Origin of the sequence: Clostridium hydrogeniformans DSM 21757 (assembly GCF_000686705.1) — a bacterium.
Taxonomy (GTDB): Bacteria; Bacillota; Clostridia; order Clostridiales; family Clostridiaceae; genus Clostridium_Z; species Clostridium_Z hydrogeniformans.
Genome location: NZ_KK366004.1, coordinates 714,391 through 772,061 on the forward strand (window position 1 = coordinate 714,391; position 57,671 = coordinate 772,061).

Sequence of the window (57,671 nt, forward strand, 5' to 3'; positions counted from 1 at the left end):
ATCCTCCTTAATTTTTTTATATGTACATATAATATATTTAATTAAAAAATATAGATTTAAGCTATATAAGATTTAAAATAAAGTATAAAGTTACAAAAAATATAAAATACTTATTGATAGTATTTATTTCATATGATATACTATCTAAGGAATAAAAATACACACACCATATGATATTTAAACTGGTGCCTAAGGGCTATTTATTAGATAAATGTATGGTGGAGGAAAAACCAGGAGGGAAAAAATATGTCAGTAATTTCAATGAAACAATTATTAGAAGCTGGTGTTCATTTCGGACATCAAACAAGAAGATGGAACCCTAAAATGGCTCCATACATATTCACAGAGAGAAATGGAATATATATAATCGACCTTCAAAAGACTGTTAAGAAAGTAGAAGAAGCTTATGACTTCATAAAAGAAGTTGCAGCAGAAGGTAAAGATGTATTATTCGTTGGTACAAAGAAGCAAGCTCAAGAAGCTATATCTGAAGAAGCAGTAAGATCAGGAATGCACTTTGTAAACAATAGATGGTTAGGTGGAATGTTAACTAACTTCACTACTATAAAGAAAAGAATAAAGAGATTAGAAGATATCGAAAAGATGCAAGAAGATGGAACTTTTGATGTTCTTCCAAAGAAAGAAGTAATAAAGTTAAAGCTTGAAATGGAAAAGCTTGAAAAGAACCTAGGTGGAATAAAGAACTTAGATTCACACAACATAGGTGCTTTATTTGTAGTAGATCCAAGAAAAGAAAAGAATGCTATATCTGAAGCTAAGATATTAGGAATACCAGTTGTAGCTATAGTTGATACTAACTGTGATCCAGAAGAAGTTGATTATGTTATACCAGGAAATGATGATGCTATAAGAGCGGTTAAGTTAATAACTGCTAAGATGAGCGATGCTATCATGGAAGGTAGACAAGGCGAAGATTCAGCTGAATAATTAGAACTTTAGAGGTAGGTGGAGTAAATCCAGTTACCTCTTCCATTAACTTTTAAGGAGGATAAAATTATGATATCTGCAAAAGCGGTTAAAGAATTAAGAGAAAGAACTGGCGCTGGAATGATGGACTGTAAGAAAGCTCTTACAGAAACTGAAGGTGATATGGATAAGGCAGTTGAGCTATTAAGAGAAAAGGGATTAGCTGCTGCTGCTAAAAAGGCAGGAAGAGTTGCTGCTGAAGGAGTAATAGCTACTTATGTTTCAGAAGACAAGAAAACTGCTGGTATAGTAGAAGTTAACTGTGAAACTGACTTTGTTGCTATAAATGAGGACTTTATAAACTTTGCAAATAACTTAGCTAAAATGGCTTCATTAACATCAAATACTGAGATTGAAGCTTTAGTTGAAGAAAAGTATATAGCTGACGAAACTAAGACAGTTAAGGAATTCTTAACTGAATTAATAGCTAAAATAGGAGAAAACATGAACGTAAGAAGATTTGCTAAGTTCAATGTTGAAAATGGAACTATAGCAAGCTACATCCACGGTGGTGGAAGAATCGGTGTTCTTACAAAAGTTGAGTGTGAAAAAGCATCTGATATAACTGAAGTAGTTGCTAAGGACTTAGCAATGCAAGTTGCAGCTGCTAACCCATTATACTTAGATGAAACTTCTGTTGATCAAGAAGCTATAGAGAAAGAAAAAGAGCTTTTCAGAGTTCAAGCTTTAAATGAAGGAAAGCCAGAGAATATAGTAGATAAAATGGTAATTGGAAGAGTTAAGAAGTACCTAAAGGAAATCTGCTTAGTAGATCAAGTTTGGGTTAAGAATGGTGACTATACAATAACTAAATTACTTCAAGAAAAATCTAAGGAAGTTGGAGCTGAAATGAAGGTTACTGATTTCGTAAGATTTGAAAGAGGCGAAGGAATCGAAAAGAAAGAAGAGAACTTTGCTGAAGAAGTTGCAAAGCAAATGCAACAAGGAAAGTAAAACAAAAGAGAACACTGGGTGTTCTCTTTTTTTAAGATACAATAAGTTGCAAAAATTGGAGGTTTTAATATATGGATTGTTGCAAATATAAAAAGGTAATGCTTAAACTTTCAGGGGAAGCATTATCAGGAGAAAATGGTTTTGGAATAGATTTTAATGTGGCACAAAGAATAGCTACAGAGATTAAAGAACTTGTAGATATGGGTATAGAAGTAGGGGCAGTTGTAGGTGGTGGAAACATCTGGAGAGGAAGAGATGGAGATTCCATGGATAGAACTACAGCAGATTATATGGGCATGCTTGCTACTTGTATAAATGCCTTAGCACTTCAAGATTCTTTAGAAGGTATAGGAGTTAAGACAAGAGTTCAAACTGCTATAGAAATGAAGGAAATAGCAGAGCCATTTATAAGAAGAAGAGCAATGAGACATTTAGAAAAAGGGAGAGTTGTAATCTTTGCAGCTGGAACGGGAAATCCTTATTTCTCAACTGATACTACTGCAGCTTTAAGAGCAGCTGAAATAGAAGCGGAGGTTATACTTCTTGCTAAGAAAGTTGATGGAGTATATGATAAGGATCCAAAGAAATATGATGATGCAGTAAAATATAATAAATTAAATTATATACAAGTTCTTGAAAGAGGATTACAGGTAATGGATTCTACTGCAACTTCTCTATGCATGGATAACAATATACCAATTCTTGTTTTTGCATTAGATGAACCAGGAAATATAAAGAGGGCCATAATGGGCGAAAATATTGGAACATTAGTAAGTAAATAAAGTGGAGGTAAAATTATGATTAAGGAAATAATATCTAAAGCAGAAGAAAAGATGAAGAAAAGCATTAGTGTATTAAAATCTGATTTATCTACAATGAAAGCTGGAAGAGCTAACCCAACAATGTTAGATAGAATAGAAGTTGAATACTATGGCAGCATGTGTCCTTTAAGCCAAGTTGCTAATATTTCAGCTCCAGAACCAAGAATATTATTAATACAACCTTGGGAAAAAAGCACAATAAAGGACATAGAGAAAGCTATATTAAAGTCTGATTTAGGGTTAACACCATCTAGTGATGGAATAGTTATAAGACTTGTAATACCAGAACTTACAGAAGAAACTAGAAAAATTCTTGTTAAAAATGTTAAAAAGGCAGGAGAAGAAACTAAGGTCGCTGTAAGAGCCATAAGAAGAGATGCTAATGATAAAGTTAAGTCCTTAAAAAAGGATGGAGATTTATCAGAGGATGAAATAAAGAAAGCTGAAGAAAATATACAAAAGAAAACAGATGCTTTTATAAAAGAAATTGACAATATAATCGTTGCAAAAGAAAAAGAAATAATGTCTGTATAAATAATAAAACCTGCTTATGGCAGGTTTTATTATTAGAGTATGGGTTTTAGGAGGGTAATAAAGTGTTCTTTTTTAAGAGGAGTAAGAAGAAGCACCAAGAAGATCTTCATATAGATTTAGATAATGTTCCAGAACATATAGCTATTATTATGGATGGAAACGGTAGATGGGCTAAAGCAAAAGGGTTACCTAGAACCATGGGGCATAAAGCTGGAGTTGAAACCATAAGAAATATTGTAAAAGATTGTAGTAATATTGGAATTAAATATTTAACTTTATATGCCTTTTCAACAGAAAATTGGAAAAGACCTAAAGATGAAGTTAATGCATTAATGGAGCTTTTAGTGACTTATTTAAGACAAGAGTTTGAAGAGTTAAATAGAAATAATGTAATAATTAATAATATAGGTGATATTTCTATGTTACCTAAAAGGTGTAGGGAAGAATTAGATTCTGCCTATGAAAGAACTAAAAATAACACGGGCCTAACTTTAAATCTTGCTTTGAACTATGGTGGAAGAAAAGAAATCTTAGACGCTGTAAATGGATTAGTAGATGATATAAAAGATGGTAAGCTTCAATGTACTAAGGTAACAGAAGATATTTTAGAAAGATATTTATATACTAAAGATATGCCAGATCCAGATATAATCATAAGACCAAGTGGGGAGCAAAGATTAAGTAATTTCCTTCTTTGGCAATGTGCATATTCTGAGTTTTGGTATTCAAATATAAATTGGCCAGACTTTACTAAAGAAGATTTACATAAAGCTATATGGGACTACCAGCATAGGGATAGAAGGTTTGGTGGAATAAAATAAAGTAGGTGATTATATGAGTTTTAATAAAAGATATTTAGGAGCCTTAATTATGGCACCCTTTATAATATTCTTATTTTTAGGGGGAATTTATCTAAAGGTTTTAACCTTAGTATTATCATTAATAGGTATACATGAATTATATACAGTAGTTGGTGAAAAGAATATAAAACCTTTTGCTATCCTTGGATTCCTAGCTACCATAGGACTATTTTTATTAGATAATGATATAACAAAGGTAATATACATATTAATACCTTTAAGTTTTATATCTTTAATAATACCTGTAATAAATATAAAATATAATTTTATAGATGGAGCCATAACTATTCTTGGATTTTGTTATGTATCCTTATTCTTTAGTTTTATACCTTTAGTAAATTCCATGGATAATGGAAAGTATCTTCTTTGGCTTGTATTTATAGCATCTTGGCTTTGTGATACAACGGCTTATTATGTGGGAAGAGCTTTTGGGAAAACTAAGCTTTGTCCAAAGGTAAGTCCTAAGAAGACTGTAGAAGGTTCCTTAGGAGGTCTTCTAGGAGGAGCTATTGGATGTTTAATATATGGTGTAATAATATCAAAATATGGAGTTAATATACCTCTTTATCACTATTTTATTATAGGAGCACTATGTGGGGTATTTAGCCAATTTGGAGATCTTGTGGCATCATCAATAAAAAGATATGTAGGAGTTAAGGATTATAGTAATCTAATTCCAGGACATGGTGGAATATTAGATAGATTTGATAGTATTTTATTTTCATCAGTTATAGTGTTCTTTTACCTGTCTTTAATATTGAATTTATAAATATTAGTAGATTAATATTAGTATATAAGAATAATATATTAAAAGTTTAAAAGTTTAAAAGTTTTATAAAAGTTATGAATTTATTTAAAAAAGATTTTTTAGATTAAATATTATATGAATTTTAATTAGCATATATTTATTCTCACATAGGCATATAATCTTGAATAGAATTTTATAGTAAGATCAAAGACTTTTCACTAAAATTTAGTGGTAAAGTCTTTTTTTTATTTTAATTTTTAAAATCATATTTATAAAGAATGTTCTAGTATATAAGGAGCTATTTTAATAAGAAAGGAAGGTTAGTTAGATGAGAGAGGATATATAAATTTTCATTTTATTAATAAATTTATGAAGATAGTATTAATGTTTCTATAATAAATACTAGTAATAAAAATAAAAAAGAAAGCATAAGTAAAATATATAGATTAATTAGGAAGGGGGAAGTAGGTATTATATCCATAGAACTATATTAATAGAATAGTAGTAAGAATATATGATTTTTATATGGTAATTTTTAATATTATGTTAGCATATGACTTTTTTTACAAGGGAAGGGGAATAAAAGTACTTTAGATAAAAGCTATATAATATTACACATAAAATGTTATGTAAAGTAAATAAAGTGGGTGAATATATATGATACATAGAAAAAGGATAATTAACCTAATAGGACTTCTTTTTATAATAATAGTCATCACCTTAGTTATAAAAAATTATTTTAAACCATTTTTTATAATACTTATATTTTCTTTAGGAGGAACTCCCATAATTAAGTTAATGGAGAGGCTTCATTTATTTAATAAAAATATTAGGGCCTTAATAAGCATAATAATAATTAATCTTTTAGTAATTTCTTTATTTTTTTATGTAGGAAATAACATATATGATATTATTAATAGAAATTTAATAGAAAAAGATAGTGATATGATAAAAAATTTCATAGGTTTTATATATGATGTAAAAGAAGTTATAAGCTTAAAGATAGGGGATATTAATTTAAATGATTTTAACATAATAAATAAGGGAATAATAACAAAGAGTGCCCTTTACACCACAGACAGTATAGTAGCTTATTTTATAGGGAACATAGCATCTTACTTTATATTAAGTGATAAATATGCTATATTAAAATTTGTAAAACTTTTATTAGGAGACAAAATTTATGATAATCTTTGTAGTAAAACCTCTAATTTAAAAGAGGTTGCAGTAATAGAGGTTATATTAATACTAATTTCTACTTTAATAATTATATTAGGTTTTTTTATTTTAAATATACCTAATGGATTTATACTTGGAATAATTTGTGGTATATTAGATATACTTCCCTATGTTGGGACCATATTGGTTTTTATACCTCTTATAATATATAATATTTTTCTTAAAAATTATTTTATTTCTATAGGGCTTATAGGACTATACTTTTTAGTAGAAATAATAAGACAAATATTAGAGGCTAAGTTTATTAGCAATAAACTTGATATACATCCTTTAGCCATAATTATTTCTCTTTATATAGGAATAAAGGTTTTTGGAGTAATAGGAGGGCTAGCTGGGATGGTTTATATTATTTTATCCAAGGAAATACTAATTATAGACCAGGAGGAGACAGAATGAAAAATATATGTATCATAGGTGCAACAGGGTCTGTTGGAACTCAGACTTTAGATGTAATAAGAGAAGAGAAAGACAGTTTTAACCTTATAGCAATATCGGCTAATTCCAATATAGATAAGGTTATTGAAATCATAAAAGAATTTAACCCTAAGTTTGTTGTTATGAGTGACGAAGAAGCTTATAAAAAATTAAGAGACTATATAGAGACTATAAATAGCCATATAACTCTATTATTTGGTATAGAGGGACTTGAATATATAGCTACATTAGCTGAAGTGGATATGGTGGTTACCTCTATTGTAGGTATGATTGGACTTAGACCTACATTAAAGGCCATAGAAGCGAAGAAGGATATAGCTTTAGCAAATAAAGAAACTTTAGTAGTTGCAGGAGAAATTGTAATGAAAGCTGCTAAAGACAATGGGGTAAATATATTCCCCGTGGATTCAGAACATAGTGCTATATTTCAAAGTCTTCAAGGTAATAGTTTAAAAGATGTAAAAAAGATAATTTTAACAGCTTCTGGAGGGCCTTTTAGAGGAAAAGAGAGTAAGGATTTAATAAACATTACTCCAGATGAGGCGCTAAAGCATCCTAAGTGGAATATGGGGCGTAAAATTTCCATAGATTCTGCAACCCTTATGAACAAGGGACTTGAAGTTATAGAAGCTAAGTGGTTATTTGATGTAGATTATAGTGATATACAGGTAGTAGTGCACCCGCAAAGCGTTATACATTCCATGGTAGAATATATAGATGGAAGTGTCATTGCTCAACTTGGTAGCACTGATATGAAGCTTCCTATACAATATGCATTAAATTACCCTAAAAGAAAACCACAGGTATGTTCATCATTAGACTTTTATGAGATTAATAAATTAACCTTTGAAAAGCCAGATATGAGCACATTTAGATGCTTGGAACTTGCTTATGAGGCTGGGAAAAAGGGAAAACTTATGCCAACTATTTTAAATGGGGCCAATGAAGTTTGTGTAGAATTATTTTTAAGAAATAAAGTTTCTTTTTTACAAATAGCTGATATAATAGAAGAAGTTATGGGGAAATTTAATTATAATATGGAGGTAACTCTAGAGAATATAATTAAGATGGATGAAGATGTTAGAACATACATATATAATAGATATGAGTAAGGGAGGTTTTGTTAAGTGTATTTTGTAATTGCTATATTGGCATTAGGGGTTCTGGTTATCATACATGAGCTTGGTCATTTTATTATGGCTAAAGTAAATGGAGTTAAGGTATTAGAGTTTGCCATAGGTATGGGACCAAAACTTTTTAGTATAGAAGGCAAAGAAACTCTTTATTCTATAAGAATGTTACCAATAGGTGGATATGTTAAAATGTACGGTGAGGAAGAAGAGGTAGAAGGGGGAGATGAAAGAGCCTTTTCATCTAAAAGTCCTCTTCAAAGAATAAGTATAATTGTAGCAGGTCCTATAATGAACTTATTATTACCAGTTTTAATATATACTTTTATAGGAATTAATTATGGTTTTTTAACTCCAGACATCAATGGCGTAATTCCTAATTCTCCAGCAGAAGCTTCAAGAATAATGAAGGGAGATAAAATCATTGCCATAAATGATAAAAAGGTAGATACTTGGGAAGATTTATCTATGGATATTTTTATGGCAAAGGATTCTACTATAAAACTAAAGGTTCTAAGAAATAGTGCTGTGGAGGAGATAAAATTAACTCCAGAGCTTAATAAAGAAGAAAATAGATATATGATAGGTATAGAACCTACAAAGATAGAGAATCCAACTTTCTTAGAAGGAATTAATTATGGATTCCGCGAAACTAAGTCTATAATTAAACAGACATTTACTGCACTTAAGACCTTAGTTTCAGGAAAAGCTACGGTTAATGATGTAGGAGGACCAGTTTCTATTATAAAAATTTCAGGAGCTGCTGCTAAGGCAGGGTTATATTCATTATTAAATTTAGCTGCATATATAAGTATTCAGCTAGCTATATTTAATCTATTGCCATTCCCAGCATTAGATGGAGGATGGATAGTTTTATTATTAATAGAACTAATATCAAGGAAAAAGGTAAGCGATAGGGTAGTAAGTACTTTAAATTATATAGGTTTCTCAGTATTATTATTATTAATGCTTTTAGTAACCATTAAGGATATATTATTCCCTATTAAGCTATAGGAGAGGATAAGATGAACAGAGCAATAACAAAGAAAATAAAGGTTGGAAACACATATATAGGAGGAGATTCTCCTGTAAGTGTTCAATCTATGACAAATACAGATACAAGAGACGTAAAGGCTACAGTAAATCAAATAAAAGAGCTTCAAAAAGCAGGGTGTAACATAATAAGATGTGCAGTACCAGATTGGGAGGCTGCAGAGGCTTTAGGTTCTATATCAAAGGAAATAGATATACCTTTAGTTGCAGACATACATTTTGATTATAGATTAGCATTAGAATCTATAAAAAATGGAGTATCGGCCCTTAGAATAAATCCAGGAAATATAGGAAGTAAGATGAAGCTTGAGATGGTAGCTAAGGCGGCTATGGAAAAAGGACTTCCTATGAGGGTTGGAGTAAATAGCGGATCTTTAGAAAGAGATTTGCTTCAAAAATATGGTAGACCTACACCGGAAGCTTTAGCTGAAAGTGCCTTAAGAAATGTTGGATACCTAGAGGATCTTGGATTCTATGATACAGTAATTTCTATAAAATCTTCTGATGTTATGGAAATGGTAAATAGTTATAGATTGGTTTCAAAACAAACAGACTACCCTCTACATCTTGGTGTAACAGAATCAGGAACAGTATGGAGAGGAACAATAAAATCAAGCATAGGAATTGGAACTTTACTTTGTGAAGGTATTGGTGATACAATAAGGGTGTCTTTAACAGGGGATCCTATAGAAGAAATAAAAGTAGGTCGTGAAATATTAAAGGCTACAGGAAACCTCAATGAAGGAGTACAGTTTGTTTCTTGTCCTACCTGCGGTAGAACTCAGATTAATTTAATAAAAATAGCTGAGGAAGTTGAAAGTAGATTAGCAGAATGTAATAAAAATATAAAAGTTGCTGTTATGGGCTGTGTTGTAAATGGTCCAGGAGAAGCAAAGGAAGCTGATATAGGAATAGCAGGTGGACGTGGAGAAGGAATGATCTTCAAAAAGGGTGTAGTAATTAAAAAAGTTAAAGAAGAAGATTTAGTTGAAGAATTAATGAAAGAAATAGAGAATATGTAGGCTTTTGCCTACATATTTTTAATTGCAAGGAGGAATTTTTGTGAGTGTAGATATACTTACACCAATCATAAAAAATAATGATTCCTTAAAAGATGAATTAAAACTTAGTAGAATACAGTATTTTAAAAACAACGATACCTTAAGAGTTGTTTTTAAGTGTAAAAGAGACATAGAGGAATCTGTAGATTCAATGATTAGAGAGAGTATAGCATCTAATATAGGGGAGTTTACCAATGTAGATATAGTATATTTTAAAGAACTTGAAAATGTAACTTTAGAAGAATTAGCTATGAAATATTGGTTTGAGTTAACTAGTGTAGTTATTGAAAAAATCCCAGTATCTAAGGAACTTTTACATAAATGTGAAAGAGTTATTGAGAAGGATACATTAGTCCTTAAACATAGTAATGAATTTATGTGTAAGATGCTTAAAAGTAAAAGTCTTCAAGAAATTTTAAAGGCCAATATAAAAGATATGTTTGGGATAAGTTGTAGCATATCAATAGTATATGACTCAAGTGTTGGAATAGGTAGCAATTATACTGAGGAGAAAATAAAAGAGAATAACAATCTTGTTAAGAAAATTATGGAAAATAGGGTTTCCTCTCCTAAGGCTAAAAGTGATAATGCCTCAAATAAGGCAAAAGATCAAGGCAATAAATATGGAAATGGTAATAAATATCAAGGTAAAGATAAAGGGGATTCAAAAGTTAAGGATGAAAATGTACTATATGGAACTAGACAAATTACTGATGAAGTTTTAGATATTAATACCTTAACAGATAGTTCTGGAATTGTAACTATTTGTGGAGATATATTTAAAACTGATGTTATAGAAACCAAAAATGGTACTGTAATTTTCTCTTTCTTTATAACAGATTATACTAGTTCTATAACTGTAAAGTTCTTCCCTAAAAAAGATGTAGAAGAACTAATTAATAATATAAAGGCTGGTATAAGGGTTAAGGTAAAGGGAGAATGCTCTTATGATATGTATTCAAGAGAGATAACTTTAAAGGCAAGAAATATAGTTAAAGTAGAACAGATTGAAAGAATGGATATCAGTGAGGAAAAGAGAGTAGAGCTTCATACCCATACCACAATGAGTACTATGGATGCAGTAAGCTCTCCAGGGAAAATAGTAGAGAGAGCTGCTAAATGGGGACATAAAGCTATTGCAATTACGGATCATGGAGTAGTTCAGGCATATCCAGAGGCAATGGATACAGGGAAAAAACATGGAATTAAGATTATATATGGTGTTGAAGGATATCTTGTAAATAATGGAGCTCCTATAGTTCTTAAGGAAAGAGGTCAGACCATTAATGACTCCTACATAGTATTTGATATAGAAACTACAGGGTTTTCTAATCAAAATGATAAGATAATAGAAATAGGTGCAGTTAAAATAGAAGATGGAAATATTACAGATAGGTTTAGTAGACTTGTAAATCCAGAAAGGCCTATACCAGCAAAGATAGTAGAGCTTACAAGTATTACAGAGAGTATGGTTGAGAATGAAGATACCATAGATATAGTATTAAAGGATTTTATAGAGTTTATAGGAGACAGTGTGGTTGTAGCTCATAATGCAGCCTTTGATACATCTTTTATAAGAAAAAATGCTAAGGATTTAGGTTTAACTTTTGATAATTCAGTAATGGATACTATACCTCTTGCAAAATTTTTATATCCTGAGCTTAAAAGATTTAAATTAAATGTTATAGCAAAACATTTAGGTATATCTCTTGAAAATCACCATAGGGCTGTAGATGATGCAGAAGCTACAGCAGAAATATTACTTCATTCTTTTAATATTTTAAAAGATGATAAGAATATAGAAACCTTAAGTGACTTAAATAAAGAGTTTTTAAGTAACATAGATATTAAGAAACTTCCTATGTACCATGTTATAATTTTAGCTAAAAATCAAGTAGGACTTAAGAATTTATATAAGCTAGTATCAAGTGCACATTTAGATAACTTCTTTAAAAAGCCAAGACTTCCTAAAACTCTAATAGAAGAGCATAGGGAAGGACTTATAATTGGATCAGCCTGTGAAAGTGGAGAACTTTTTAGAGGATTACTTGAAAATGTAGAAGAGGATGATATTGAAGAAATTTTAAACTTCTATGATTATTTAGAAATTCAACCTATAGATAATAATGAATTTTTAATAAGGGATGAGAAAGTTAAGGATAGAAAAGAATTAGAGAACTTAAATAGAAAAATATATAATCTGGGACAAAAATATTCAAAGCCTGTAGTAGCTACCTGTGATGTACACTTTTTAGATCCTAAGGATGAGATGTTTAGAAAAATAATACTTGCAGGTCAAGGATTTAGGGATGCAGATAATTCACCACCACTTTATTTTAGGACTACTAATGAGATGCTTAAAGAATTCTCCTATTTAGGGGAAGCAAAAGCTAGAGAAGTTGTAATTACAAATACTAATAAGGTTGCAGATATGATAGAGGACGTAAAACCAATACCTGATGAGACCTTCCCTCCTAAGATAGATGGGGCAGAGGAAGATATAAGAAATATGACTTTAGAAAAGGCTTATTCAATATATGGAAACCCTCTACCAGAAGTAGTACAGAAAAGGCTTGATAAGGAACTTAATTCTATAATAAATAATGGCTATGCTGTTCTTTATTTAATAGCTCATAAGCTAGTGGCTAAGTCTCTTCAAGATGGATACTTAGTTGGATCAAGAGGATCTGTTGGATCATCTTTAGTTGCTACTATGACAGATATAACAGAGGTTAATGGATTACCACCTCACTATGTATGTCCTAATTGCAAAAATAGTGAGTTTATATTAGATGGTTCTATAAGTTCTGGAGCGGATCTTCCCTCTAAAAGTTGTCCTAAATGTGATACAGAATTTATAAGAGAAGGTCATGATATACCATTTGAAACCTTCCTTGGATTTGAGGGGGATAAGGAGCCAGATATAGACCTTAACTTCTCAGGAGAATATCAGGCAGTGGTTCATAAGTATACAGAGGTTTTATTTGGTAAAGGTTATGTGTTTAAGGCTGGAACCATAGGTACTGTGGCGGAAAAAACAGCTTATGGATATGTAAAGAAATATTTAGATGAAAGAGAAATAATAGTTCCTCAAGCAGAAATAGAGAGACTTACCATGGGATGTACAGGTATTAAAAGAACCACTGGACAGCATCCAGGAGGAATTATGGTTGTGCCAAGGGATAATGAAATTTTTAATTTTTGTCCAATACAACATCCAGCAGATGATAATGATACAGATATAATAACAACCCATTTTGATTATCACTCTATAAGTGGTAGACTTCTGAAACTTGATATACTAGGTCATGATGATCCAACTATGATTAGAATGCTTCAAGACCTGACTGGGGTAGACCCTAAAACTATACCTTTAAATGATGAGATGGTTCTTAGTCTCTTTACAAAGCCTGATGCTTTAGGGATAACTAAGGAGGAACTAGAATGTGAAGTTGGAACCTATGGACTCCCAGAGTTTGGAACTAAATTTGTAAGGCAAATGCTACTTGACACAGAACCTAAAACTTTTTCTGATCTTGTGAGAATATCAGGACTTTCTCATGGTACTGATGTATGGCTTAATAATGCACAGTATTTTATAAAGGAAGGATACACTACCCTAAAGGATTGTATATCTACAAGAGATGATATAATGGTATATCTTATATATAAAGGAGTTCCACCTAAGACTGCATTTACCATAATGGAAAAAGTCAGAAAAGGAAAAGGTCTTAAGGATGATGATATAAAGGTAATGAAGGAAAATAAAGTTCCGGACTGGTATATTGAATCCTGTAATAGGATAAAATACATGTTCCCAAAAGGGCATGCAGTTGCCTATGTTATGATGGCTGTGAGAATAGCTTATTTTAAGGTTCATTATCCAGAGGCATACTATGCAACATATTTTACTGTTAGAGCTGATGATTTTGATGCAGATCTTATAGTAAAGGGCGAGGGTGTTGTTAAAGATAAAATAAAAGAACTTAATAATCTTGGAAATAATATGACTCAGAAAGATAAAGGATCACTTACCGTTCTTGAAATATGCTATGAGATGTATAAAAGAGGAATTAAGTTTTTGAAGGTAGATTTATACAAGTCTAACGATGCAAAGTTTTTAATTGAAGAAGAGGGAATAAGACCTCCTATAAGTGCACTTCAAGGAGTGGGAGAAAATGCTGCAAGGAGTATTATAGAGTGTAGAGACCAAGGGGAATTTATTTCAAAAGAGGATTTAAGACTTAGAGCTAAAGTAAGTAAGACTGTTATAGAAACCTTGAGTAATCATGGATGCTTAGAAGGTCTTTCAGAGACAAATCAGCTTAGTTTATTTTAATTTCCGAAATTTACTTGTATTAATTATTTAAGTATGCTACAATGTAATCATATCATGCTATATTTGAGACATTAAGGAGTGGGTCTTAAGCCCGCTCTTTCTATTTGTAAAAAACGCAACTACCAGGTTGCGTTTTTCGTTAATTATTTTTAATATTTTAAAATTGAACTTAATTACATATATTTACTTGTAAATGTGAAAAACTATAAATAACATAGTTAGGAGGGATATATATGAAAAAAGAAGAATTAGTAGCAGATTTAAAGGGAATATTAGTACCAGTGATAGAAAAACTAGGATATGAGGTTTATCACATAGAATATGTAAAAGAAGATAAAGAATATTATTTAAGGATATATATTGACAATGAAGAAGGAATATCACTAGATAATTGCGAAAAGGTAAGTAGAGCACTAAGTGAGGTATTAGATGACAAGGATCCTATAAGTGACTTCTACTACTTAGAAGTATCATCACCAGGAATGAATAGATTTTTACATACTTCTAAGCATTTACAAGATAATATAGAAAAGAATGTTTTAGTTAAATTAAATAAAAGCTTAAATAGTAAAAAAGCTTATAAGGGGAATTTAAAGTCCTTTGATGATATGTATTTAAATATAATCTTAGAAGATGGTAATGAATTAACAATAAATAGAGAAAATATAAAATCTATTAATGTAGAAGCATTTTAGTGGGGAGTTTTAAAAAGGAGGTTATTATAAGATGAATGAAGAATTTATAAGTGCATTAAAGGATATAGTCAAGGAGAAGGGTATAAGTGAGGATTTAATATTTTCTACTTTAGAAGATGCGCTTATAGCAGCTTATAAAAAAAATTACTCAAATAGTGCAGCCCAAAATGTTCGAGTGAGTATGGATAGAGAAAGCGGAGAAATACATGTATATTCTCAAAAAGAAGTAGTGGAAGAAGTTTATGATGATGTTATAGAAATAAGCTTAGAAGATGCAAAAGCGGTAAGTCCAAGATATGAACTTGAAGATATAGTTGAAATAGAAGTAACACCTAGAAACTTTGGAAGAGTAGCAGCTCAACTTGCAAAACAAGTAGTAGTACAAAGAATAAAGGAAGCGGAAAGAACTATAGTATATAATGAGTTTATAGAAAAAGAATATGATATAATAACTGGAGTCATAAGTAGAAAAGATAGAAATAATATATATGTAGATCTTGGAAAAGTAGAAGCAGCCCTTGGACCAAATGAGCAGATATTAGGTGAAGAATATAATTTTAATGATAAACTAAAGTTATATATAGTTGAAGTTAAAAACACAACAAAGGGTGCTCAAGTGGTAGTTTCTAGAACTCATCCTGGCCTTGTAAAAAGATTATTTGAGCTTGAAGTTCCAGAAATATATGAAGGCGTAGTTGAAATAAAAAGTATTGCAAGAGAAGCCGGATCTAGAACAAAGATATCAGTTTCATCAAATGACGAAAGTGTTGATGCTATGGGAGCTTGTGTTGGACCTAAGGGATCTAGAGTTCAAAATATAGTAAACGAACTTAGAAATGAAAAGATAGATATAATAAAATATAGTAAACTTCCAGAAGAGTATATAGCTAATGCCTTAAGTCCAGCAAAAGTTTTAGAAGTATCTGTAAATGAGGAAGGAAAGTCAGCAAGAGTTGTTGTTGATGATAGTCAATTATCCTTAGCTATAGGTAAAGAAGGACAGAATGCAAGACTTGCAGCTAAGCTTACAGGATGGAAGATAGATATAAAAAGTAAATCACAAGTTACAGAATAATTTCTAAGGGGTGATAAGAATGAAAGTAAAGAAAATACCTCAAAGAATGTGTAATGGTTGTATGGAGATGAAACCTAAAAAGGAGCTCATAAGAATAGTGAAAAGTCCAGAAGGTGATGTTTCTTTAGACTTAACTGGTAAAAAGCCAGGAAGAGGAGCATATATTTGCAAAAGTGAAGCATGCTTAGAGAAAGCTTTTAAGTCTAAAAGACTAAATAAAAACCTTGAGACTAACATAAAAGAAGACATATATGCTTCTTTAAAGGAAGAGATAGATAATGAGAAATAAATTTTATAACTTTTTAGGTTTAACTAAAAGAGCTGGAAACCTTTTAGAAGGTTACAATAAATGTGAAGAGTATATTAGAAGAAAAAGACCTTGTTTGATAATACTTGCAAAGGAAATATCTAATAACTCAAGAGATAAGTTTTTAAGATACTGTACAGAGAAGAATGTACCAGTAATAGAAAACTTACCAAAGGAAGAACTAGGAAATGCCTTAGGAAGAGAAGAACTTAAAGTTTTATGTGTTACAGATAGTAACATGGCAACAAAACTTTTAGAGCTAAGGAAAAGCCTAGAGTCGGAGATAAATTTTATCGGGGGTGAAGAGTCGTGTCAAAAATAAGAGTATATGAATTAGCAAAAGAGTTAGAAGTTTCAAGTAAAGACCTTATAACTCTTCTAATGGACGAATTCAGTATTGAAGTAAAAAATCATATGAGTGTCATTGAAGAGGAAGATGCGGAACTTATAAAGGAATTAATAGAGGAAAATAAAAAGAATAATCCTGTAGAAGATAAAAAAGGATTAGTAGAAGAATACGAGGACATGGTTTCTGAAGAAGTAAACCGTGGACAAAAGAATAAACCAAGAAAAACTAATAAGAAGCAACAAAAAGCTACAGAAGAAGCAGAAGACAATAATGATGAAAACACTGTAATAGAGATAGGTGAAACTATTCTTGTTAAAGAGTTTATAGAAAAGCTAAATAAACCTCAATCAGAGGTAATAAAGGCATTAATCTTTGCAGGAGTTATGGCTAACTTAAATCAAGAGATAGATTTTGAAACAGCAGAGAAAGTTGCTGAAAAATTTGAAATGATTATTACAAAAAAAGAAGAAGATACTCATACCCTTGAGGAAACAGAAGATGATATCTTAGATGATGAAAATGTAATTAAGAGACCACCAATAGTAACTGTTATGGGACACGTTGACCATGGTAAGACTTCTCTTCTTGATGCAATAAGAAAGGCACAAGTAACAGAGTCAGAAGCAGGTGGAATAACTCAACATATAGGTGCTTATACTGTAGATGTAAAGGGAGAAAAGGTTACATTTTTAGATACACCAGGCCATGAAGCTTTTACAGCTATGAGAGCTCGTGGAGCTCAAGTAACAGATATAGTTATATTAGTTGTTGCAGCTGATGATGGAATAATGCCTCAAACAAAAGAAGCAATAAATCACTGTAAGGCTGCAAAAGTTCCAATGATTATAGCTATAAATAAGATGGATAAACCAAGTGCGAATCCTGACAGAGTAAAACAAGAACTTACAGAGTTTGGACTTATACCAGAAGATTGGGGCGGAGATACTGTATGTGTACCAGTGTCAGCTAGAACAAAAGAAGGTATAGAAGATCTTTTAGAAATGGTTATTTTAGCTGCTGAAGTTGAAGAGCTTATAGCTAATCCTCAAAGAAAAGCAAGAGGTACAGTAATTGAAGCTCAACTTGATAAGGGTAGAGGAGCAGTTGCTAGCTTACTTGTTCAAAATGGAACTTTAAATGTAGGAGATTCTATTTTAGTTGGAAATACTTATGGTAGAATAAGAGCTATGTTTGATGATAAAGGAAAGAAAATTAAATCAGCAGGCCCTTCAATACCAGTGGAAGTACTAGGATTATCTGATGTACCAGCAGCGGGAGATAGATTTAATGTAGTTAAGGATGAAAAGACTGCTAGAAATATGGCTGAGTCTAGAAAAGATAAGATAAAAGAAGAGCAGTTTAGAAGTTCTAATAGAGTATCTCTTGAAGATTTATATAGTCAAATTCAAGAAGGAAAAGTTAAAGAACTTGCTATAATAGTAAAAGCAGATGTTCAAGGATCTGTTGAAGCTATAAAGGCTTCTCTTGAAAAACTATCTACAGATGATGTTAAGGTAAGAGTAATCCATGGTGGTGTTGGAGCTATAACTGAAACAGATATAACTCTTGCAGCAGCATCTAATGCTATAGTTATAGGATTTAATGTAAGGCCTGATGGAAATGCACAAGTGGCATCAGAAAAAGAAGGTGTATATGTTAAGTCATATAGAGTAATATATGAAGCCATAGAAGATGTTAAATCAGCTATGATAGGACTTCTTGATCCAGAATATAAGGAAGTTGTACTTGGAAATGTTGAAGTAAGACAGACTTATAAAATATCAAGTGTTGGAACTATAGCAGGATGTTATGTATTAAATGGAAAAATAGCTAGAAATAGTGATGTTAGAGTAATAAGAGATGGAATAGTTATTCTTGAGGGTAAATTAGCATCATTAAAGAGATTTAAGGATGATGCTAAAGAAGTAAACTCAGGATACGAGTGTGGATTAAGCATTGAAAAGTTCAATGATCTTAAAGAAGGAGATATAATAGAAGCCTTCACTATGGAAGAAATAAAAAGAAAAGAGCTATAAAAGGAGAGATTCTCTTGGCTAATTATAGAAGTGGAAGAATAAATGAAGAAGTAAAGAAAGAGTTAAGTGAAATCATAAGATATGAAATTAAAGATCCAAGGCTTACGGCTATGATAAGCATAACTCAAGTAGATGTTACTAAGGATCTTAAATATGCAAAGGTATATATAAGTATTTTTGGTAAGGAAGAAGAAAAAGAAACTTGTCTTAATATATTAAAGAGTTCTAAAGGGTTTATGAGAAGAGCGCTTGGAAACAGAATAAAACTAAGATGTGTACCAGAGCTTATTATAGAACTTGATAATTCTATAGAACATGGAATGTATATAGATTCTTTAATCCATAAGATAAAGGAGAATAAGTAAATATGAAAGATGTGGTAAAGTTAATAGAAGACTTTGAGAATATTGCTATAACTTACCATACTTCACCTGATGGAGATGCTCTAGGAAGTGCCCTTGCACTTCTTAGGGCATTAAAAAAAGCTAAAAAAAATGTTTATATAATATCCAAGGATGTAATATCTAAAGATTTTAGCTTTTTAGGTTATGATGATCATATAAAGGGTGATGTGGTAGAGGCAAGAAAGGATACTCAGTGCCTAATTACAGTAGACTGTGGAAATGTAGAGAGGCTTTCAGGAAACTTTGATTTTTCAAATAGATGGTATAAGATAATAAATATTGACCACCATTTGTCTAATGATAATTTTGGAGATATAAATTACGTAGATACTAAGGCAGCTGCTACAGCAGAAATAATTTTTAAACTTATAAAAGAACTAAATATAGAAATGGATAAGGATATTGCAATGTGCCTATACACTTCTTTATTAACAGATACAGGAGTATTTAAGCATTCAGGAACTAGTAAGACCACCCATTACATAGCAGGAGAACTTATAGACACAGGTATAGATTTTACTAATATTCATAGAGCTTTATTTGAGAATAAGCCCTATGAAAAAATAAAACTTTATGGAAAAGCAATAGAATCTATGAGACTTTTAATGGATAAAAAATTATGCATTATTAATATAACAGAAAAAATGTTTAAAGATTTAGGAATAGAAGGATCCGTAGATACTTCAGATGTATTACATTTTGGAAGTGAAATAGATACTGCAGAAGTAGTTTTATTATTGAAGGAAGCAGAAGAAGGAATAAAGGTCAGTTTAAGATCCAAAAATTATTTTGATGTAAGAGAAGTAGCTGAAAGCTTTGGTGGTGGTGGACACACTAAGGCATCAGGATGCATGATAAAGGGTGTTACTATTAAAGAGGCAGAAGAGAAGATTTTACATGCAATTAGCAAGATAGGATTTAGGTAGATGAATGGAGTAATTAATATATATAAACCAGAAGGACTTACCTCTTTTGATGTAGTAAGACAGGTAAGGAAAATATGTGGAACCTCAAAGGTTGGACACACAGGAACTTTAGATCCCTTAGCTAGTGGAGTTCTGCCTATATGTATAGGTAAGGGAACTAAACTTGTGGATTATATAATGGAAGGAAGAAAAACTTATAAGGCAGAGTTAAAGCTTGGACAGGTTACTGATACCTATGATAGGGAAGGTAAAGTCATAAGGGAAAATAGCTATGAACATATAAGTAAAGAAGTAATAGAAAATGTAATAAATTCTTTTCAAAAAGAATATAGTCAGATACCCCCTATGTATTCTGCTATAAAAATAAACGGAAAGAAACTTTATGATTTAGCAAGACAAGGTATAGAAGTTGAAAGAAAAGGTAGAAATGTAGTAATATATAAAGTAGAAATACTAAATATAAATAAACCTTTTGTAGAATTTAGAGTTTTATGCTCTAAGGGAACCTATATAAGAAGTCTTTGTTATGATATTGGAGAAACTCTAGGATGTGGTGCTTATATGACTAAACTAGAGAGGGAAGCTACTGGAACATTCAATATTGAAAACTCTATTAATATAGAAGATCTTAATAGAGATAAATTAGAAGCTAGTCTCATATCTTTAGAAGATTCCTTAGGAGATTACCCATACATAAAGGTAAGTGAAAAGTTTGAAAAGCTTCTTATTAATGGAGTTACTATAATGGATAAGAGCTTTTATAAAGAAAAGATAGAAGAGAATAAGCTTTATAGGGTCCATGGAAGTAATGATGAGTTAATAGGACTAGGAAAAAAACTTGAAAATGGGTTTAAAATAATAAAGTTACTGTTATAGGGGGACGGCTATGGTTATAATAGATAATAATTTCTCCAAAGAACTAAAAGAGGGAACTTATGTTGCTTTAGGAAGTTTTGATGGACTGCATACAGGACATAGAGCTCTTATAAATAAAGCTTTTGAAAAGGCTAAGATTAACAATTGTAAAAGCATGGTGTATACCTTCAAGAATCATCCATTGACAGTTGTGAGAAAAGGGTTTAAACCAGAACTTATTATGGATAATAAATCTAAGGCTAAACTTATAGAAAGTCTTGGTATAGATTATGTAGCTTTTGTAGAATTTAATGAAGAATTTATGAGACTTTCTCCAGAAGAATTTATAAAGATGTTATTAAAAAAGTTTAATGTACGAGGAATAGTTGTGGGTTTTAACTATAAATTCGGATACAAAAACTTAGGAGATATTAAGCTTTTAAAAGAACTTAGTGAAAGATTAAACTTTGAGTTAGTTGTAATAGAGGCCCAGAGTCACAATGGGGAGATAATAAGTAGCTCTATAATAAGAACTCTTATAAAAAATGGGGAAATGGAGAGAGCTAATGAGTATCTTATGGAACCTTTTATGATGAGAGGAATTGTAAAGCAGGGAAAAAAACTTGGTAGAACTTTAGGATTCCCAACAGCTAATTTAGAATATAGTAAAGAGGTAATAATACCTGGTGGCGGGATTTATTATACCAATATAAGAATTAATAAAAAGCTTTTTAAAGCAATGACTAATATTGGGTATAATCCAACAGTAAAAGGTAAAGAATTATCCATAGAAACCTTTATACTAGATTTTAATAAAGATATATATGGAGAAGAATTAGAAATATATTTTATAGAAAAAGTTAGGGATGAGATTAAGTTTAATTCTCTTGAGGAATTAAAGGCTCAATTAAAGAAGGATTCAGACTATGGAAAAGGGAAAAAATTATGTCTAAATTTATAAAAAGTAATTTACAACTAATATGTAGTCTGATATAATAACCGTTGAGAACCTACATCTAAGATAAAAGAGTACCGACTTTTTTCTTGGAGTTAGGGGATAATATTTTGGAGGTGCTTATAATGGAAAAAGCAAGAAAACAAGAAATAATGAATACTTATGCAAGACACGAAGGAGATACAGGATCTCCAGAGGTGCAAATAGCATTATTAACAGAGAGAATAAACTCTCTAACTGATCACTTAAGAACTCATAAGAAAGACCACCACTCAAGAAGAGGTCTATTCATGATGATAGGACAAAGAAGAGGTCTTTTAGATTACCTAAAGAATCAAGATATCGAAAGATACAGAACTATCATTGGACAATTAGGATTAAGAAGATAATTTATTAGAGCGGATTTTTCCGCTCTATTATTTTAAAAAATTAATAATTAAGTAAAATATGTTAATACTATTATTAGATTGAAAGGAGGTCGTTGTATGCACCATACACTTGAAACTGTAGTTGCAGGCAGACCCATGAAAATTGAATATGGGAAAGTTGGTAGGCTTTCAGATGCAGCCCTAATGATGAGTTATGGAGATACAGTTATTCTTGTAAATGTAAATGCCTCAGGAAAACCTAGAGATGGCATAGATTTTTTCCCTCTAAGCGTTGAATATGAAGAAAGATTATATTCAGTTGGTAAAATACCAGGTGGATTTATAAAGAGAGAGGGAAGACCTTCCGAGAAAGCTATATTAAACGGAAGAGCTATAGATAGACCACTTAGACCTTTATTTCCAAAGGGTTATAGAAATGATGTTCAAGTAGTTTGTACGGTTATGTCAGTAGAAAACGATAATCTTCCAGAAATACTTGCAATCAATGCAGCTTCAACAGCACTTTTCATATCAAGTATTCCTTTTGTAGATCCAGTTGGAACAGTTTCCGTGGGATTAATTGATGGAGAATTTATACTAAATCCAACCTCTTCAGAGAGAGAAAAGAGTTCTATGTCATTAACTGTTTGTGCAACACAAGAAAAAATAATGATGATAGAAGCAGGTGGAGATGAGATACCTGAGGATGTAATGTATGATGCTATTATGTTTGGATTTAAAGAGTGTCAAAACCTTGTTAATTTCCAAATAGAAGCTAGAAATAAGTTTGGAAAAGAGAAAGCTGACTTTGAAGTTTATGAGGTGGAAGAATCCTTAGAGAATGAAGTTAAGGACTTTGCTTTTGACATGATTAAGGAAGCTATGTATATTACAGATAAGGATGAAAGAAATAAAGCAATGGATCAGGTTAAGGAAAAAGTTTCTGAAACCTTTGATGAAAAATATCCAGATAATAAAGCAGATATTTCCGATGTAATATACAGAATACAGAAAAAAGTAGTTAGAAATATGATATTAAATGATAAAATACGTCCAGATGGAAGAGGGTTCAATGAAATAAGACCTATATCTTGTGATGTATCTTTACTTCCAAGAACTCATGGAACAGGTCTATTTACAAGAGGACTTACTCAAGTACTTACAGTAGCTACTTTAGGTGCTTTAGGCGATATTCAAATAATAGATGGTATAGGTGAAGAACAATCCAAGAGGTATATGCATCATTATAACTTCCCAGCTTATAGTGTAGGAGAAGTTAGACCTTTAAGAGGACCAGGAAGACGTGAAATTGGTCATGGTGCTTTAGCGGAGAAGGCTTTAGAACCATTAATACCATCAGAAGAAAGTTTTCCATACACTGTAAGACTTGTTTCAGAAGTATTAAGTTCTAATGGATCAACTTCTCAGGCAAGTGTTTGTGGAAGTACCTTAGCGTTACTTGATGCAGGGGTGCCTATAAAGAGACCAGCGGCTGGAATAGCAATGGGACTTGTTACTAGTGAAGACTTAACTGAAGAAGAAGTATTAACAGATATACAAGGTATAGAAGACTTCTTTGGAGATATGGACTTTAAGGTAGCAGGAACTGAAAAAGGTATAACTGCTATACAGGTAGATACAAAACTTAAGGGGTTATCTAATACTTGTATTAAGAAGAGTATAGAAGATGCTAGAGTAGCTAGATTATTCTTGCTTGATAAAATGAATGCATGTATAGGAGCACCAAGAGAAGAAGTTTCTAAATACGCTCCAAAAACTTTCAGTCTTTCTATAGATCCTGAAAAAATAAGGGATGTTATAGGTGCAGGTGGTAAGACTATTAATAAGATAATAGCTGAAACTGGTGTTAAGATTGACATAAAAGAAGATGGAAAAGTATTTGTTACTGCAGTAGATACTACAAGTGGAAAACAAGCTGTTAAGATAATAGAAGATTTGACAAAAGAAATTAAGGCAGGAGAAATTTATCTTGGAAAAGTAACAAAGATTGCTGCATTTGGAGCTTTTGTTGAAATTCTTCCAGGAAAAGAAGGTCTTGTTCATATATCTAAATTAGATGTAAATAGAGTTAATAAGGTTGAGGATATAGTATCTGCTGGAGATGAAATTTTAGTTAAGGTTACAGATATAGATGCTCAAGGAAGAATTAACCTATCTAGAAAAGATGCTATAAAGGATTCTGAAAAAGATTCTGAAAAAGATTCCGAAAAAGGTTCTGAAACTGAAGAAGTAACAAATTAAAAATAGAAGGGCAGGTAATGCCTTTTTATTTTTTTATATTACGGAGGGAATTTATGTACAATGTATTTAAACTTCATAATGGTTTAAGAGTTGTTGTAGAAAAGATAGATTATGTTAATTCTGTTAGTGTAGGATTATGGTTTAAAAATGGATCGAGGAATGAGAACAAAGAAAATAATGGAATATCTCATTTTATAGAACATATGCTTTTTAAAGGTACCGAAAATAGGTCTGCAAAGGATATTGCAGAAGCTATAGAAAATGTAGGAGGGCAATTAAATGCCTTTACAGGAAGAGAAGCTACCTGCTATTACATAAAGGCTTTAGATAGCCATTTAGACCTTTCATTAGATGTGCTTTCGGATATGTTATTCAATAGCACCTTTAACGAAGAAGAAATGGAAAAGGAAAAAAGTGTTGTAATTGAAGAGATAAATATGGGAGAAGACTCTCCAGAAGATGTTTTATCAGATTTACATAGCTATGCCATATGGGGAGAAGATACCTTATCCTATCCTATATTAGGTACAGAAAAAACTGTCAAATCTTTTAACAAAGGTCTTTTAAAAGAATACATAGACTCTAACTATACACCTGAAAGATCTGTAATATCAATATGTGGTAATGTGGACCTTAATAAGGCTGAGCAATTAGTAGAGAGGTATTTTGGGCATTGGAGTGCAAAAGAAAAAAATACCCTATCTTATTCAACACCCAAAATTTTAAAAAATATTTTATACAAAGAAAAAGCTATAGAGCAGGTGCATTTAAGTTTAGGTCTTGAAGGACTATCTTTAGGTCATAAGGATGTATATCCATTATTGCTTATAAATAATTTCTTTGGTGGGGGAGTATCTTCTCTGTTATTTCAAAAGGTAAGAGAAGAACTTGGACTATGTTATACAGTTTACTCTTATAGTTCTTCATTTATAAATACAGGAGCTATTAACATATATACAGGAGTATCGCCAAATTATGTATATGATGCTATATCTGTAATCAAAGAGGAAATAGAAAGATTCCCCAAAGAGGTAATTAATAAATTTAATTTAGATATAGCTAAAGAGCAAATAAAAGGTAATTATATATTAGGACTAGAAAGCACAAGTAGTAGGATGTTTTCAAATGGAAAATCAATAATGTTTTTAAATAAAATAAATAAGCCAGAAGATATAATTAAGAAAATAGATGAAGTTACCTATGATAAAATACTAGAAGTTATTGATAGCACATTTACTAAGGGGATTTTTAATTGCGCCTTAGTTGGAAATAATGTGGAAATAAATAAGGTTAAAAATATACTAAAGTAACTAAGGGAATAATATTGCACTCATTTATCATATATTAAAATATAGTTTAATATAGGAGGATGAGAAAATGAGTGATAAGTTAAAGTACTTTAGTGAACTTGAAAGATATGAAATAATAAATATTAATGATGGTGAAAAATACAATTATTTATCAAACAATGATGTAGTTATAGATGATGATGGAAATTTTAAATTACTTATAATAAACAATAATCAAAGTAAGTTTAGTTTTTTTAATAATAATGAATTTTTAGAAATTTCTTGGGAATATGTAAAGAAAATTGGAGCAAAGACTATAATACTAGATGTAGAAGATAATTTAATAAGGAAAAGCAAGATCTGATGAAGCTTAAGAAGGGGGAATAAAAGGTGAAGATACTAATTCAAAAATTTGGAGGAACTTCTGTATCAACTAAGGAAAGACGACTTAAGGTTATAGAGAAGGTGAAAAAAGCTATATTAGATGGGTTTACTCCAGTAGTTGTAGTATCCGCCATGGGAAGAAAAGGGGAACCCTATGCTACGGACACCTTACTATCTTTAGTAGATAATAATTTTAAACAAAATAATTTACTTCCATTAGATTTATTACTAAGTTGCGGAGAGATAATAAGTTCTGTAGTAATGAGCAATGAATTTTTTAATGCTAATATAGATGCAATACCACTTACTGGAGGGCAATCAGGAATTATAACTAATGATAATTTTAATGATGCAGAAGTATCAAGAGTAGATACAAAGCATATTCTTTCTTTATTAGAGAAGGGTAAAGTTCCAGTTGTTACAGGGTTCCAAGGAATTACAGAAGATGGATATTTTACTACTCTAGGAAGAGGTGCTAGTGACTTTACTGCTGCAGTACTAGGGGTTGCCTTAAAAGCCAAAGAAATACAAATATATACTGATGTAGATGGAATAATGACGGCAGATCCTAGAATAGTAGGAGAAGCATGCCTAATAGATAAGATAAGTTATAATGAGGTATTTCAATTTGCAGATCAAGGAGCAAAGGTAATTCACCCAAGAGCTGTTGAAATGGCAATGAGGGGAAATATTCCTCTGGTAATAAGGAATACCATGAGTGACTCTCATGGAACTCTTATAAATAGTATTGGAGATGAAAATGGAAGTTCCATAATGACAGGTATAACACATATGAGTGATAGAATACAGATAAATGTGTTAAGCGAAGATAATAAAAATAATAATGATTTAGATGAAGTTTTAGATATATTAGCAGAAAATAATATTAGTCTAGACCTTATAAACATATTTCCAAATCAGAAGACATTTACTATAGATAAGAATTGTTTTAATAAATTTGATGAGATAATGAAAAAAATGGAATTGAAGTATAGTCATATAGATGACTGTAGTAAACTCTCTATAATAGGTTCAAGAATGGTGGGGGTACCAGGAGTTATGGCTAAAATATTAAAGGCACTAAAGGGAGAAAAGATAGAAGTTCTTCAAACAGCAGACTCCCATACCACTATTTGGTGTTTAGTTCATACAGTAAATATTAAAAGAGCTTTAAATGTAATTCATAAAACTTTTATGTCATAGTATAATAATCTGCCTATATGAACAGACTAAGTTTATATAGGAGGGATTAATATGTGTAGAGATAATGAAGAAAAGGAAGAGTTAAGGGAAGAAAAAGAAACTCGTGAGAATATAAAAGAATTTGGAAACAATGATGTAGTTGAGAATAAGGATGAAAGAGTTCAAATTTTGCCTATAATAGGGCAAATAGAAGGTCATATAGTTCTTCCACCTCAAACAAAGGCTACTAAGTATGAACATATAATACCTCAGCTTATAGCTATGGAGCAAAATAATAATGTAAAAGGAATACTTATTATGTTGAATACTGTGGGAGGAGATATAGAGGCTGGTCTTGCTATTTCAGAGATGATAACAAGTCTAAGTAAGCCAACAGTATCTCTTGTAATAGGTGGAGGGCACTCTATAGGAGTTCCACTAGCTACTTCTGCTAAATATTCTTTTATATCACCATCTGCTACTATGATAATTCATCCTATTAGAATGAATGGACTTGTGATTGGAGCTCCTCAAACCTTTGAGTATTTTAATAAAATGCAAGAAAGAATAAATGATTTTGTGATAAGGACATCTAAGATAAGTAAAGATAAGTTAAGTGAACTTATGATGCAGACAGATGAACTTATGAATGATATGGGTACAATACTTATAGGACACCAAGCTGTGGATATAGGTCTTATAGATAATGTAGGAGGAGTAAGGGACGCTTTAGATAAGCTAGATCAATTAATTAAAGAGGATGAAAAAAATTAGCCATAGGGACTTACCTATGGTTTAATTTTTGTTATAATTAAAAGGAGATTTTTTCAAGCTGTAGAAATACATAAGAGAAGAGGTGAAACATATGGCTAGAAAAAAAGCAAAAAATACTTCAAAAAATACTAGTAGTGGAAATCCAGAGATTCATGGAGTTGTTTATATGGCTCTTGGTATAATCTTTGCTATAACCATATTTTTTAATTCTAAAGGATCACTTATAGCATTTTTAAAAAATATATTATTTTCATTGGTGGGAATAGGGGCATACTTAACTCCATTTTATTTAATGTTCTATGGATTTTCTCTTATATTTAAGAAAGATGTAAAGACTACAATGAATAAGAACTTTTACTTAATGGTAGGGCTTCTTATAAATACTTTATGTTTTGTACAACTTATTAATAGGGAAAGCTATCTTGTAGGAGAATTTTCAGAGGGCATAAAGTTTCTTGTAACTGGAGGGGAAACATTCCATGGAGGAATCCTTGGAATGATTATTAGTTATCCTATATACAGTCTTTTAGGGGCAGGGGCTTCCTATGTTCTTTATTTGGCTATATATGTGATAGCCATTATAATAATATTTGATATTTCTTTATATGATGTAGGAAATACATTTAAGAGTAAGGCTCTCACAAGAAGAGAAAGAAAAAAGATTATAGAAACTAAAGGGTCAGAAGGTATAATAGGAATATTAGAAAAGCCAGAGGAGAACATTGAAGGTAAAGAAGAGTTTATTAAGGGAATAAATAGTAAAATAAAAATATTAGATTTTATGAAAAATTCCACCATATTAGACGAAGAAGATATAGAAAAGAAGGATGAGTATAAAGAAGAGAAGCCAATATTTAAAGGGGATGATAGTAAAAGAGGGGCTAGAAAAAAAGAGCAGGTAGATAATTCTATTAAAGAGGAAATAAATAATGAGCTTAACTCTAAAATTATAGGAAGTCCTTTTGAGGACATAGAATATAAGATTCCAGAAGTAGACTTTTTAAATCAAAATACCTTAGCTAAAATGAATAAAGAAGATAAGAAAGAACTTTTATCTAATGCAGCTAAATTAGAAGAAACCCTTAATAGTTTCGGCGTTGAAACAAAAATATTACAGGTTATAAAAGGACCCTCTGTTACTAGATTTGAACTTCAGCCTAGTGCAGGAGTAAAGGTAAGTAAGATAGTTAATCTATCTGATGATATAGCCCTTAGCTTAGCAGCAAAGGGGGTTAGAATAGAGGCTCCTATACCAGGTAAATCAGCTGTAGGTATAGAAGTACCTAACAGGGATCTTACCCCAGTACTGTTAAGAGAGGTCATAGAATCAGAGGAATTTAAAAATTCTAAGAAAAATCTATCCTTTTCTCTTGGAAAGGATATAGGAGGAAAATGCATAGTAGCAGATTTAACTAAGATGCCTCACCTTCTTATTGCAGGGGCCACAGGTTCTGGTAAAAGTGTTTGTATAAATACCCTTATTGTAAGTCTTTTATATAAATATTCTCCAGAGGATGTGAAACTTCTTATGGTTGACCCAAAAGTTGTAGAGCTTAATGTTTACAATGGAATACCTCATCTATTAATTCCAGTAGTAACAGACCCTAAAAAGGCAGCAGCAGCTTTAAATTGGGCAGTAAATGAGATGGAAAGACGATACAAGCTCTTTGCTGATAATGGAGTTAGGAATATAGAAGGGTTCAATGAACTTTATAACAAGGGTAGAATAGAAGAAAAGATGCCTTGGATAGTTATTATAGTAGATGAGCTTGCTGACCTTATGATGGCATGTGCAAATGATGTGGAAGAATATATTGCAAGACTTGCTCAAAAGGCTAGAGCAGCTGGAATGCATCTTGTAATAGCAACTCAAAGACCATCTGTTGACGTAATAACAGGAGTTATAAAGGCTAATGTTCCATCTAGAATATCATTTTCTGTTTCTTCTCAGATAGATTCGAGAACTATATTAGATTCAGCAGGAGCTGAAAAGCTGCTTGGAAAAGGAGACATGTTATTCTATCCAGTGGGAGAATCTAAACCATTAAGAATTCAGGGAGCGTTTATATCTGAGGAAGAAGTTGAAAAAGTAGTAAACTTTATAAAAAACCAAGGTCAAGAGTTTGAATATGAAGAAGAAATACTAGATCATATAAATAATGATGCATCATTATCTAGTGATAATTCTCAATCAGGAGAAGGAGATGCCCTTTTAGAAGAGGCTATAAGAATAGTTGTAGAATCAGGTCAAGCATCTACATCTTTTATTCAGAGGCGACTTAGAGTTGGATTTAATAGAGCTGCTAGAATAATGGAAGAACTTGAAGAAAGAAGAATTATATCAGAAAAGGATGGGAGTAAGCCAAGGCAGGTTCTTGTATCTAAAGATGAAATAAATGAAAATTATAATTAAAATACTTGTTTTAATTATGAAAGAGATATAAAATTAATTTGTATATTTGAAGACGTAGGAGGAAAATCAGTGGCTAAATACAAGGTAGGAATAATAAGCTTAGGGTGTGATAAGAATAGGATTGACACCGAGATTATTTTAGCTAAGCTTAAGCATAGCTATGAGATAACGAATAATCCAAAAGAAGCGGAGATAATTATAGTAAACACCTGTGGTTTTATTGAGAGCTCAAAGCAAGAATCCATAGATACCATACTAGAGATGGCAGACTTTAAAACAAAGTATAACTGCAAAGTTTTAGTTGCTACAGGATGTTTAACTCAAAGATATGGTAAAGAACTTATGGATATTATGCCAGAAATAGATATTCTTCTTGGCGTTAATGACTACACTAATCTAATAGAACATATTGATAAATTTCTTGTGGACAAAGAAAAGGTTATTAAGTGTGAGTACCAAAATGAAACAATAAATGAAGGGGAAAGAATAATAACCACAGAAGGGCATAGTGCTTATATAAGAATAGCTGAAGGTTGTAACAATTTTTGTACTTATTGTATAATTCCTAAGATAAGAGGAAAGTTTAGAAGTAGAAAAATTGAGAATATAGTTAAAGAAGCTAAATCTCTTTGTGAAAGTGGAGTAAAGGAAATAATTTTAGTTGCTCAAGATACAACTAAATATGGAGAAGATCTTTATGGAGAAAAGTCTCTTGTAAAATTAATAAGAGAATTAAGTCATATAGAAAGTCTTAAGTGGATTAGAATTCTTTACTGCTATCCAGAAGAAATAACAGATGAAATGATAGAAGAAATAGCTACTAATGAAAAAGTATGTAATTATTTAGATATACCAATTCAACATATAAGTAATAATATACTAAGTAAAATGGCAAGAAAAACCAATAAAGAATCTATACTAAATGTAATAGATAAAATGAGAAGAAGGATTAAAGATATGACACTTAGAACTTCTTTAATAGTTGGTTTTCCAGGAGAAACAGAAGAGGATTTTGAGGAACTTAAGGATTTTGTAACGGAATATAAGTTAGACAACCTTGGAGTTTTTACTTATTCAAGGGAAGAAGATACTCCAGCAGCTAAAATGGATAATCAGATTGATGAGAAGATTAAGAAAAAGAGACAAAAGGAAATAATGAGTATACAAAAAGAAGTATCCAAGGAGATAAAGAAAGAAAGTATTGGAAAAAGCTATGAGGTAATAATAGATAAAGAGAGTGAAGATTACTACATAGGAAGAGGAAGAGCTATGGCTCCAGATATAGACGGACTAGTTTATATTAATAAAACTATTAAGTTAGAACTAGGAACTATTGTTATGGTAAAGATAAAAGAGGCTTTAGAATATGATTTAATAGGGGTTGTTGAAGATGAACTTAGCTAATAAGCTTACACTTTTAAGAATATTTTTAGTACCTATATTTTTAGTATTTATAGCTGTACGATATATACCATATGGAACGTTTATAGCCACTGCTATATTCATTTTAGCTTCTCTTACTGATAAATTAGATGGATACATAGCAAGAAGTAGAAATCAAATAACTAGGTTTGGAAAAATAATGGATCCACTAGCTGACAAGCTTCTTGTAACAGCTGCTTTAATATCCTTAGTAGAGTTTCAAATAATACCTAGCTGGGCAGCAGTAATTATAATAGCTAGAGAATTTGCTGTAAGTGGACTTAGAACAGTAGCTGCTTCAGAGGGAATAGTAATAGCAGCTAGTTATTGGGGAAAGCTTAAGACTGTTATACAAATAGGTGCTATAATACTTTTATTATTAAAGTTTAATATTACAGAAACTGAATCATGGGGACGATATGTTGCAAGTAGTGATTTACTAAGTAAGTTTTTTGATATTGTTCCAGAAATATCTTTATATGTAGCAGTTATAATTACCTTGATTTCAGGTATAGATTATTTTATAAAAAATAAAGAGGCCATAAAGGTTGACAAATAAGTTTAAAACTATATATTCATGGATATAATTGAATATAACTAATATAAAGTTCCTAAAGTTTAGGAACTTTTATAATATTTCTTATTGACTATAAATAATATGTAAGATATAATAAAAAATAAGAACAGATGTTCGGAGAGGATGGTGGCCAAATGGCAGTAGATATGGATAAGTTAAAAGCCCTTGAAGCGGCAATGGGTCAAATAGAAAAGCAATTTGGAAAAGGCTCAATTATGAAATTAGGAGAAAATAGTATTTTAAAGCTAGATTCTATTTCTAGTGGATGTTTAGATTTAGATATTGCTTTAGGTATTGGAGGAGTTCCAAGAGGAAGAATAGTTGAAATATACGGACCAGAATCTTCAGGTAAAACAACAGTTGCACTACATATAGTAGCAGAGGCACAAAAAGCTGGAGGAGTAGCAGCATTTATAGATGCGGAACATGCTCTTGATCCAACTTATGCACAGAGATTAGGTGTTGACATAGACAATTTAATAGTTTCTCAACCAGACACAGGGGAGCAAGCTTTAGAAATAGCAGAAGCCCTAGTTAGAAGTGGAGCAGTAGATGTTCTAGTTGTAGACTCTGTTGCTGCATTAGTACCTAGAGCGGAAATAGAAGGAGAAATGGGAGATTCCCACGTAGGACTTCAGGCAAGACTTATGTCTCAAGCTTTAAGAAAGCTTGCAGGAAGCATAAATAAGTCAAATGCTTGTGCTATATTTATAAACCAGTTAAGAGAAAAAGTTGGAGTTATGTTTGGAAATCCAGAAACTACTCCAGGAGGAAGAGCTCTAAAGTTCTATGCTTCTGTTAGAATGGATGTAAGAAGAATAGATAGCATAAAGCAAGGAGATGAGTTCCTTGGAAATAGAACAAGAGTTAAGGTTATTAAAAACAAGGTAGCACCTCCTTTTAGGCAAGCAGAGTTTGATATTATGTATAATGAAGGAATATCAAGAGAAGGTAATATACTAGATGTTGGAGTTAAAGAGGAGATAGTTCAAAAGAGCGGAGCATGGTTCTCCTATAATGATATAAGACTTGGTCAAGGTAGGGAAAATGCTAAGCAATATCTTAAGGAAAATCCTAATGTTGCTCTAGAAATAGATAAAATAATAAGAAAAAAACACAACCTTATTTCGGAAGAGGAAACAACTGCTCCAGTAAAAGAGAAAAAAGAAAAGTAATTAAAAGGGCTGCACACTAAATAATTAGTGTGCAGCTTATTTTTATAAAAAATAAATTCCAAACTCTGAAGATAAGGATTTATGATAAAGTTAATATATGACAAAATACATTAATCATGTAAGGATTATACTCAAAGAGAAGGTGTTTATTAACTAAAGTTTTCGCTGAACATAGGTTATATAATTGCAGAGGAAGATTTAGTATCTTTAATAAGTCAGTTTGTAGAGGGAAGGATTTAGAAAATTTACATTCATTTCTTATTAAGTTAGGAGAAATAAGGCTATAACACCTTTTAATTTTTTTATATCTATAAATATTAAAAAATGCTATGAAAAGTTTTAATAGCATTTATTAGAAAGTATTTTGAAAGAATATATTTAAATTTAATAATAATTTTTTATAAATTTACAAGTGATTTTTAAAGTAAATAAATTTATAGAAAATTATTTAGGTTATTTATATATTAGGTAGTATTATAGTGAATAGGTGAATAAATAAGTAGAATAGGGTACATAATCAATAAGAGAACATTAAGCATAGTTATGAAATAGTGAAATTTAAGAATTACTATACACTAAACAAGAGGAGCTCATACTTGACATAAATATAAAATAAATATAAAATAAATATAAAATATATGCAAATACTGGTTTGTAATATTGATTCAAAAATTTAATGTATGCACCTTTTTGCTTTCATATTTATAAAAGTATAGTTTCCTTAAAAAGCGTAGGAGGTGTTATTTTGAATAATTATATTATAAGTATTGTTGGATTTGTTATATTAATATTAGTGTTATTAGTGTTATTTCTTATATATCTTAATGTTAAAAAGAAACTTAAGATATCTCAGGATAAGATATTAGAGGCGGAGAAAGAGACTAAGGTTATACTTGAAGATGCTAAAAAAGAAGCTGAGGCTTTAAGAAAAGAATCTGTTTTAGAGGCAAAGGAAGAAGTTCATAGACTAAGAAATGACTTCGAAAGAGATAGTAGGGAAAGAAGAAACGAGATTCAAAGAATGGAGAGAAGACTTATTCAAAGAGAAGAGTCTCTTGATAAAAAAGGAGATTCCCTTGATAAAAAGGAAGAAAGTTTAAGTGTAAAACTCCAAGAAATTGAAGCAGTAGAAGATAGTGTTAAAGTTCTTTATTCTAAACAAAGAGAAGAACTTGAAAGGATTTCAGGCCTTTCTTCAGAAGATGCAAAGAATATTCTTCTAGAAGAGGTTAATAAGGAAATTAAACATGAAGCTGCAATGATGATTAAGGAAGTTGAAACCAAAGCTCGTGAAGAAGCAGATAAGAGAGCTAAAGAGGTAATAACTACAGCTATTCAAAGATGTGCTGCTGATCATGTATCAGAATCCACTGTTCATGTGGTAGCTCTTCCTAATGATGAAATGAAGGGCAGAATTATAGGCAGAGAAGGAAGAAATATAAGGACCTTAGAAACATTAACTGGGGTTGATTTAATAATTGATGATACTCCAGAGGCAGTAATACTATCAAGTTTTGATCCAATAAGAAGAGAAGTAGCTAGAACAGCCCTTGAAAAATTAATTGTGGATGGTAGAATACATCCAGCAAGAATTGAAGAAATGGTTGAAAGAGCTAAAAAAGATGTTGAAAATGACATAAAAGAAGAAGGGGAACAAGCTACTTTCGAAACAGGAGTGCATGGTCTACATATAGAACTTATAAAGCTTCTTGGAAGATTAAAATATAGAACAAGTTATGGTCAAAATATTTTAAAGCACTCTATGGAGGTTTCATATTTAGCAGGACTTATGGCTTCAGAACTTGGACTTGATGTGGCCGTTGCTAAGAGAGCAGGATTACTTCATGATATAGGAAAAGCTGTAGACCATGAAGTTGAAGGACCACATGCTTTAATAGGAGCAGAAATAGCTAAGAGGTATCATGAATCTCCAATTATAGTTAATGCTATTGGAGCACACCATGGAGATATGGAAATGCAGTCTCTAGAAGCAGTTCTTGTTCAAGCAGCTGACGCAATCTCAGCAGCAAGACCAGGAGCAAGGAGAGAAACTCTAGAAGCTTACATTAAGCGTTTAGAGAAACTTGAAGAAATTGCAAATTCTTATGAAGGTGTAGAAAGATCTTATGCTATTCAAGCTGGTAGAGAAATAAGAATAATGGTAAGACCTGAAGATATAGATGATGCTGGAGCTATAGATATGGCAAGAAATATGGTTAAGAAGATAGAAAATGAACTTGAGTATCCAGGTCAAATAAAAGTAAATGTAATAAGAGAAACTAGAGCAGTAGATTACGCAAAATAATATAAGATTTTTAATAAGATACATTTTATTTAATAAAATGTATCTTATTTTTGTAAAAAATTATAAAAGGAGTTTTGTAAAGGTTTGTAGAATATATAGTTCTATGGAATTAATTTTAAATTATAAAGTATAAATGCATTAATTAGGGGGTAAGAGTAATGGAAGTATTAAAAGTTTCAACAAAATCAAATCCAAATTCAGTAGCAGGGGCACTAGCAGCTATATTAAAGGAAAGAAATATAGTGGAGATTCAAGCAATTGGAGCTGGAGCTATAAATCAAGCTGTTAAAGCAGTAGCTATAGCAAGAGGATTTGTTGCACCAAGTGGAAAGGATATAGTATGCGTTCCAGCATTTACTGATATCGAAATAGATGGGGAAGAAAGAACAGCTATAAAATTAATTGTTCAGCCTAGATAAAATATTAAAGGAAGCTTATATATAAAGCTTCCTTTTTTCGTTATAGAAATTAGTTATATAAATCAGTTTATTAAAGGTTTACATACACTTAAGTAAATGTTATATTTAATATATGAAAGTTAACTTTCATTTTGTTATTATTATAAAATAATAACATTCATTTTAAGAAAAACTTTATATAAATTTTTAAATAGTATAATATATTAATTATAAGATAATCATATAAATGAAATAATATAACATTACTAGGGGGATTTATAATGATACTTTCAAAAAAAGCTAAGGAAATATCACCATCATTAACTTTAGCCATAACAGCTAAAGCTAAAGCTATGAAAGCAGAAGGAATAAATGTTATAGGCTTTGGTGCCGGGGAGCCAGATTTCAATACTCCAGATAATATTCAAGAAGCTGCCATAGAGGCAATAAAGTCTGGAAAGACTCGTTACACTGCTGCATCAGGTATTGATGAGCTTAAGGATGCTATAATAAGTAAATTTAGCAAGGATAATGAATTAACTTATAATAGAAAACAAATAATAGTATCTACAGGAGCAAAACAATGCTTAGCTAACATATTCCAGTCTATACTAAATCCAGGAGATGAGGTTTTGGTACCTGTACCTTATTGGGTAAGCTATCCTGAACTTATAAAACTAAGTGATGGTAATCCAGTTTTCGTAAACTGCAAAGAGAGCAATAACTTTAAATACACAAGAGAAGATTTAAAGGCAGCAGTAAATGAAAAAACTAAAGCTATAATACTTAATAGCCCAAACAATCCAACAGGAACTGTTTACTCTAAGGAAGAGTTAATAGATATTGCAGAATTTGCAAAGGAACATGATCTTATAATAATATCAGATGAAATTTATGAAAAATTAATATATGGAGACACTAAACATATAAGTATAGCTAGTCTTTCAGAGGATGCATATAAGAGAACCATAGTTATTAATGGGGTATCTAAGTCCTATGCTATGACAGGATGGAGAATTGGATATGCAGCTGGATGTGAAGAGATAATAAAACTTATGTCTAATATTCAAAGCCATACTACTTCTAATCCAAACTCTATAGCTCAATATGCTTCAGTAGAAGCTTTAAATGGAGATCATTCAAAGATTTCATCCATGATAATTGAATTTAAGAATAGAAGAAACTTTATGGTGGAAAGAATAGAAGGAATAGAAGGTCTTACATGTATAAACCCAGAAGGTGCTTTCTATGTTATGGTTAACATAGAAAAAGTTATTGGAAAAGAGTTTAATGGAGAAAAAATAAGTAATTCCTTAGATTTCTCTAGTATGCTATTAGAAGAAGAAAAAGTGGCGGTAGTTCCAGGTGTAGCTTTTGGATTAGAAAATTATATAAGACTATCTTATGCTACTTCCTTAGACAATATAAAAGAAGGTTTAGATAGAATAGAAAGTTTTATTAAGAAATCAAAGTAATTTTAATAAACAATAAATTTTTTTGAAAAATTGTTGAACTAAGTTAAAAAGATGTTATAATATAGGAGTTAAGAAATCAAATAGTTAAAGAGGTGGAAGCAATGGTATCTAAAGAGGTTGTAGTAAAGAATTCAACAGGTTTACACGCTAGACCAGCTACTTTATTAGTAAAGAAAGCATCAGCTTTTAAATCTGACATTAGCATAGAGTTTAATGGAAAAAAAGCTAATGTAAAGAGTTTAATAGGTGTTTTATCATTAGGAGTTACTAAAGATGCAAATATAACGGTTGTTGCATCTGGAGATGATGAAACTTTAGCTGTAGAAGAAATAGCTAAGTTAATAGCGTCACTAGAAGAGTAATATAGTTAATATAAGTCAAAAGCCACTTAAATTTAAGTGGCTTTTGATTTTATTTACTTATTAAAGCTTTTTTGCTTTTAGAGATTAAAAAGACTAAGTATAATGCTGACACTCCAACTAGTATATAAACACCTCGATGAACTGCAGGGATTTTACTAAAAAGTAACCCTACTAAGTCAATGTTAGAAACACCAATTAGTCCTAAATTTAGTGCTCCTATAAGTACTAATATAGCTGCTAATTTGTCCAAAGAATTTAATTTGTACATATTGCATCCTCCCAAAACTGAAAATATGTTTTCTAATTAAAGTATATTAGAATAATTTTAAAATATAACTGATATTTTATTTTAATTATGTTATAATGCGAATGAATACACAGTAAATTTAAAAAAGATTCGTTATGGAGGTTTTTTATGAGAAATACATATAGCACACCATTAAATAGCAGATATGCATCTAAAGAAATGAGTTACATCTTCTCCGATGATATGAAGTTTTCTACATGGAGAAAACTTTGGGTTGCTTTAGCAGAGGGAGAGATGGAACTTGGTCTAAATATTACAAAGGATCAAGTTGAAGAACTTAAGGCACATATATATGATATAAATTATGAAGAGGCCTTAGCAAAAGAAAAAGAAGTAAGACATGATGTTATGAGTCACGTTTATGCCTATGGACTTCTTTGTCCTAATGCTAAAGGGATAATACATCTTGGAGCAACCTCTTGTTATGTTGGAGATAATACTGATGTTATTATAATGAGAGATGGATTAAACCTAATAAAGAAAAAGCTTGTGAAAACAATAAAACTTTTAAGTGATTTTGCTATAAGATATAAAGATATGCCAACTTTAGGGTTTACTCATTTTCAACCAGCACAATTAACAACTGTAGGCAAAAGAGCAACTCTTTGGATTCAAGATTTAGTTATGGATATAGAGAGCATAGATTTTCTTATAGGAACTTTAAAACTTAGGGGAGTTAAAGGAACTACTGGTACCCAAGCTAGCTTTATGACCTTATTTAATGAGGATGAGGAAAAGGTTAAAGCTTTAGATAAAAAGATAGCAGAAAAAATGGGCTTCTCCAAATCCTATGGAGTTACAGGGCAAACTTATCCAAGAAAGCTTGATTCTATAGTACTAAATACCTTATCGGAAATATCTCAAAGTGCATATAAATTTTCTAATGATTTAAGATTACTTCAAAGCATGAAGGAAGTAGAAGAGCCTTTTGAAAAGAATCAAATAGGATCTTCAGCTATGGCTTATAAGAGAAATCCTATGAGATCAGAAAGAATGGGAGCTTTAGCTAGATATGTAATAGTAGATGCTTTAAATCCAGCTATAACTGCATCAACTCAATGGTTTGAAAGAACTCTAGATGATTCAGCAAATAAGAGAATAGCAGTGGCAGAAGCTTTCCTTGCCCTAGATGGAGTGTTAAATCTATATATGAATATAGCTGAAAATATGGTAGTTTATGAAAAGGTAATAGCAGCTCATGTAAATAGAGAGTTACCATTTATGGCTACAGAAAATATAATGATGGAAGCTGTTAAAAGAGGTGGAGATAGACAAGAACTTCATGAGAGTATAAGAATACATTCAATGGAAGCTGCTCAAAGAGTTAAGGGAGAAGGCCTTGATAATGACTTAATAGATAGGATAATAAAAGATGAAAGCTTTAAGCTTTCTAAGGATGAAATATTATCTATAATAGATCCTAAAAAGTTTATAGGTAGAGCTCCAAGTCAGGTTACAGAATTTATTGATGAGTATGTAACACCTATTCTTGAGAATAATAAAGATTTAGTAGATATAAAAGCTGAAATAACAGTTTAAAGCATATAATTTTAAAATTATAGGATTTGATAATAAGGATTTTAACTAGTTATCAAATCCTATTTTATTAAATAGAAAATTGGGGTGATAAAATGATAAGAGTTTTTACTATTTGCTATATAGAACATGAAGGTAAAACATTAATGTTACATAGGATAAAAAGAAAAGATGATGTCCATTATGGAAAGTGGATAGGGGTTGGAGGAAAGGTGGAAAAGGGAGAGAGTCCTGAAGAGTGTATAATACGAGAAGTTAAGGAAGAAACAGGGTTAACCATAGAAAATCCTAAATTAAGGGGGATATTAACCTTTCCTAATTTTGTTTATGATGAGGATAGATTGGTATTTTTATATAGTGCTAAAGATTTTAAGGGGGAAATTAGAAATTGTGATGAAGGGGATCTTCATTGGGTCCATAATGATAAAATCTTAGACCTTAATCTATGGAAAGGAGATAGGTTATTTTTAGAATGGCTTAAGAAATATAAAATGTTTTCAGGAAAGATTATTTATGAAAATGGAGAACTTATGGACTATGATCTTATAGTACATGAAAAATAGTATATTTCTTATATTAATAATATAAGAGGAGATAAACTTAGCATATTACGATCCAAATTAGGAAATATTTTTTATTAATAGATTTTAAGTGAAAAAGAATAATCCATAGAAAAAGTACTATAAATTTAAGTTTTATTTATAGTACTTTTTCTATGAGAAATTTATTTTGAAAGCCTTATATTTTGATTTACATAACAGCTATGGTAACTATAACTATGTTTTGAAATAATGGATAATGAATAAGTAAACTTATAAACGCTTAATATATTGCAAAAACACTTAAAAACACTTATAATTTATTTAGGGGGTGAAACGGTGTATCAAGAAGAAAGACTTCAATATATACTAAGCCACTTAAGTAATAATAAACGTATTTCTATTGATGATATATGCTTAAATTGTAGAGTATCTAAGGATACAGCAAGAAGAGATTTAGTTTACCTTGAGAGGGAAGGAAAGATTATAAGAACCCATGGAGGAGCACTATTCCAAAATAAAAAAAATAAGATAGAAAGCTATTCTTCAAGGCTTAAGATAGATTCAAAGGAAAAAAATAAAATAGGAAATATAGCGTCTAATTTAGTTGAAGATGGAGATCTTCTGATCTTAGATACCTCAACTACAGTAGAGGTGTTTTCTCATTGTTTAAAAGATAAAATATGTACTGTAGTAACAAATTCTATAAATGTGGCAGAAGTTCTTATGGAAGATAATAATGTAGACGTTCATGTATTAGGAGGGAAAATAGATAAAAAGCATAGATTCCTATATGGAGGTTATACATTAGATATGTTAGATAACTATTTTGCAGATAAGGTTTTTTTAGGAGCCTTAGGAGTTAGTGAAAAGGGAATAACTGTAGATAGTGATGAGGATGCCAAAGTAATGAGCAAGATGATTCAACAGGGAAATGAAGTTATAGTTTTGGTTGATAGTTCTAAAATAAATAAGTCAGCTCACTTTAAAGTTTGTGATATAGATAAGGTGTCTGTTATAGTTACGGATAAGAAACCAAGCAATGAATTTATGAAAATATTAGAAGAGAATAAGGTAGAATTAATTTTTTAGTAAAGGGGATAACATATGAAATTAATAGTAACAGATTTAGATGGGACTTTATTAAATAAGAGTCATGTAGTTAGCACAGAAAATGAAAGAGCTTTAAAGAAGGCTTTAAATAAAGGGGTTAATGTTGCCATTGCCTCAGGAAGAAACTATGGAGATATAAAATCTATAAGCAATGAAATGGGAATAGAACCTTATATAATAAGTAGTAATGGAGGAAGTGTTTATGATAAGCATGGAAAAAAGCTGAAATCTACTTATATAGATAAGGAAGTAGGTAAAAAAATAATAGAGTGGCTAAGAAAGGAAGATTTTTTCTTAGAAATTGCAACAGAGGATAAGGTTTTTATGGAAAAAGGATGGGAAGATATACTTCATAAAGAGTTTACCTTATTAAAAAATAAGATTGATTTAAATGAAGAGGAATATAAATCATATATTGAAGCTATTAAAAGCATGAATGGACTTCAGGAAGTAAATGATATTGTGGAGACTTTAGATAATATAGATATATCTCTTATATCTGTTTGCTCTATTGATTTGGAAAGACTTAATAAGGTTAAAGAGGAAATAGAAAAAGATAATAGTTTATCATGTCCTTTTTCAGGAAAATTTAATTTCGAAGTTATAAATAAGAAATGTACTAAAGGTGATGCTTTAGAATTTTTATCAGAATATATAGGAATAAATATGGAAGAGATAATCACCATAGGAGATAACTTTAATGATGAAACAATGCTTAAGATGGCGGGAGTTGGAGTTGCCATGGGGAATGCAGATGATAAAATTAAAAAGATAAGTAATTTTATAACTAAGGATAATGGAGAAGATGGGGTTGCTTATGCTGTAAATAAGTTTTTAGACGCAGAAGAAGAAGTAGCATCAGCTATGGAAGCATAAAGAATAAATAAAAGGTGTAGGAGGTAACCTACACCTTTTATTTATTTACATACCATTATATCTAAAATCAATTTATCAGTTTCTGTCATTCCATTAGAACCAATTCTAGCTAAATTCTTAATTGTTTTCTCTATATCCTTGTCTATAATACCATCAGTTTCGCCTATTTCTATTTTTTCTATGGCAAGAAGGGCAGACTGAATGGCAGCACTAACACCAGTGGATACTTTTAAAGCACAGCCAGTTTTTGCTCCATCACAAATCATTCCAACAATATTCCCCGCCATATTTTTAATAGAATAGGTTATGCTTTCAAAGTCACCACCTAAAAGATAGGTAATACCAGAGCTTGCCCCAGCTGAAGCCACCACACAACCACATAAGGCAGAAAGTCTTCCAAGATAAGATTTTATATGTATAGCTATTAAATTAGATAGTATAAGAGATCTTGCTAAATTTTCATCATCAACCTTTAATTTTTCAGCAGCAGCTATTACAGGCATCATAACAGTAATACCTTGATTTCCGCTTCCAGAATTACTCATAACAGGTAGCATGCATCCTGCCATTCTAGCATCAGAGGCAGCTGCAGTTATGGCCATGGCATAGTTTTGTATATCATCACATAGTAATCCTTTTTCTATGGTCTTCATTAGAGTTTTTCCAACCCTTAATCCATAATCCATATTTAACCCTTCTAGGGATACAGTTTTGTTCATTTTAGCCCCTTCTAATATAAATTTTATATTATCAAAGTCTTCATTCATGGCAAAATCATATATGTCTTTAACTGTAGTATGGAAAGTCTCATTAGATTCACAATCATTAGGAGCAGAAAGTTCTTCTGAGCCTTGAAAGATGCAATGTCCATTTTTCTCTACATATACTATATTAGAATGCTTGTCACTTATTATTACCTTACAATACTCATCTTTATTTCTTACTATGGCTTCTACATAAAGCTTTGTTTCAACATCTTTAGTAGATACAGAGACCTTATTGTTTTTGACAAAGATTTTAGCGGAATTAATATGATCATTAGTTATACCTTTTAAAACTTCAAGATCTTTATCAGGATTCCCACCTAAAGCTCCAAGGGCAGCAGCTATATGAAGACCTATCATTCCAGTACCAGGTATGCCTACCCCCATTCCATTTTTTAAAATATTACAACTTACATAAACCTCAATTTTATCTATTTTTCTATTTATCTCTTTAGCAGCCCTACTACTAGCTAAAGCTACGGCAATAGGTTCGGTACATCCAAGAGCAGGAACTACCTCTCTCTTAAGAAGATTAATAAAAAAATCTTTGTTTTTTGTAGTCATGAAATCAACCCCTTTAGTATTAAGTGAATTATCATAGGTATATTTACAGTACAAATTATAATAAAGTAAAGCTTGAATTAACTGACTTCATTATTATAGCTAAATTTAAGCTTTGCTATAGGGTTTTAATATAAGTCCTTAATTTATCTATTGAAAATATCATTGACTTGCCTTGCTTTAACAAAATAGATAAATTAACTTTAAAACTTAAAGCCCTATAAATATAAGACTTTATAATTCCAACCCTTAGCTTTAACAGTAGAAATTTTTAGAATTGTAAAGTCTATAATAAAAACCTTTTCAACTATATAATACTATTAACTACTATGTTAAATCAAACCTTTATAATAAAGACTTTATAAGAGTTTTTTATACCTAATAATTCTTATCATATTACTTATCTGTAAAAGGTAAATATACTTCCTCTATCTGCAAGTTTTCCTTTCTTTAAAGATAGGTAGTTTATATTCTGAGAGGATAAAAAGTCTAAAATTTCTTTTCCGTAGGCATAGGAGTTTAAATCTCCGAAAAATCCCAAGGTGTTTTTATCTAGAAGTCCACAACATCCACCTATAAAACCATAGTTCATTCCTTGAAGAATAATATCACCATAAGGAATGTGTAGAATATTTAAGTTAGTATTTTTTAAACTACTTACTATAGAAGGATCACTGGTTATTATAGCTGAGGAAGAAACAATTGCAGTAGAACATTTTGTGTAACCTTGGTTTACATGAATTTTAATTTTATTATCCATCATTTGTAAAAGAGTAGAATCTGTATAATTTAAATTATGAATAAAATATTCTCCAAAAGAAGCTCCGTTAAGAATAATATCTTTTGGGTATTTCTCATCTAAAGAATCCTTAGAAAAATGAAGATTAAAATTTAATCTTTTTAATCTATCAATAAAGTTATTATCCATATCCTTATTAACCACTATATTATAATTATCAAGCATATGAAGTTGAATATCTGGGTGACCACTAATAGCATCATAAACTTTAGTGGATTTTGGAACTTTTAAAAGATTAAAGTTTAGACTCTTTAAAGAATCCTCTTCTTCTTTTGATATCCTATAGTCTACTATTGCATATTTCATAAAGAACCTTCCTTTTTACTAAATATAATTTTTATTAAAGAAAAATTATAAAACATTTAATATAATTATATAAAAAAATAATTATATAAAAAAGGATATTAATTATAATTTATGAGAACACTAACTCTTATTAAATATATAAATTTCTTCAGTTAAATAGTTAAAGTATCTTATTGGGATTATTGAAATTTAATTTAGAATTTTATGATCTGAGAGTTTACTTTATGATTTAAACCTTCTTTAAGAATTAACTGGATAAATAACTAGGTATATATCTTAGGTAATGTTAAAAAAATTTTTTATTTAATTTGTGTCGATAAATGCTAATATTTTTTTGTATATATGAAAAGTTAAAACACATACTATGGATAAGAAGGGAGTGAGAAGTATGCTACTACTAAAAATTGTATATGAAGGAGAAGCAATAGTTGTAGATGAACTCCAAGACTTAAAAAAATATTTTAAAAACAAGAATATAACTATTGGTATTTCAGAGAGTATTGAGGGATCATCTCACTTCATAAAAATATTATGCGAAGATGAGGTTTATGATGAAAAATTAAAAAATTCTGTGAACTTAAATGTTAGTAATATTTTATACAAGATAGTTATAGATATATTTAAAAAGAAAGAGGTTTATGAATTTTTAACTGACACCTATTTCTTTTTAAGAAATGATGAGCTTCCAGAGGTTAGCAGTAGGATTTATGAGGCTTTAATAGGAGAAAGTAAGATAAAGGATGAGACTAGTATATACTGTATGAATAGAAAAAATAATATAATAACTAAAATAAAACAGTGTATAGATGAGAGCACAGAACTTAATATAAAGGGGTTTATAACTTTTAGAATGAAATATTTAAAGGATGATCTAGAGGCTATAGTTGATAAGGTGGTAGAAAAGTATCTAGTAGAGAAGGAATACAATGAGTTTATAAAGTTATTAAAATATTTTGTGGATGTTCAAGATAGTAAGATTGAGGAAGTTAATATAATTGTAGATGAAAATGGTAATTACACATTAAAAGATAAGGAAGGAAAAGAAATATTAAGTGAATTCATAAGCGAATTTGTGGATTGTAAGTTTGGCATGGTAGGAGTAAATATGGATGATGTTATAATAAGTGGTCTTATAACAAATTCTCCTAAGATAGTAAGGATACATGGAGAAGGAAACTTTATAAATAAGGAGATATTAGAAACAATAAAAAATGTCTTTACAAATAGGGTTGTTTTCTGTAATAATTGTTATATGTGTTGTCAAGATAAGTTATATAGTCCTATGATAGATAAAAGTAGAGACACAGTAAAATTATAAAAACAAACTTGTTGACAACATTATATTAGTATGTTACAATAAATCCTGTGTTAAATGTAAAGAAGGAACAGCCGTTTCTCACCTTACAGCATTGCTAGTAGGGTTATCTCTAAACACTTTTAAATTTGAGTGTAACTTTAAAGAGGTAATATAAATGAAAGCGGCATCTTTATGCCGCTTTTTTATATTGTATATTTACATAGATTTATTGATACTTATCATAAGTGGAGGTGAATAATATTAGTAAAGATTTTCTTTTAAATGAACAAATTAGGGCGAAAGAAGTTAGAGTTATAACAGGTAGTGGAGAAGCTCTTGGAATTATGACTTCTAGGGAAGCATTAAGCATTGCTGAAGAAAGAGAAGAGGATTTAGTCCTTATATCTCCTAACGCTAACCCACCAGTTTGTAAAATAATGGACTTTGGAAAGTTTATATATGAACAATCCAAGAGAGACAAAGAAGCTAAGAAAAAACAAAAGGTTACAAACCTAAAAGAAATAAGATTTAGTCCTTCTATTGAAGAACATGACATTATGATTAAAGCAAATAATGCAAGAAGATTCTTGAATGATGCTGATAAGGTTAAGGTTACTGTTAGATTTAGAGGAAGAGAAATGGAACATGCTTCATCAGTAGGAACAAAAATTCTTAAGAATTTTGCTTCTAAATTAGAGGATGTTTGTGTTATAGAAAAACCTTCAAAGTTAGAAGGTAGAAACATGACAATGATTTTGGCTCCAAAAAAAGCTTAAACTTGAGAGGAGGATTTTATTATGCCAAAAATGAAAACTCACAGAGGTGCTGCAAAAAGATTTAAAAAGACTGGAACAGGAAGATTAAAGAGAGCAAAGGCTTTCAAAAGTCATATCCTTACTAAGAAGAGTTCAAAGAGAAAGAGGAACTTAAGAAAAACTGCTTATGTTTCTACAGCACAAGAAAAAGCAATGAAGAAATTATTACCATATCTATAATAGAGATACTGAATAGGAGGTTTAAAAAATGGCAAGAGTTAAAAGAGCAAAAAACGCGCGTAAGAATCATAAGAAGGTGTTAAAGCTTGCTAAGGGATATTACGGTGGAAAAAGTAAGTTATTTAAAACTGCTAATGAGTCAGTTATAAGAGCTTTAAGAAATGCATATGTTGGAAGAAGATTAAAGAAGAGAGACTTCAGAAGATTATGGATAGCTAGAATAAATGCAGCTACAAGAATAAATGGTTTAACATATTCTAAGTTCATGAATGGATTAAAGATTGCAGAAATAGATATAAACAGAAAAATGTTATCTGAGATAGCAATAAATGATCCAAAGGCATTTGCTGATTTAGTAGAAGTAGCTAAAAATGCACTAAATGCATAATTTAACATATAAATGCGACTAATTGTCGCATTTTTATTTTTATTTTTTTATATAAAGAGATATAATATATTGTAGATGTTTTAAATATAAGCCGTTGAGGTGAGAATATGCAGTATAATTTACCAAGAAAATTAAAACTAAATGCAGTGCAAATATTAGCATTAGGTTTTGCTATTGTTATATTAACAGGAGCAATTCTTTTAACATTACCTATATCAACTAAGACTGGTGTTAGAACTAGTTTTATTGATGCACTCTTTACAGCAACTTCAGCTACCTGTGTTACAGGACTTATTACATTAGATACGGGGACTTACTGGAGTTATTTTGGAAAGACTGTTATAATTTCTCTTATACAAATTGGTGGACTAGGATTTATGTCCTTTACAACTCTTTTTGCTTTACTTTTAGGTAAGAAGATAACCTTAAGAGAGAGACTTATAATGCAGGAGGCTTTAAATACTTTTAATTTACAAGGTCTTGTAAAACTGGTGAAATATATATTAGTATTTACTTTCTCAGTAGAATTCTTGGGAGCCTTATTATTATCAACACAATTTATACCACAGTTTGGTTTCCTTAAAGGAATATATTATAGTATATTTCATTCTATATCTGCATTTTGTAATGCTGGATTTGACTTGTTTGGGAATTTTTCAAGTTTAACATCTTATGCTAATAATTCAGTAGTAATTCTAACCATAGGAGCACTTATAGTAATAGGTGGAATGGGTTTCTCAGTATGGTCAGAGATATATAACTGTAAAAGCTTAAAGAGACTTTCCCTTCATTCAAAACTTGTTATATCAATGACAGTGGGGTTAGTAGTAGGTGGAACTATACTTATGTTTTTATTTGAGTTTAATAATCCAGCTACTATGAAAAACATGGATATGAATGGGAAGTTTTTATCTTCTATATTTGCTTCCATAACTCCAAGAACAGCAGGATTTAACTCCATATCAACATCTGATATGACATTAGCAGGTAGATTTTTAACTACCATTCTTATGTTCATAGGTGGATCTCCTGGATCAACAGGGGGAGGAATAAAAACTGCCACAGCAGGAGTACTTATTATGACAGTAGTATCTGTTATAAAAGGAAGAGAAGATACCCAGATGTTCAAGAAAAGGATAAGCAAGGACCTAGTATATAGAGCTTTAACAGTGGCATCCTTAGGTGGAGCTATAGTTGTTATAGTAACTATGATTTTATCTGTAACAGAAATAGGTATTAGTTTTGAATATTTATTATATGAGGCAACATCAGCTTTTGCAACAGTAGGATTGACCCTTGGAATAACAACAAAGCTTTCAACTATGGGTAAGATTATAATAGCACTTACTATGTATTTAGGTAGAGTAGGTCCTATGACAGTAGTTCTTGCATTAACTACAAGAAAGAAAAATAAGTCTATAAAATATCCTGAAGATAAAATTTTAGTAGGTTAGAAGGAGGCTATTATGGCTAGTAAGCAATATGTTGTAATAGGTTTAGGAAGATTTGGAATTTCTGTAGCTAAAACTTTATATGAATCAGGTCACGAAGTATTGGCTATTGATAAAAATGAAGATGTGGTACAAGAAGTTTCAGATAATGTTACTCATGCAGTTCAAATGGATGCTACAGATGAGGCAGCTCTTAGAACTCTTGGAATAAGAAATTTTGATGTAGCAGTTATTACTATTGGTTCTGATATACAATCTAGTGTAATGGTTGCATTAATAGTTAAAGAACTAGGCGTAAAATATATAATTGCAAAAGCTCATAATGATTTACATGCAAAGGTTCTTTATAAGATAGGTGCTGATAGAGTAGTTCAACCTGAAAAGGATATGGGTGTTAGGGTAGGGCATAATATAGTGTCCTCTAGTATACTAGATTATATAGAACTGTCACCAGACTATAGTATAATAGAAATAGAAGCGCCACAAATATGGATAGGAAAATCAATAAAAGACTTAAATGTTAGAGCTAATTATGGAATTAATATAATGGCTATAAGAAGAGATAATGAAGTTAATATTTCTCCAGATGCAGATGATATAATAGAAGAAAATTATATTATAATTGCTATTGGCTCTGTAGATGATTTAAGTAAACTTGAAACCATGATATCTAAATAAGGTGGAGTAAGTTTATGATAAGAACCATAGAGAGTAAGGATAACTCTTTTATAAAAGAAGTTAAAAAATTAAAAGATAGAAAACAAAGAAAAGCTGCTAAACAGTTTTTAGTAGAAGGAATTAAAAGTGTAGAAGAGGTAATAAATTCACCCTATACCTTGGATTCTATCTTATATAGTGAGAAGATGGACGGAAAAATAGACTCTATTATAGAGGGATTAAACCATAGTAATGTGAAGATATATAAGGTCAAGCATGAAATACTAAAGAATCTTTGTAGTACAGAAAATCCTCAAGGAATTTTAGCTGTAGTTAATATTAAAGATTTTAAGGTTGACACATTAAAGGATGGTTTTTATGTTCTTGTAGATAGGGTTCAAGACCCAGGAAATATTGGAACTATAATAAGATCAGCCCATGCTAGTGGTGCTAAAGGAATAATATTAACTAAAGGTAGTGTAGATATATTTAATGATAAAGCATTAAGAAGTACCATGGGATCAGCTTTCCATATGCCTATAATAGAGGATGATGGAGAAATATTACCTTACTTAAAGCTAAAAGGGTATAAATTTTTAGTGAGCTCCCTTCAAAGTGATAAAGACTTTTTTGAAGTGGACTTAAAAGGAAACTTAGTTATTTGTGTAGGTAATGAGGGCAATGGTGTATCAGATTATATTTATGATTTAGGTGATATAAAGGTTAAGATTCCAATGCCAGGTGGGGCAGAGTCATTAAATGTAGCAGTAGCATCATCTATTATGATGTTTGAAATAGTAAGGCAAAAATTAATTTAACTGTTGAAATATTTTTCTTATGTATGTATAATTGTGACTAAGTAAATAATTATAATAGGCAATGAAGGAGAGAGTAGATATATTTATCTTTTTCAGGGAGAAAGGGTCTTAGACTGAAAGCCCTTTTACAAGAAGATATATTGAAGTTCGCTCTGGAGCACTAAGGGAGAAGTTTTATAGTAACCCTTAGCGGGTAAAACCGTTATTCTTACTAAGAGAATCTTAATTTTAAGATTAACTAGGGTGGTACCGCGGATAATCCGTCCCTTTTTTTAGGGGCGGTTTTTTTATTTACATAAAAGTATTTTGAAAGGAGAAGAAAGAAGTTATGAAAGAAAAATTAGCGCTTATTAAAGAAAATGCATTAAAAGAAATAGCTAAATGCGTGGGAAGTACTGAAATTGAAGCTGTAAGAGTTAAATATCTAGGTAAAAAAGGAGAATTAACTTCTATATTAAGAGGAATGGGAGGGCTCTCAAAGGAAGAGAGACCAATAGTTGGTAAGATAGCTAATGAGGTAAGAGAGCATATAGAAAAATTCTTAGATGATAGCATAAGTTCAATAAAGAACAAAGAAAAGAATGAAAAACTTCAAAATGAAGTAATAGATATTTCTATGCCAGGAAGAAAGCAAAATATAGGTAAGAGACATCCTATAGAACTTACTTTAAATAAAATGAAGAATATATTTATAGAGATGGGATTCTCCATAGAAGAGGGCCCAGAAGTTGAATATGACTATTATAATTTTGAGGCTTTAAATATACCAAAGAACCATAGTGCAAGAAGTGAGCAAGATACTTTTTATATAAATGATAATATTGTATTAAGAACCCAAACCTCACCAGTTCAAGCAAGGGTTATGGAAAAGCAAAAGCCACCTATAAAAATGATATCTCCAGGAAGAGTTTATCGTTCAGATGCAGTAGATGCAACACATTCCCCTATCTTTTATCAAATGGAAGGTCTAGTTATAGATAAGGGAATAACTTTTGCAGATCTTAAGGGAACTCTTGAATTATTTGCAAAGAAAATGTTTGGAGATGATGTGAATACTAAATTTAGACCACACCATTTCCCATTTACAGAACCATCTGCTGAAATGGATGCAACTTGCTTTGTTTGTGAAGGAGAAGGATGTAGAGTATGTAAGGGTAGTGGTTGGATAGAACTTCTTGGTTGCGGAATGGTTCATCCAGAGGTATTAAGAAGATGTGGAATAGATCCAGAAGAGTATTCAGGCTTTGCTTTTGGATTTGGAGTAGATAGAATGGTTATGCTTAACTATGGAATAGATGATATAAGATTATTATATGAAAGTGATATGAGATTTTTAAATCAATTCTAGGAGGAGATAAATAATGAAGGTACCAGTTATATGGCTTAAAGATTATGTAGATGTTAATATAGATGCAAAAGAACTAGGGGATAAGTTAACCTTATCAGGCTCTAAGGTAGAGGAAGTTGTAACCACAGGAGATGAAATAATTAATGTAGTTACAGCTAAAATAGAAAAGATAGAGCCTCACCCAGACGCAGAGAAACTTGTTATATGTCAAATTAATGTAGGAGAAGAAGAATTAATACAAATAGTTACTGGAGCTAAAAACATGAAAGAAGGGGATATTGTTCCAGCAGCTCTTCATGGAGCAGTTCTTCATGGTGGATTAAAGATAAAAAAGGGTAAACTTCGTGGAGTTGTATCTAATGGCATGATGTGTTCAGAAGAAGAACTTGGAATAGCAGGAGATGAACCAGTACATGGTTTAATGATCCTTAATGAAGATACTGAAGTTGGTATAGATATAAAGGAGGCCTTAGGTCTTAATAAATCTACCATTGAGTTTGAAATTACGTCTAATAGACCAGACTGTTTAAGTGTAGTTGGTATAGCTAGGGAAACAGCAGCAACTTTAGGAAGTAAATATAACATGCCTAGTATGGAATTCACTCCTAAATGTAACTTAGACATAAAGAATGAATTAGAGGTAGAAATTAAGGATTCTCTTTGTATGAGATATATGGCTAGAGGGATAAAGAATGTTAAAATAGAGCCTTCTCCTTCATGGATGCAAGAAAGATTATTAGATGCAGGGGTTAGACCAATAAATAATATAGTTGATATAACTAATTTTGTCATGTTAGAGCTTGGTCAACCAATGCATGGATTTGATAAGCGTGAAATAACTTCAAACAAAATTGTAGTGGATAGAGCACAAAATGGAGAGAAGTTTGTAACCCTTGATGAAATAGAAAGAACTTTAGATAGTGAAGTATTAACTATAAAGGATGGGGAAAGAACCATAGCTCTTGCAGGAATAATGGGAGGATTAAACTCAGAAATAAAAGAGGATACTAAGGAAGTAATTTTTGAGTGCGCTAATTTTGAAGGAGTTAATATAAGACTTAACTCTAAGAAATTAGGATTAAGAACAGAATCTTCTTCAAGATTTGAAAAGGAAATAGATCCTAACTTAGTAAAGCTTGCTATGGATAGGGCATGTTATCTTGTACAGGAACTAGGTGCTGGAGAGGTTATGGAAGGTACCATAGATATATACAATAACCTTAAGGAAGAAAAACAGTTAAAGGTAGATTCTCAGTTTATAAATAGATTTTTAGGAACAAACTTATCAAAGGAAGATATGAAAGAGTATTTAGATAGATTAGACTTAAATACTAAGATTGAAGAAGAAATTTTAAATATTACAGTGCCTACTTTTAGGATAGATATAAATATAAAGGAAGATATAGCAGAGGAAATAGCAAGAATCTATGGTTATGATAAGATAGGATCAACTATTGCAAAAACCACAGGTCTTAAGGGAGCTAAAAACTCTAAGCTTAAAAAAGATGATGTTATAATAGATACTATGATAGGGCTTGGATTAAATCAATCCATAAGTTATTCTTTTGTAAGTCCTAAAACCTTTGATAGTGCTAACATTAGTAAAGACAGTGACCTTAGAAATGTAATAGCTGTAAGAAATCCATTAGGAGAGGATTATAGCATAATGAGAACATCTACTATAGCTTCTATGATGGAAAACTTAGCTAGAAATTATTCAAGAAATAATGAAGAGGCTAGACTATTTGAGATAGGTAAAGTATATATTAAAAAGGAAGAAGATAAACTTCCAGAAGAGAGAAATATTTTAACTGTTGGAATATATGGAAATGTTGATTATTTAGATATAAAGGGAATAGTAGAAGAAGTTCTAACTTCTATGGGAATAGAAAGAGGAACATTTAAAAGACAAAGTGAGAATTCTTCATACCATCCAGGAAAAACAGCAGAAGTTTATATAAATAAGGATGTTATGGGGGTTCTAGGAGAAATTCACCCTGATGTTTGTGAAAACTATGGAATAGAGGTTAGCTGTTATTTAGCAGAAATAAATTTAGATGCTCTTTATAATAAAGCAGACCTAGTAAAAAAATATAAGGTGTTACCTAAGTTCCCAGCAGTTACAAGAGATATAGCTATACTTGTAGATGATTCAATTCTAGTTCAAGATATAGAAGAAGCTATAAGAAAAGCTGGTGGCTCTATGGTAGAAGAAGTGAAATTATTTGATATCTATAAGGGAGCTCAAATACCAGAAGGTAAGAAGAGCATAGCTTATGCTATAGTTTATAGAGATGAAAATAAAACATTGACAGATAAGGAAGTTAACAAGGTTCATGATAAAATATTAAAAGCTCTAGAATACAAAATAGGAGCAGAATTAAGATAAGGAAAACATTGTCTGAATATCAATTTAATTAGATTGTTTTCTACTGAGAAAATATATGTTAAAATATAGGTAACTATATTTTACATATATTTTCTTTCTATTTTAGGATAATTAAGAATTGTATTAATTTTTATACTAGGACTATTATATAAATATTATGAGTTTAACATTATACAATAAATTCACTCATAAATAAGCTATATAATGTTTAAATAGAAAGAAGATACCATTAGGGAATTACATTTTAGTTTAACCTTCATATGGTCTTAAATATATATGTAAGTAGTAAATTAAATTATTTTGAATATAAAGTGGGATAAAAGGGTGGTTGCCATGAATAAAGTAACAGTTGAAATAAATGGAATGGAGTATAATTTAAAGGGAGAAGAAAACAGAGAGTATTTAATAAATGTAGCTAACTATGTGGATTCAAAAATAAAAAATTTAATAGATGGAAATAAAAAGTTAAGTACAGCTTCTTCAGCTATTTTAACAGCTATGAATTCTGTAGATGAGATGTTTAAAGCAAGAGATGAGGCCAAGGAAATAAAAAACCAATTTGCACTTTTAAAAAGTCAAATATCTTACTTGGAGAGACATAATAAGGAATTAGAAGATAAAGTAGAAGGTTTAGAAACTACATTTAATTTAAAAATAAAAGAAAATACTCATGTCTATGAAAATAAGATAAAAAACTTAGAAGGTATTGTGGAGAAGAATGGAGAAGAAATTTTAAGTTTAAAGAAATTAAGAGATGATTTAAAGTTAGAAATTCAGGATAAAAATATAATATTAGAACATAGAGAAGAATCATTAAATAACCTTCAAGAAGAAATACATAAGTTAGAAGAAACTTATAGGAAAGAAAAGTCAGAAATAGAGAAAAATTGTGATGATAATTTAGCTAAAACTTTAGAAGAGAAAAAATCCATGGAAATTTCTTTAGTAGATTTAGAAAATAATCTTAAGGAAACCAATAGTATTCTTGAGGAAAAAAGTAACTCCATAGAAAAACTAAAGAATGAAAAAAGGGTTTTATTAAAGGAAAATGAAGGTAAGGATAGGGAAGTATTTAATCTAAAGAAAGAAAAATCTATTTTAGAAGAGATTAAGCTTCAATTAACAGATAACATTAGAGATTTAGAGGGAAAGTTTAAGGACTATGAGGAGAATAACTCTTATAAAGATAAGGTAGAATCATTAAGTAAGCAAATAACCATATTAGAAGAAGAGGCTAAAAAATATAAAAAGCTTAATGAATATTTAAAGGAAAAATCTAAGGAAACATCATTTACAACCTCAAGTAATTTTTATAAATTAAAAACTTATCAAAATAAATATATAGTTCTTATAGAAGAACTTATAGAAAGCCAGATAAGATATATATGCTTAAATGAAGATATTGAATATATACCTCCCATGGATATAGAAAGATATATAGAAAATAATGATGATTTTGATATAGAAGAGGAAGTAAACTTTATGATAAGAAATGGTCAAAGATATCCAAGTTCTCTTAAAAATAAGGCAATAAGAAAGATGTTTACAGCATAGCTCATGGATTCATGAGCTATTTTATATATTAACATTGAATTTTATTTAATGTATAATAAGTTAAGTGGAAAACAAAAGAAGTTAAAAATAGTAGAGAGGTGCAATTTATGAAGGGGATAGAATTATTAGCTCCGGCAGGAAGTCTTGAGAGCTTATATGCGGCAATAAACAAAGGCTGTGATGCAGTTTATATGGGAGGAAGTAAGTTTTCAGCTAGGGCTTATGCATCTAATTTTACTAATGAGGATTTAGAAAAGGCTGTAGATTATGCTCATTTATATGGAGTGAAAATATATATTGCATTAAATACTTTAATAAAGGAAGAAGAAATCTTAGAAGCTTTTGAATACATAAGATTTTTATATTCTATAGGGGTAGATGCATTAATAGTACAGGATTTAGGAGTTGCAGAAATTTTAAAAACATATTTTAAAGATTTTGAAATTCACGCTTCTACTCAGATGACAATTCACAATGGAGAAGGAGCAATATTTTTTAAGAATAATGGATTTCAAAGAATAGTTTTATCAAGAGAACTTACTTTAAAGGATATAGAGTATATCTCTAAGGATTTAGGTATAGAGACTGAAATATTTGTTCATGGAGCCTTATGTGTTTGTTACTCAGGTCAATGTTTAATGAGTAGTCTAATCGGAGGCAGAAGTGGTAATAGAGGAAGATGTGCTCAACCCTGTAGGTTACCCTATACCCTTATAAATAAAAATACAAGGGAAGAAAGTAAAGGATATCTACTAAGTCCTAAGGATATATGCAATATAGAAAATGTTGAGGATTTAATAGAAAGCGGAACCGCTTCTCTTAAGATAGAAGGACGAATGAAAAGACCAGAATATGTAGCTGGAGTTGTAGAAAGTTATAAAAAGGCTGTAGATTCTTATTATAAAAAGAATAGCTTAAATAAAGAAAAGGAAAAGAAAAAACTTTTGCAACTATTTAATAGAGAAGGATTTTCAAAGGCTTATCTTTATGGAAATAAAGGAAAAGATATGATGGCATATAGTTTTCCTAAAAACACAGGAGTACATATAGGTACAGTTTTAAAGGATAATACAATAGTCCTTGAAGAGGCTATTTTTGTAGGAGATGGGATTAGAAATGGAGAGGAAGGTTTTAGTGTTTCTAAGATACTAGTAAATAATAAGGAAGTAAGTAGTGGAAATAAAGGGGATAGAGTAATTATACACCCAACTAATTATAAAAGAGGGGAAAAACTCTATAAGACCTTAGACAATAATCTTATGAAGACATATGAATCAAGCTATTTAAGTCCTTATGGGAAAAAGATTACCTTAAAAGCTAAAGTAGATTTCAAGGTAAATGAGGAAATAACTATAACCATTTATTTCCATGGAAATAAGTTTTATACTAAGGGGGAAATAGTTCAAGTAGCTAAGAATAAACCTCTATCTAAAGAAAGAATAATGGATAGTCTTCAAAAGAGTGGAGATACTCCATTTAAAATAGAAGAGATAATATTTAACACCTATGAAGACGGGTTTCTTCCAGTGTCATCTCTAAATGCTGTAAGAAGAGAAATAATAGAAGCTATAGAAAGTAGTATGATTAATACTTATAAGAAAGAAAGCATAAAGAGAGAACTAGAGGGATTAAGAAAAGAAAAAATAGGAAAGTTACCTTATTTGTTAGTGAATGTATCTACTAAAACACAGTTAAATAAGGTTTTAGAACTTAATGTAGAGGATATAGGAGTTAATATATTTTATAGGGGAAATCAGTATTTAAAAGAAGATGATTTAAAGAATATAAAAGGAAAAAGACTATATTTAAAAATACCAAATATAG

The 57,671-nt window shown here is 30.6% G+C and carries 52 protein-coding genes and 1 other annotated feature (1 of these 53 running past the window's edge); of the genes, 49 read left to right on the forward strand and 3 right to left on the reverse strand.

Translation table 11 applies throughout. The annotated features are described in order from the left end of the window. Positions 1 to 246: 246 nt before the first annotated feature. From rpsB to BR69_RS0116790, 34 genes are all read left to right on the forward strand, one after another. Complete coding sequence (rpsB, locus tag BR69_RS0116625; RefSeq protein ID WP_027634210.1) at positions 247 to 948, forward strand: 30S ribosomal protein S2; 702 nt, start codon at positions 247 to 249, stop codon at positions 946 to 948. Positions 949 to 1,017: 69 nt separating this feature from the next. Then, positions 1,018 to 1,941 carry a translation elongation factor Ts gene (gene tsf, locus BR69_RS0116630; RefSeq protein ID WP_027634211.1) on the forward strand — a complete coding sequence of 308 codons (924 nt, stop codon included), beginning with the start codon at positions 1,018 to 1,020 and terminating at the stop codon, positions 1,939 to 1,941. Positions 1,942 to 2,012: 71 nt separating this feature from the next. Next, positions 2,013 to 2,723, forward strand: a complete 711-nt coding sequence (pyrH, locus tag BR69_RS0116635) for a UMP kinase (protein ID WP_027634212.1) — start codon at positions 2,013 to 2,015, stop codon at positions 2,721 to 2,723. Positions 2,724 to 2,738: 15 nt separating this feature from the next. After that, complete coding sequence (frr, locus tag BR69_RS0116640) at positions 2,739 to 3,296, forward strand: ribosome recycling factor (protein ID WP_027634213.1); 558 nt, start codon at positions 2,739 to 2,741, stop codon at positions 3,294 to 3,296. A gap of 62 nt (positions 3,297 to 3,358) precedes the next feature. Next, positions 3,359 to 4,117 carry an isoprenyl transferase gene (locus BR69_RS0116645; RefSeq protein WP_027634214.1) on the forward strand — a complete coding sequence of 253 codons (759 nt, stop codon included), beginning with the start codon at positions 3,359 to 3,361 and terminating at the stop codon, positions 4,115 to 4,117. A 13-nt stretch (positions 4,118 to 4,130) separates the two neighbouring features. Further along, entirely contained in the window at positions 4,131 to 4,925 is a 795-nt protein-coding gene (locus BR69_RS0116650) for a phosphatidate cytidylyltransferase (RefSeq protein WP_027634215.1), read from the forward strand. 636 nt (positions 4,926 to 5,561) lie between these two features. Further along, positions 5,562 to 6,539, forward strand: a complete 978-nt coding sequence (locus BR69_RS0116655) for an AI-2E family transporter (protein ID WP_027634216.1) — start codon at positions 5,562 to 5,564, stop codon at positions 6,537 to 6,539. Continuing rightward, entirely contained in the window at positions 6,536 to 7,690 is a 1,155-nt protein-coding gene (locus tag BR69_RS0116660) for a 1-deoxy-D-xylulose-5-phosphate reductoisomerase (protein WP_027634217.1), read from the forward strand. The genes BR69_RS0116655 and BR69_RS0116660 overlap by 4 nt, the downstream gene beginning before the upstream one ends. A gap of 15 nt (positions 7,691 to 7,705) precedes the next feature. After that, the gene (rseP, locus tag BR69_RS0116665) at positions 7,706 to 8,722 is read left to right on the forward strand and encodes an RIP metalloprotease RseP (RefSeq protein WP_027634218.1); all 1,017 of its coding nucleotides are present in this window, start codon (positions 7,706 to 7,708) and stop codon (positions 8,720 to 8,722) included. Between the two features lie 11 nt (positions 8,723 to 8,733). After that, on the forward strand, positions 8,734 to 9,783 hold the full coding sequence (ispG, locus tag BR69_RS0116670) for a flavodoxin-dependent (E)-4-hydroxy-3-methylbut-2-enyl-diphosphate synthase (protein ID WP_027634219.1): 1,050 nt from the start codon (positions 8,734 to 8,736) through the stop codon (positions 9,781 to 9,783). A 40-nt stretch (positions 9,784 to 9,823) separates the two neighbouring features. Next, a complete protein-coding gene (locus BR69_RS0116675; protein ID WP_027634220.1) occupies positions 9,824 to 14,161 on the forward strand; it encodes a PolC-type DNA polymerase III in 4,338 nt (1,445 codons plus the stop codon). A 233-nt stretch (positions 14,162 to 14,394) separates the two neighbouring features. After that, positions 14,395 to 14,856: a ribosome maturation factor RimP gene (gene rimP, locus BR69_RS0116680; protein WP_027634221.1), complete on the forward strand. Its 462-nt coding sequence runs from the start codon at positions 14,395 to 14,397 to the stop codon at positions 14,854 to 14,856. A gap of 31 nt (positions 14,857 to 14,887) precedes the next feature. After that, a complete protein-coding gene (gene nusA / locus BR69_RS0116685; RefSeq protein WP_027634222.1) occupies positions 14,888 to 15,931 on the forward strand; it encodes a transcription termination factor NusA in 1,044 nt (347 codons plus the stop codon). Positions 15,932 to 15,950: 19 nt separating this feature from the next. Continuing rightward, a complete protein-coding gene (rnpM, locus tag BR69_RS0116690) occupies positions 15,951 to 16,220 on the forward strand; it encodes an RNase P modulator RnpM (RefSeq protein WP_027634223.1) in 270 nt (89 codons plus the stop codon). After that, positions 16,210 to 16,560: a 50S ribosomal protein L7ae-like protein gene (locus BR69_RS20735; RefSeq protein ID WP_051623653.1), complete on the forward strand. Its 351-nt coding sequence runs from the start codon at positions 16,210 to 16,212 to the stop codon at positions 16,558 to 16,560. Before rnpM ends, BR69_RS20735 begins: the two co-directional genes overlap by 11 nt. Further along, positions 16,548 to 18,623 carry a translation initiation factor IF-2 gene (gene infB / locus BR69_RS0116700; RefSeq protein ID WP_027634224.1) on the forward strand — a complete coding sequence of 692 codons (2,076 nt, stop codon included), beginning with the start codon at positions 16,548 to 16,550 and terminating at the stop codon, positions 18,621 to 18,623. The genes BR69_RS20735 and infB overlap by 13 nt, the downstream gene beginning before the upstream one ends. 14 nt (positions 18,624 to 18,637) lie before the next feature. Continuing rightward, complete coding sequence (rbfA, locus tag BR69_RS0116705) at positions 18,638 to 18,988, forward strand: 30S ribosome-binding factor RbfA (protein ID WP_027634225.1); 351 nt, start codon at positions 18,638 to 18,640, stop codon at positions 18,986 to 18,988. Between the two features lie 2 nt (positions 18,989 to 18,990). Further along, positions 18,991 to 19,953, forward strand: a complete 963-nt coding sequence (locus BR69_RS0116710; RefSeq protein WP_027634226.1) for a DHH family phosphoesterase — start codon at positions 18,991 to 18,993, stop codon at positions 19,951 to 19,953. Next, positions 19,954 to 20,829 carry a tRNA pseudouridine(55) synthase TruB gene (gene truB / locus BR69_RS0116715; RefSeq protein WP_027634227.1) on the forward strand — a complete coding sequence of 292 codons (876 nt, stop codon included), beginning with the start codon at positions 19,954 to 19,956 and terminating at the stop codon, positions 20,827 to 20,829. Positions 20,830 to 20,839: 10 nt separating this feature from the next. Beyond that, positions 20,840 to 21,769 (forward strand): bifunctional riboflavin kinase/FAD synthetase, encoded by a 930-nt coding sequence (locus BR69_RS0116720; protein WP_027634228.1) that lies wholly within the window; start codon positions 20,840 to 20,842, stop codon positions 21,767 to 21,769. Positions 21,770 to 21,888: 119 nt separating this feature from the next. Continuing rightward, complete coding sequence (rpsO, locus tag BR69_RS0116725; protein ID WP_027634229.1) at positions 21,889 to 22,152, forward strand: 30S ribosomal protein S15; 264 nt, start codon at positions 21,889 to 21,891, stop codon at positions 22,150 to 22,152. Positions 22,153 to 22,248: 96 nt separating this feature from the next. Next, complete coding sequence (locus BR69_RS0116730; RefSeq protein WP_027634230.1) at positions 22,249 to 24,393, forward strand: polyribonucleotide nucleotidyltransferase; 2,145 nt, start codon at positions 22,249 to 22,251, stop codon at positions 24,391 to 24,393. A 53-nt stretch (positions 24,394 to 24,446) separates the two neighbouring features. Continuing rightward, positions 24,447 to 25,703 (forward strand): M16 family metallopeptidase, encoded by a 1,257-nt coding sequence (locus tag BR69_RS0116735; RefSeq protein WP_027634231.1) that lies wholly within the window; start codon positions 24,447 to 24,449, stop codon positions 25,701 to 25,703. 67 nt (positions 25,704 to 25,770) lie between these two features. Continuing rightward, complete coding sequence (locus tag BR69_RS0116740) at positions 25,771 to 26,046, forward strand: YlmC/YmxH family sporulation protein (RefSeq protein ID WP_027634232.1); 276 nt, start codon at positions 25,771 to 25,773, stop codon at positions 26,044 to 26,046. A 26-nt stretch (positions 26,047 to 26,072) separates the two neighbouring features. Beyond that, positions 26,073 to 27,269 carry an aspartate kinase gene (gene dapG, locus BR69_RS0116745; protein ID WP_027634233.1) on the forward strand — a complete coding sequence of 399 codons (1,197 nt, stop codon included), beginning with the start codon at positions 26,073 to 26,075 and terminating at the stop codon, positions 27,267 to 27,269. 51 nt (positions 27,270 to 27,320) lie between these two features. Further along, a complete protein-coding gene (locus BR69_RS0116750) occupies positions 27,321 to 28,022 on the forward strand; it encodes a ClpP family protease (protein ID WP_027634234.1) in 702 nt (233 codons plus the stop codon). A 91-nt stretch (positions 28,023 to 28,113) separates the two neighbouring features. After that, positions 28,114 to 30,435 carry an FtsK/SpoIIIE family DNA translocase gene (locus BR69_RS0116755; protein ID WP_027634235.1) on the forward strand — a complete coding sequence of 774 codons (2,322 nt, stop codon included), beginning with the start codon at positions 28,114 to 28,116 and terminating at the stop codon, positions 30,433 to 30,435. 69 nt (positions 30,436 to 30,504) lie between these two features. Continuing rightward, on the forward strand, positions 30,505 to 31,839 hold the full coding sequence (gene rimO / locus BR69_RS0116760; protein ID WP_027634236.1) for a 30S ribosomal protein S12 methylthiotransferase RimO: 1,335 nt from the start codon (positions 30,505 to 30,507) through the stop codon (positions 31,837 to 31,839). Next, entirely contained in the window at positions 31,826 to 32,416 is a 591-nt protein-coding gene (gene pgsA, locus BR69_RS0116765; RefSeq protein WP_027634237.1) for a CDP-diacylglycerol--glycerol-3-phosphate 3-phosphatidyltransferase, read from the forward strand. The genes rimO and pgsA overlap by 14 nt, the downstream gene beginning before the upstream one ends. Before the next feature lie 152 nt (positions 32,417 to 32,568). Then, positions 32,569 to 33,609 carry a recombinase RecA gene (gene recA / locus BR69_RS0116770; RefSeq protein ID WP_027634238.1) on the forward strand — a complete coding sequence of 347 codons (1,041 nt, stop codon included), beginning with the start codon at positions 32,569 to 32,571 and terminating at the stop codon, positions 33,607 to 33,609. A 745-nt stretch (positions 33,610 to 34,354) separates the two neighbouring features. Beyond that, complete coding sequence (rny, locus tag BR69_RS0116775; protein WP_027634239.1) at positions 34,355 to 35,914, forward strand: ribonuclease Y; 1,560 nt, start codon at positions 34,355 to 34,357, stop codon at positions 35,912 to 35,914. Positions 35,915 to 36,072: 158 nt separating this feature from the next. Continuing rightward, positions 36,073 to 36,333, forward strand: coding sequence for a stage V sporulation protein S (locus BR69_RS0116780; RefSeq protein ID WP_027634240.1), 261 nt, complete (start codon positions 36,073 to 36,075; stop codon positions 36,331 to 36,333). A gap of 260 nt (positions 36,334 to 36,593) precedes the next feature. After that, complete coding sequence (locus BR69_RS0116785) at positions 36,594 to 37,787, forward strand: pyridoxal phosphate-dependent aminotransferase (protein WP_027634241.1); 1,194 nt, start codon at positions 36,594 to 36,596, stop codon at positions 37,785 to 37,787. A gap of 101 nt (positions 37,788 to 37,888) precedes the next feature. Next, positions 37,889 to 38,149, forward strand: a complete 261-nt coding sequence (locus tag BR69_RS0116790) for an HPr family phosphocarrier protein (RefSeq protein ID WP_027634242.1) — start codon at positions 37,889 to 37,891, stop codon at positions 38,147 to 38,149. A gap of 49 nt (positions 38,150 to 38,198) precedes the next feature. Here the strand turns inward: BR69_RS0116790 and BR69_RS0116795 are convergent, their stop codons facing one another. After that, positions 38,199 to 38,417 (reverse strand): DUF378 domain-containing protein, encoded by a 219-nt coding sequence (locus BR69_RS0116795; protein WP_027634243.1) that lies wholly within the window; start codon positions 38,415 to 38,417, stop codon positions 38,199 to 38,201. Between the two features lie 147 nt (positions 38,418 to 38,564). Here BR69_RS0116795 and purB point away from each other — a divergent pair, with 147 nt between their 5' ends. The 4 genes from purB to BR69_RS0116815 all read left to right on the forward strand — a co-directional run bounded on the left by purB (position 38,565) and on the right by BR69_RS0116815 (position 42,520). Further along, positions 38,565 to 39,995 carry an adenylosuccinate lyase gene (purB, locus tag BR69_RS0116800; RefSeq protein ID WP_027634244.1) on the forward strand — a complete coding sequence of 477 codons (1,431 nt, stop codon included), beginning with the start codon at positions 38,565 to 38,567 and terminating at the stop codon, positions 39,993 to 39,995. Between the two features lie 92 nt (positions 39,996 to 40,087). Beyond that, entirely contained in the window at positions 40,088 to 40,555 is a 468-nt protein-coding gene (locus BR69_RS0116805) for an NUDIX domain-containing protein (protein ID WP_034850035.1), read from the forward strand. Positions 40,556 to 40,870: 315 nt separating this feature from the next. Continuing rightward, a complete protein-coding gene (locus tag BR69_RS0116810) occupies positions 40,871 to 41,623 on the forward strand; it encodes a DeoR/GlpR family DNA-binding transcription regulator (protein ID WP_027634246.1) in 753 nt (250 codons plus the stop codon). Between the two features lie 15 nt (positions 41,624 to 41,638). Continuing rightward, complete coding sequence (locus BR69_RS0116815; RefSeq protein WP_027634247.1) at positions 41,639 to 42,520, forward strand: Cof-type HAD-IIB family hydrolase; 882 nt, start codon at positions 41,639 to 41,641, stop codon at positions 42,518 to 42,520. A gap of 41 nt (positions 42,521 to 42,561) precedes the next feature. On the opposite strand, the gene BR69_RS0116820 is transcribed toward BR69_RS0116815, so the two are convergent. Together BR69_RS0116820 and BR69_RS0116825 are read right to left on the reverse strand one after the other, a co-directional pair. Next, positions 42,562 to 43,848, reverse strand: coding sequence for an L-cysteine desulfidase family protein (locus BR69_RS0116820; RefSeq protein WP_027634248.1), 1,287 nt, complete (start codon positions 43,846 to 43,848; stop codon positions 42,562 to 42,564). A 397-nt stretch (positions 43,849 to 44,245) separates the two neighbouring features. Further along, on the reverse strand, positions 44,246 to 44,950 hold the full coding sequence (locus tag BR69_RS0116825; protein WP_027634249.1) for a DUF6873 family GME fold protein: 705 nt from the start codon (positions 44,948 to 44,950) through the stop codon (positions 44,246 to 44,248). A gap of 388 nt (positions 44,951 to 45,338) precedes the next feature. On the opposite strand from BR69_RS0116825, the gene ytxC reads away from it, so the two are divergent. From ytxC to BR69_RS0116880, 11 genes are all read left to right on the forward strand, one after another. Further along, complete coding sequence (ytxC, locus tag BR69_RS0116830; RefSeq protein WP_027634250.1) at positions 45,339 to 46,268, forward strand: putative sporulation protein YtxC; 930 nt, start codon at positions 45,339 to 45,341, stop codon at positions 46,266 to 46,268. Positions 46,269 to 46,498: 230 nt separating this feature from the next. Next, positions 46,499 to 47,023 (forward strand): translation initiation factor IF-3, encoded by a 525-nt coding sequence (gene infC / locus BR69_RS0116835; protein ID WP_027634251.1) that lies wholly within the window; start codon positions 46,499 to 46,501, stop codon positions 47,021 to 47,023. A gap of 21 nt (positions 47,024 to 47,044) precedes the next feature. After that, positions 47,045 to 47,242, forward strand: coding sequence for a 50S ribosomal protein L35 (rpmI, locus tag BR69_RS0116840; RefSeq protein ID WP_027634252.1), 198 nt, complete (start codon positions 47,045 to 47,047; stop codon positions 47,240 to 47,242). A 28-nt stretch (positions 47,243 to 47,270) separates the two neighbouring features. Next, positions 47,271 to 47,630 carry a 50S ribosomal protein L20 gene (rplT, locus tag BR69_RS0116845; RefSeq protein WP_027634253.1) on the forward strand — a complete coding sequence of 120 codons (360 nt, stop codon included), beginning with the start codon at positions 47,271 to 47,273 and terminating at the stop codon, positions 47,628 to 47,630. Positions 47,631 to 47,737: 107 nt separating this feature from the next. Beyond that, positions 47,738 to 49,084 (forward strand): TrkH family potassium uptake protein, encoded by a 1,347-nt coding sequence (locus BR69_RS0116850; protein ID WP_027634254.1) that lies wholly within the window; start codon positions 47,738 to 47,740, stop codon positions 49,082 to 49,084. A 12-nt stretch (positions 49,085 to 49,096) separates the two neighbouring features. Continuing rightward, positions 49,097 to 49,759 (forward strand): potassium channel family protein, encoded by a 663-nt coding sequence (locus BR69_RS0116855; protein WP_027634255.1) that lies wholly within the window; start codon positions 49,097 to 49,099, stop codon positions 49,757 to 49,759. Between the two features lie 14 nt (positions 49,760 to 49,773). Continuing rightward, on the forward strand, positions 49,774 to 50,556 hold the full coding sequence (locus BR69_RS0116860; protein ID WP_027634256.1) for a TrmH family RNA methyltransferase: 783 nt from the start codon (positions 49,774 to 49,776) through the stop codon (positions 50,554 to 50,556). Between the two features lie 52 nt (positions 50,557 to 50,608). Next, positions 50,609 to 50,827: a binding site (T-box leader), on the forward strand. 57 nt (positions 50,828 to 50,884) lie between these two features. Beyond that, entirely contained in the window at positions 50,885 to 51,904 is a 1,020-nt protein-coding gene (gene pheS, locus BR69_RS0116865; protein WP_027634257.1) for a phenylalanine--tRNA ligase subunit alpha, read from the forward strand. 13 nt (positions 51,905 to 51,917) lie between these two features. Beyond that, on the forward strand, positions 51,918 to 54,293 hold the full coding sequence (gene pheT / locus BR69_RS0116870) for a phenylalanine--tRNA ligase subunit beta (protein ID WP_027634258.1): 2,376 nt from the start codon (positions 51,918 to 51,920) through the stop codon (positions 54,291 to 54,293). A gap of 333 nt (positions 54,294 to 54,626) precedes the next feature. Next, on the forward strand, positions 54,627 to 55,847 hold the full coding sequence (locus tag BR69_RS0116875; protein WP_027634259.1) for a cell division protein ZapA: 1,221 nt from the start codon (positions 54,627 to 54,629) through the stop codon (positions 55,845 to 55,847). A 107-nt stretch (positions 55,848 to 55,954) separates the two neighbouring features. After that, on the forward strand, positions 55,955 to 57,671 hold the 5' portion of the coding sequence (locus tag BR69_RS0116880; RefSeq protein WP_027634260.1) for a U32 family peptidase. 629 nt of this gene lie beyond the right edge of the window; the window shows 1,717 of its 2,346 coding nt (coding positions 1-1,717); the start codon lies at positions 55,955 to 55,957; the stop codon falls past the right edge of the window.

Bases quoted from the DNA above. Each gene is read 5' to 3' on its own strand.
- rpsB (WP_027634210.1), top strand. From the start codon at position 247: ATGTCAGTAATTTCAATGAAACAATTATTAGAAGCTGGTGTTCATTTC.
- tsf (WP_027634211.1), top strand. From the start codon at position 1,018: ATGATATCTGCAAAAGCGGTTAAAGAATTAAGAGAAAGAACTGGCGCT.
- pyrH (WP_027634212.1), top strand. From the start codon at position 2,013: ATGGATTGTTGCAAATATAAAAAGGTAATGCTTAAACTTTCAGGGGAA.
- frr (WP_027634213.1), top strand. From the start codon at position 2,739: ATGATTAAGGAAATAATATCTAAAGCAGAAGAAAAGATGAAGAAAAGC.
- BR69_RS0116650 (WP_027634215.1), top strand. From the start codon at position 4,131: ATGAGTTTTAATAAAAGATATTTAGGAGCCTTAATTATGGCACCCTTT.
- BR69_RS0116655 (WP_027634216.1), top strand. From the start codon at position 5,562: ATGATACATAGAAAAAGGATAATTAACCTAATAGGACTTCTTTTTATA.
- BR69_RS0116660 (WP_027634217.1), top strand. From the start codon at position 6,536: ATGAAAAATATATGTATCATAGGTGCAACAGGGTCTGTTGGAACTCAG.
- ispG (WP_027634219.1), top strand. From the start codon at position 8,734: ATGAACAGAGCAATAACAAAGAAAATAAAGGTTGGAAACACATATATA.
- rimP (WP_027634221.1), top strand. From the start codon at position 14,395: ATGAAAAAAGAAGAATTAGTAGCAGATTTAAAGGGAATATTAGTACCA.
- nusA (WP_027634222.1), top strand. From the start codon at position 14,888: ATGAATGAAGAATTTATAAGTGCATTAAAGGATATAGTCAAGGAGAAG.
- rnpM (WP_027634223.1), top strand. From the start codon at position 15,951: ATGAAAGTAAAGAAAATACCTCAAAGAATGTGTAATGGTTGTATGGAG.
- BR69_RS20735 (WP_051623653.1), top strand. From the start codon at position 16,210: ATGAGAAATAAATTTTATAACTTTTTAGGTTTAACTAAAAGAGCTGGA.
- BR69_RS0116710 (WP_027634226.1), top strand. From the start codon at position 18,991: ATGAAAGATGTGGTAAAGTTAATAGAAGACTTTGAGAATATTGCTATA.
- truB (WP_027634227.1), top strand. From the start codon at position 19,954: ATGAATGGAGTAATTAATATATATAAACCAGAAGGACTTACCTCTTTT.
- BR69_RS0116720 (WP_027634228.1), top strand. From the start codon at position 20,840: ATGGTTATAATAGATAATAATTTCTCCAAAGAACTAAAAGAGGGAACT.
- rpsO (WP_027634229.1), top strand. From the start codon at position 21,889: ATGGAAAAAGCAAGAAAACAAGAAATAATGAATACTTATGCAAGACAC.
- BR69_RS0116730 (WP_027634230.1), top strand. From the start codon at position 22,249: ATGCACCATACACTTGAAACTGTAGTTGCAGGCAGACCCATGAAAATT.
- BR69_RS0116735 (WP_027634231.1), top strand. From the start codon at position 24,447: ATGTACAATGTATTTAAACTTCATAATGGTTTAAGAGTTGTTGTAGAA.
- BR69_RS0116740 (WP_027634232.1), top strand. From the start codon at position 25,771: ATGAGTGATAAGTTAAAGTACTTTAGTGAACTTGAAAGATATGAAATA.
- BR69_RS0116750 (WP_027634234.1), top strand. From the start codon at position 27,321: ATGTGTAGAGATAATGAAGAAAAGGAAGAGTTAAGGGAAGAAAAAGAA.
- BR69_RS0116755 (WP_027634235.1), top strand. From the start codon at position 28,114: ATGGCTAGAAAAAAAGCAAAAAATACTTCAAAAAATACTAGTAGTGGA.
- pgsA (WP_027634237.1), top strand. From the start codon at position 31,826: ATGAACTTAGCTAATAAGCTTACACTTTTAAGAATATTTTTAGTACCT.
- recA (WP_027634238.1), top strand. From the start codon at position 32,569: ATGGCAGTAGATATGGATAAGTTAAAAGCCCTTGAAGCGGCAATGGGT.
- BR69_RS0116780 (WP_027634240.1), top strand. From the start codon at position 36,073: ATGGAAGTATTAAAAGTTTCAACAAAATCAAATCCAAATTCAGTAGCA.
- BR69_RS0116785 (WP_027634241.1), top strand. From the start codon at position 36,594: ATGATACTTTCAAAAAAAGCTAAGGAAATATCACCATCATTAACTTTA.
- BR69_RS0116790 (WP_027634242.1), top strand. From the start codon at position 37,889: ATGGTATCTAAAGAGGTTGTAGTAAAGAATTCAACAGGTTTACACGCT.
- BR69_RS0116795 (WP_027634243.1), bottom strand. From the start codon at position 38,417: ATGTACAAATTAAATTCTTTGGACAAATTAGCAGCTATATTAGTACTT.
- purB (WP_027634244.1), top strand. From the start codon at position 38,565: ATGAGAAATACATATAGCACACCATTAAATAGCAGATATGCATCTAAA.
- BR69_RS0116805 (WP_034850035.1), top strand. From the start codon at position 40,088: ATGATAAGAGTTTTTACTATTTGCTATATAGAACATGAAGGTAAAACA.
- BR69_RS0116815 (WP_027634247.1), top strand. From the start codon at position 41,639: ATGAAATTAATAGTAACAGATTTAGATGGGACTTTATTAAATAAGAGT.
- BR69_RS0116820 (WP_027634248.1), bottom strand. From the start codon at position 43,848: ATGACTACAAAAAACAAAGATTTTTTTATTAATCTTCTTAAGAGAGAG.
- BR69_RS0116825 (WP_027634249.1), bottom strand. From the start codon at position 44,950: ATGAAATATGCAATAGTAGACTATAGGATATCAAAAGAAGAAGAGGAT.
- ytxC (WP_027634250.1), top strand. From the start codon at position 45,339: ATGCTACTACTAAAAATTGTATATGAAGGAGAAGCAATAGTTGTAGAT.
- rpmI (WP_027634252.1), top strand. From the start codon at position 47,045: ATGCCAAAAATGAAAACTCACAGAGGTGCTGCAAAAAGATTTAAAAAG.
- rplT (WP_027634253.1), top strand. From the start codon at position 47,271: ATGGCAAGAGTTAAAAGAGCAAAAAACGCGCGTAAGAATCATAAGAAG.
- BR69_RS0116850 (WP_027634254.1), top strand. From the start codon at position 47,738: ATGCAGTATAATTTACCAAGAAAATTAAAACTAAATGCAGTGCAAATA.
- BR69_RS0116855 (WP_027634255.1), top strand. From the start codon at position 49,097: ATGGCTAGTAAGCAATATGTTGTAATAGGTTTAGGAAGATTTGGAATT.
- BR69_RS0116860 (WP_027634256.1), top strand. From the start codon at position 49,774: ATGATAAGAACCATAGAGAGTAAGGATAACTCTTTTATAAAAGAAGTT.
- pheS (WP_027634257.1), top strand. From the start codon at position 50,885: ATGAAAGAAAAATTAGCGCTTATTAAAGAAAATGCATTAAAAGAAATA.
- pheT (WP_027634258.1), top strand. From the start codon at position 51,918: ATGAAGGTACCAGTTATATGGCTTAAAGATTATGTAGATGTTAATATA.
- BR69_RS0116875 (WP_027634259.1), top strand. From the start codon at position 54,627: ATGAATAAAGTAACAGTTGAAATAAATGGAATGGAGTATAATTTAAAG.